The sequence below is a fragment of the Tenacibaculum halocynthiae genome (assembly GCF_964512825.1).
GTDB classification, from domain to species: Bacteria; Bacteroidota; Bacteroidia; order Flavobacteriales; family Flavobacteriaceae; genus Polaribacter; species Polaribacter halocynthiae.
Window position 1 is genome coordinate 1 of the sequence record NZ_CAZELG010000045.1, and the last position, 57,671, is coordinate 57,671.

General features: G+C 27.2%; 62 protein-coding genes and 1 tRNA gene (1 of these 63 running past the window's edge). 46 read left to right on the forward strand and 17 right to left on the reverse strand.

All coding sequences use genetic code 11. The annotated features are described in order from the left end of the window. Positions 1-1,382: 1,382 nt before the first annotated feature. A tRNA-Ser gene (locus ACKTTQ_RS18205) sits at positions 1,383-1,467 on the reverse strand. A 323-nt stretch (positions 1,468-1,790) separates the two neighbouring features. On the opposite strand from ACKTTQ_RS18205, the gene aroC reads away from it, so the two are divergent. From aroC to ACKTTQ_RS18235, 6 genes are all read left to right on the forward strand, one after another. Further along, positions 1,791-2,855 carry a chorismate synthase gene (gene aroC, locus ACKTTQ_RS18210; RefSeq protein WP_113785409.1) on the forward strand — a complete coding sequence of 355 codons (1,065 nt, stop codon included), beginning with the start codon at positions 1,791-1,793 and terminating at the stop codon, positions 2,853-2,855. Positions 2,856-3,019: 164 nt separating this feature from the next. After that, positions 3,020-4,084, forward strand: coding sequence for a PA0069 family radical SAM protein (locus ACKTTQ_RS18215; protein WP_299136324.1), 1,065 nt, complete (start codon positions 3,020-3,022; stop codon positions 4,082-4,084). A 205-nt stretch (positions 4,085-4,289) separates the two neighbouring features. Further along, complete coding sequence (locus tag ACKTTQ_RS18220; RefSeq protein WP_408050018.1) at positions 4,290-7,043, forward strand: glycoside hydrolase family 19 protein; 2,754 nt, start codon at positions 4,290-4,292, stop codon at positions 7,041-7,043. Positions 7,044-7,130: 87 nt separating this feature from the next. Next, on the forward strand, positions 7,131-9,743 hold the full coding sequence (locus tag ACKTTQ_RS18225; protein WP_093868730.1) for a glycosyl hydrolase family 18 protein: 2,613 nt from the start codon (positions 7,131-7,133) through the stop codon (positions 9,741-9,743). Between the two features lie 88 nt (positions 9,744-9,831). Further along, on the forward strand, positions 9,832-10,368 hold the full coding sequence (locus ACKTTQ_RS18230; RefSeq protein ID WP_408050019.1) for a Crp/Fnr family transcriptional regulator: 537 nt from the start codon (positions 9,832-9,834) through the stop codon (positions 10,366-10,368). 51 nt (positions 10,369-10,419) lie between these two features. Continuing rightward, a complete protein-coding gene (locus tag ACKTTQ_RS18235) occupies positions 10,420-10,959 on the forward strand; it encodes a DinB family protein (protein ID WP_408050020.1) in 540 nt (179 codons plus the stop codon). 61 nt (positions 10,960-11,020) lie between these two features. Here ACKTTQ_RS18235 and ACKTTQ_RS18240 read toward each other — a convergent pair whose 3' ends face one another. The 4 genes from ACKTTQ_RS18240 to ACKTTQ_RS18255 form a co-directional block, all read right to left on the reverse strand. Next, positions 11,021-12,667, reverse strand: a complete 1,647-nt coding sequence (locus ACKTTQ_RS18240) for a pyruvate dehydrogenase complex dihydrolipoamide acetyltransferase (RefSeq protein ID WP_093868727.1) — start codon at positions 12,665-12,667, stop codon at positions 11,021-11,023. Between the two features lie 26 nt (positions 12,668-12,693). Next, a complete protein-coding gene (pdhA, locus tag ACKTTQ_RS18245) occupies positions 12,694-13,683 on the reverse strand; it encodes a pyruvate dehydrogenase (acetyl-transferring) E1 component subunit alpha (RefSeq protein WP_093868726.1) in 990 nt (329 codons plus the stop codon). 142 nt (positions 13,684-13,825) lie between these two features. Beyond that, positions 13,826-14,503 (reverse strand): hypothetical protein, encoded by a 678-nt coding sequence (locus ACKTTQ_RS18250; protein WP_408050021.1) that lies wholly within the window; start codon positions 14,501-14,503, stop codon positions 13,826-13,828. A 69-nt stretch (positions 14,504-14,572) separates the two neighbouring features. Beyond that, positions 14,573-15,238, reverse strand: a complete 666-nt coding sequence (locus tag ACKTTQ_RS18255) for a M15 family metallopeptidase (protein WP_408050022.1) — start codon at positions 15,236-15,238, stop codon at positions 14,573-14,575. A gap of 217 nt (positions 15,239-15,455) precedes the next feature. Here ACKTTQ_RS18255 and ACKTTQ_RS18260 point away from each other — a divergent pair, with 217 nt between their 5' ends. After that, the gene (locus ACKTTQ_RS18260) at positions 15,456-16,070 is read left to right on the forward strand and encodes a YceI family protein (RefSeq protein WP_408050023.1); all 615 of its coding nucleotides are present in this window, start codon (positions 15,456-15,458) and stop codon (positions 16,068-16,070) included. A gap of 130 nt (positions 16,071-16,200) precedes the next feature. Here ACKTTQ_RS18260 and ACKTTQ_RS18265 read toward each other — a convergent pair whose 3' ends face one another. The 4 genes from ACKTTQ_RS18265 to ACKTTQ_RS18280 all read right to left on the reverse strand — a co-directional run bounded on the left by ACKTTQ_RS18265 (position 16,201) and on the right by ACKTTQ_RS18280 (position 19,496). Then, positions 16,201-16,665, reverse strand: a complete 465-nt coding sequence (locus ACKTTQ_RS18265) for a nuclear transport factor 2 family protein (RefSeq protein WP_255405066.1) — start codon at positions 16,663-16,665, stop codon at positions 16,201-16,203. A gap of 70 nt (positions 16,666-16,735) precedes the next feature. After that, positions 16,736-18,712 carry a PspC domain-containing protein gene (locus ACKTTQ_RS18270; protein ID WP_408050024.1) on the reverse strand — a complete coding sequence of 659 codons (1,977 nt, stop codon included), beginning with the start codon at positions 18,710-18,712 and terminating at the stop codon, positions 16,736-16,738. Next, entirely contained in the window at positions 18,705-19,049 is a 345-nt protein-coding gene (locus tag ACKTTQ_RS18275) for a PadR family transcriptional regulator (RefSeq protein WP_093868721.1), read from the reverse strand. Before ACKTTQ_RS18275 ends, ACKTTQ_RS18270 begins: the two co-directional genes overlap by 8 nt. 18 nt (positions 19,050-19,067) lie before the next feature. Further along, positions 19,068-19,496, reverse strand: coding sequence for a DUF4870 domain-containing protein (locus tag ACKTTQ_RS18280; RefSeq protein WP_093868720.1), 429 nt, complete (start codon positions 19,494-19,496; stop codon positions 19,068-19,070). A gap of 155 nt (positions 19,497-19,651) precedes the next feature. Here ACKTTQ_RS18280 and ACKTTQ_RS18285 point away from each other — a divergent pair, with 155 nt between their 5' ends. Both ACKTTQ_RS18285 and ACKTTQ_RS18290 read left to right on the forward strand, forming a co-directional pair. Continuing rightward, positions 19,652-20,107: a DUF4442 domain-containing protein gene (locus ACKTTQ_RS18285; RefSeq protein ID WP_093868719.1), complete on the forward strand. Its 456-nt coding sequence runs from the start codon at positions 19,652-19,654 to the stop codon at positions 20,105-20,107. Between the two features lie 43 nt (positions 20,108-20,150). Continuing rightward, positions 20,151-20,951: a TIGR00266 family protein gene (locus tag ACKTTQ_RS18290; RefSeq protein WP_093868718.1), complete on the forward strand. Its 801-nt coding sequence runs from the start codon at positions 20,151-20,153 to the stop codon at positions 20,949-20,951. A 90-nt stretch (positions 20,952-21,041) separates the two neighbouring features. Here the strand turns inward: ACKTTQ_RS18290 and ACKTTQ_RS18295 are convergent, their stop codons facing one another. Further along, positions 21,042-22,436, reverse strand: a complete 1,395-nt coding sequence (locus ACKTTQ_RS18295) for a TlpA family protein disulfide reductase (protein ID WP_143032741.1) — start codon at positions 22,434-22,436, stop codon at positions 21,042-21,044. A gap of 980 nt (positions 22,437-23,416) precedes the next feature. Between ACKTTQ_RS18295 and ACKTTQ_RS18300 the strand changes: the two genes are divergently transcribed. The 3 genes from ACKTTQ_RS18300 (at position 23,417) to ACKTTQ_RS18310 (ending at position 25,946) form a co-directional block, all read left to right on the forward strand. After that, a complete protein-coding gene (locus ACKTTQ_RS18300; protein ID WP_408050025.1) occupies positions 23,417-24,109 on the forward strand; it encodes an alpha/beta hydrolase in 693 nt (230 codons plus the stop codon). A 35-nt stretch (positions 24,110-24,144) separates the two neighbouring features. Continuing rightward, entirely contained in the window at positions 24,145-25,170 is a 1,026-nt protein-coding gene (locus ACKTTQ_RS18305) for a hypothetical protein (RefSeq protein WP_093871946.1), read from the forward strand. Positions 25,171-25,742: 572 nt separating this feature from the next. Continuing rightward, the gene (locus ACKTTQ_RS18310) at positions 25,743-25,946 is read left to right on the forward strand and encodes a hypothetical protein (protein ID WP_408050026.1); all 204 of its coding nucleotides are present in this window, start codon (positions 25,743-25,745) and stop codon (positions 25,944-25,946) included. A 225-nt stretch (positions 25,947-26,171) separates the two neighbouring features. On the opposite strand, the gene ACKTTQ_RS18315 is transcribed toward ACKTTQ_RS18310, so the two are convergent. Then, entirely contained in the window at positions 26,172-26,363 is a 192-nt protein-coding gene (locus ACKTTQ_RS18315) for a hypothetical protein (RefSeq protein WP_113785427.1), read from the reverse strand. 112 nt (positions 26,364-26,475) lie between these two features. On the opposite strand from ACKTTQ_RS18315, the gene ACKTTQ_RS18320 reads away from it, so the two are divergent. After that, positions 26,476-26,694 carry a hypothetical protein gene (locus ACKTTQ_RS18320; protein ID WP_113785428.1) on the forward strand — a complete coding sequence of 73 codons (219 nt, stop codon included), beginning with the start codon at positions 26,476-26,478 and terminating at the stop codon, positions 26,692-26,694. 154 nt (positions 26,695-26,848) lie between these two features. Beyond that, the gene (locus tag ACKTTQ_RS18325) at positions 26,849-27,304 is read left to right on the forward strand and encodes an HIT family protein (RefSeq protein ID WP_408050027.1); all 456 of its coding nucleotides are present in this window, start codon (positions 26,849-26,851) and stop codon (positions 27,302-27,304) included. A 222-nt stretch (positions 27,305-27,526) separates the two neighbouring features. Here ACKTTQ_RS18325 and ACKTTQ_RS18330 read toward each other — a convergent pair whose 3' ends face one another. Then, entirely contained in the window at positions 27,527-27,679 is a 153-nt protein-coding gene (locus tag ACKTTQ_RS18330) for a hypothetical protein (protein WP_299136365.1), read from the reverse strand. A gap of 314 nt (positions 27,680-27,993) precedes the next feature. Then, a complete protein-coding gene (locus tag ACKTTQ_RS18335; RefSeq protein ID WP_408050028.1) occupies positions 27,994-28,263 on the reverse strand; it encodes a hypothetical protein in 270 nt (89 codons plus the stop codon). A gap of 125 nt (positions 28,264-28,388) precedes the next feature. Here ACKTTQ_RS18335 and ACKTTQ_RS18340 point away from each other — a divergent pair, with 125 nt between their 5' ends. The 4 genes from ACKTTQ_RS18340 to ACKTTQ_RS18355 all read left to right on the forward strand — a co-directional run bounded on the left by ACKTTQ_RS18340 (position 28,389) and on the right by ACKTTQ_RS18355 (position 31,113). After that, positions 28,389-28,694, forward strand: a complete 306-nt coding sequence (locus tag ACKTTQ_RS18340) for a hypothetical protein (protein ID WP_408050029.1) — start codon at positions 28,389-28,391, stop codon at positions 28,692-28,694. Positions 28,695-29,364: 670 nt separating this feature from the next. Then, positions 29,365-29,577 (forward strand): Thoeris anti-defense Tad2 family protein, encoded by a 213-nt coding sequence (locus ACKTTQ_RS18345; RefSeq protein ID WP_408050030.1) that lies wholly within the window; start codon positions 29,365-29,367, stop codon positions 29,575-29,577. A 202-nt stretch (positions 29,578-29,779) separates the two neighbouring features. Then, positions 29,780-30,403, forward strand: a complete 624-nt coding sequence (locus ACKTTQ_RS18350) for a hypothetical protein (protein ID WP_113785431.1) — start codon at positions 29,780-29,782, stop codon at positions 30,401-30,403. Positions 30,404-30,636: 233 nt separating this feature from the next. Beyond that, entirely contained in the window at positions 30,637-31,113 is a 477-nt protein-coding gene (locus tag ACKTTQ_RS18355) for a hypothetical protein (protein WP_408050031.1), read from the forward strand. Positions 31,114-31,263: 150 nt separating this feature from the next. Here the strand turns inward: ACKTTQ_RS18355 and ACKTTQ_RS18360 are convergent, their stop codons facing one another. Then, positions 31,264-31,434, reverse strand: a complete 171-nt coding sequence (locus ACKTTQ_RS18360; RefSeq protein ID WP_158530806.1) for a hypothetical protein — start codon at positions 31,432-31,434, stop codon at positions 31,264-31,266. A gap of 1,321 nt (positions 31,435-32,755) precedes the next feature. Further along, positions 32,756-33,034: a hypothetical protein gene (locus ACKTTQ_RS18365; RefSeq protein ID WP_408050032.1), complete on the reverse strand. Its 279-nt coding sequence runs from the start codon at positions 33,032-33,034 to the stop codon at positions 32,756-32,758. Positions 33,035-33,297: 263 nt separating this feature from the next. Between ACKTTQ_RS18365 and ACKTTQ_RS18370 the strand changes: the two genes are divergently transcribed. Next, the gene (locus ACKTTQ_RS18370; protein ID WP_408050033.1) at positions 33,298-33,846 is read left to right on the forward strand and encodes a hypothetical protein; all 549 of its coding nucleotides are present in this window, start codon (positions 33,298-33,300) and stop codon (positions 33,844-33,846) included. A gap of 749 nt (positions 33,847-34,595) precedes the next feature. On the opposite strand, the gene ACKTTQ_RS18375 is transcribed toward ACKTTQ_RS18370, so the two are convergent. Then, positions 34,596-34,724 (reverse strand): hypothetical protein, encoded by a 129-nt coding sequence (locus tag ACKTTQ_RS18375; protein ID WP_255405269.1) that lies wholly within the window; start codon positions 34,722-34,724, stop codon positions 34,596-34,598. A 235-nt stretch (positions 34,725-34,959) separates the two neighbouring features. Between ACKTTQ_RS18375 and ACKTTQ_RS18380 the strand changes: the two genes are divergently transcribed. Further along, positions 34,960-36,099 (forward strand): metallophosphoesterase, encoded by a 1,140-nt coding sequence (locus ACKTTQ_RS18380; RefSeq protein WP_408050034.1) that lies wholly within the window; start codon positions 34,960-34,962, stop codon positions 36,097-36,099. Between the two features lie 999 nt (positions 36,100-37,098). Here ACKTTQ_RS18380 and ACKTTQ_RS18385 read toward each other — a convergent pair. Next, positions 37,099-37,296 (reverse strand): hypothetical protein, encoded by a 198-nt coding sequence (locus ACKTTQ_RS18385; RefSeq protein WP_408050035.1) that lies wholly within the window; start codon positions 37,294-37,296, stop codon positions 37,099-37,101. 1,089 nt (positions 37,297-38,385) lie between these two features. Between ACKTTQ_RS18385 and ACKTTQ_RS18390 the strand changes: the two genes are divergently transcribed. From ACKTTQ_RS18390 to ACKTTQ_RS18515, 26 genes are all read left to right on the forward strand, one after another. Then, positions 38,386-38,955, forward strand: coding sequence for a DUF4870 domain-containing protein (locus ACKTTQ_RS18390; protein WP_408050036.1), 570 nt, complete (start codon positions 38,386-38,388; stop codon positions 38,953-38,955). A gap of 25 nt (positions 38,956-38,980) precedes the next feature. After that, positions 38,981-39,715, forward strand: a complete 735-nt coding sequence (locus tag ACKTTQ_RS18395; protein WP_408050037.1) for a CPBP family intramembrane glutamic endopeptidase — start codon at positions 38,981-38,983, stop codon at positions 39,713-39,715. Beyond that, entirely contained in the window at positions 39,699-40,550 is an 852-nt protein-coding gene (locus ACKTTQ_RS18400; protein ID WP_408050038.1) for a CPBP family intramembrane glutamic endopeptidase, read from the forward strand. Before ACKTTQ_RS18395 ends, ACKTTQ_RS18400 begins: the two co-directional genes overlap by 17 nt. A 261-nt stretch (positions 40,551-40,811) precedes the next feature. Next, the gene (locus tag ACKTTQ_RS18405; RefSeq protein WP_408050039.1) at positions 40,812-43,001 is read left to right on the forward strand and encodes a tetratricopeptide repeat-containing sensor histidine kinase; all 2,190 of its coding nucleotides are present in this window, start codon (positions 40,812-40,814) and stop codon (positions 42,999-43,001) included. After that, the gene (locus tag ACKTTQ_RS18410) at positions 43,001-43,738 is read left to right on the forward strand and encodes a LytR/AlgR family response regulator transcription factor (protein ID WP_408050040.1); all 738 of its coding nucleotides are present in this window, start codon (positions 43,001-43,003) and stop codon (positions 43,736-43,738) included. Before ACKTTQ_RS18405 ends, ACKTTQ_RS18410 begins: the two co-directional genes overlap by 1 nt. A 127-nt stretch (positions 43,739-43,865) precedes the next feature. Then, entirely contained in the window at positions 43,866-44,432 is a 567-nt protein-coding gene (locus ACKTTQ_RS18415; RefSeq protein ID WP_408050041.1) for a hypothetical protein, read from the forward strand. 35 nt (positions 44,433-44,467) lie between these two features. Next, entirely contained in the window at positions 44,468-44,854 is a 387-nt protein-coding gene (locus ACKTTQ_RS18420) for a hypothetical protein (protein WP_093871919.1), read from the forward strand. 151 nt (positions 44,855-45,005) lie between these two features. Beyond that, positions 45,006-45,356: a hypothetical protein gene (locus tag ACKTTQ_RS18425; protein WP_408050042.1), complete on the forward strand. Its 351-nt coding sequence runs from the start codon at positions 45,006-45,008 to the stop codon at positions 45,354-45,356. Between the two features lies 1 nt (position 45,357). Beyond that, on the forward strand, positions 45,358-45,603 hold the full coding sequence (locus tag ACKTTQ_RS18430) for a hypothetical protein (RefSeq protein WP_113785445.1): 246 nt from the start codon (positions 45,358-45,360) through the stop codon (positions 45,601-45,603). 76 nt (positions 45,604-45,679) lie between these two features. Next, positions 45,680-47,215 carry a PA3715 family protein gene (locus ACKTTQ_RS18435; RefSeq protein WP_408050043.1) on the forward strand — a complete coding sequence of 512 codons (1,536 nt, stop codon included), beginning with the start codon at positions 45,680-45,682 and terminating at the stop codon, positions 47,213-47,215. After that, positions 47,212-47,583 (forward strand): hypothetical protein, encoded by a 372-nt coding sequence (locus ACKTTQ_RS18440; protein ID WP_408050044.1) that lies wholly within the window; start codon positions 47,212-47,214, stop codon positions 47,581-47,583. Before ACKTTQ_RS18435 ends, ACKTTQ_RS18440 begins: the two co-directional genes overlap by 4 nt. Positions 47,584-47,610: 27 nt before the next feature. Continuing rightward, positions 47,611-49,563 carry a PA3715 family protein gene (locus tag ACKTTQ_RS18445; RefSeq protein ID WP_408050045.1) on the forward strand — a complete coding sequence of 651 codons (1,953 nt, stop codon included), beginning with the start codon at positions 47,611-47,613 and terminating at the stop codon, positions 49,561-49,563. Positions 49,564-49,615: 52 nt separating this feature from the next. Continuing rightward, positions 49,616-50,347, forward strand: a complete 732-nt coding sequence (locus ACKTTQ_RS18450) for a hypothetical protein (RefSeq protein ID WP_408050046.1) — start codon at positions 49,616-49,618, stop codon at positions 50,345-50,347. A gap of 267 nt (positions 50,348-50,614) precedes the next feature. Then, positions 50,615-50,974, forward strand: a complete 360-nt coding sequence (locus ACKTTQ_RS18455) for a hypothetical protein (protein ID WP_113785450.1) — start codon at positions 50,615-50,617, stop codon at positions 50,972-50,974. 2 nt (positions 50,975-50,976) lie between these two features. Next, entirely contained in the window at positions 50,977-51,354 is a 378-nt protein-coding gene (locus ACKTTQ_RS18460) for a hypothetical protein (RefSeq protein ID WP_408050047.1), read from the forward strand. Continuing rightward, entirely contained in the window at positions 51,351-51,755 is a 405-nt protein-coding gene (locus ACKTTQ_RS18465) for a hypothetical protein (protein WP_093871910.1), read from the forward strand. Before ACKTTQ_RS18460 ends, ACKTTQ_RS18465 begins: the two co-directional genes overlap by 4 nt. A gap of 99 nt (positions 51,756-51,854) precedes the next feature. Further along, complete coding sequence (locus ACKTTQ_RS18470) at positions 51,855-52,490, forward strand: SanA/YdcF family protein (RefSeq protein ID WP_093871909.1); 636 nt, start codon at positions 51,855-51,857, stop codon at positions 52,488-52,490. Between the two features lie 20 nt (positions 52,491-52,510). Beyond that, positions 52,511-52,975 carry a Rieske (2Fe-2S) protein gene (locus ACKTTQ_RS18475; RefSeq protein ID WP_093871908.1) on the forward strand — a complete coding sequence of 155 codons (465 nt, stop codon included), beginning with the start codon at positions 52,511-52,513 and terminating at the stop codon, positions 52,973-52,975. A gap of 42 nt (positions 52,976-53,017) precedes the next feature. Next, the gene (locus tag ACKTTQ_RS18480) at positions 53,018-53,530 is read left to right on the forward strand and encodes a hypothetical protein (protein WP_408050048.1); all 513 of its coding nucleotides are present in this window, start codon (positions 53,018-53,020) and stop codon (positions 53,528-53,530) included. A gap of 19 nt (positions 53,531-53,549) precedes the next feature. Continuing rightward, on the forward strand, positions 53,550-54,524 hold the full coding sequence (locus tag ACKTTQ_RS18485) for an SH3 domain-containing protein (protein WP_408050049.1): 975 nt from the start codon (positions 53,550-53,552) through the stop codon (positions 54,522-54,524). Between the two features lie 29 nt (positions 54,525-54,553). Next, the gene (locus ACKTTQ_RS18490) at positions 54,554-55,168 is read left to right on the forward strand and encodes a DUF6714 family protein (RefSeq protein WP_408050050.1); all 615 of its coding nucleotides are present in this window, start codon (positions 54,554-54,556) and stop codon (positions 55,166-55,168) included. A 1-nt stretch (position 55,169) separates the two neighbouring features. Beyond that, the gene (locus ACKTTQ_RS18495; RefSeq protein ID WP_408050051.1) at positions 55,170-55,949 is read left to right on the forward strand and encodes a hypothetical protein; all 780 of its coding nucleotides are present in this window, start codon (positions 55,170-55,172) and stop codon (positions 55,947-55,949) included. A gap of 34 nt (positions 55,950-55,983) precedes the next feature. Beyond that, entirely contained in the window at positions 55,984-56,403 is a 420-nt protein-coding gene (locus ACKTTQ_RS18500) for a hypothetical protein (RefSeq protein ID WP_408050052.1), read from the forward strand. A gap of 25 nt (positions 56,404-56,428) precedes the next feature. Continuing rightward, on the forward strand, positions 56,429-56,914 hold the full coding sequence (locus tag ACKTTQ_RS18505) for an SRPBCC family protein (protein WP_408050053.1): 486 nt from the start codon (positions 56,429-56,431) through the stop codon (positions 56,912-56,914). 54 nt (positions 56,915-56,968) lie between these two features. After that, positions 56,969-57,307, forward strand: a complete 339-nt coding sequence (locus ACKTTQ_RS18510) for a hypothetical protein (protein WP_147239347.1) — start codon at positions 56,969-56,971, stop codon at positions 57,305-57,307. 137 nt (positions 57,308-57,444) lie between these two features. Next, on the forward strand, positions 57,445-57,671 hold the 5' portion of the coding sequence (locus tag ACKTTQ_RS18515) for a hypothetical protein (RefSeq protein ID WP_113785459.1). Its footprint extends 172 nt past the window's final position; only the first 227 of its 399 coding nucleotides appear in the window; the start codon lies at positions 57,445-57,447; the stop codon falls past the right edge of the window.

Below are 57,671 nucleotides of genomic sequence, written 5' to 3' on the forward strand. Positions count from 1 at the left end.
CATTAGCGCCGATGGTACTGCCACAGGTGGGAGAGTAGGTCGTTGCCTTTCTTTTAAACCGTTCTTTAGTAATATAAAGAACGGTTTTTTTTTGTGCTATACCTTACTTTTTTAACACAACCTAAATAATCAGTAGTTCAATACTTTTTTTCACTTTAGATCGTTAGAGGTTCGCCTATGCCTTCGCTTATATAGCTATTTTATTATCATTAAATTAAAGAATTATAAACTACAGGATTTAGACATTCATTTAATTTATGAAGTTTTATATTTCGCTATGCATATTTGTACATTTGTAAAAAAAAAATGAAAAAAATACTATTTAGAGCAACTTTATCTATAGTTATTGTATTAGCTTATCGCTTTAAACTGCCTAACAATTATTATGACTTAATTACAGGTTTATTAATATTAAGCCTTTTAATATTCGATTTAAATGTTAATAGCTATCCAAATGATTTCAAGAATGCATTATCTTACTACTTAAGTTGGTTAGTTATTTGTGTGTCTATCTTTCCTTTCCAAGGAATAAATTTTAGTATATTTTCCCCCATTTCATTGCTATTATTTATAAAGTTATTTACTTTAATAGTTTATTTTATAAAGTATAAAAGTTTCTGCGTAACAAAAACGTTACTATCAAATATATGGTTAGGAATACTAGCTTTGTATTTTATTGAGTTATGTACTAATTCTACACATGGTTTCGCAAGTCTATGTTATAATTTTTCAATATTTTCTTCAATAGAATTAATTATAATTGCCTTTATTAAAAAAAATAGGTTAGTATATACATCAAGTATCTTTAATTTTTTATGGTTGAAGAAATAATGTTAATTTTTTTCCATAAACATTCTTTTTAATAGTACCTATTTTATTGAAATAACTATATTTTAATTGCTTTCCTAATTGATATAGCTTTAGAATTGGTGTAATGACATAGCTATACTCTAAGGAGAGAGATAAAAGATTATTTAGTAATAAGTGATCTTTTATGTAAACATTATAAGAGTTGAGTAATTTCAATTTTTATGATGTATTTCTAAATACCCTTAAGCAATTCTATTAAGTTGTTTAAAGCTGTCTCTAGATGCTATAATTGTTGTGTTTATAGGAGTGATTAATTAGAGTACTATATAGTTTATTCATTTTTATATATTATCTATTGTAGAACGACCTCTTTTTAAACCAGTAAATTTTGAGTATTGGTATTAAATAGATAATCAATTTAATACACAATCACTAAATATGGTAAATTAAGAAAACAGTTATAATTGAAATTTTGACTAAGAAAGAAAAATGTAGACCATAAAAAAGCTTGCACGTGCAAGCTTTTTTCTTTAATCCCCTAAAAAAAATCCGAAGCTTTCGCTTCGGACTTGCGGAGAAAGAGGGATTCGAACCCCCGGTCCTGTTACAGACAACGGTTTTCAAGACCGCCGCATTCGACCACTCTGCCATTTCTCCTTAATGACTCACTCAGTATTCCCTGAATGCGGGTGCAAATATAGAACCTTTTTTTAATTCTCAAAAACTTTTTGACTACTTTTTTAGGTTATAAAAGCCTTTTTTTTACTTGTTTTTTTTAATTGACTTATTATTAGATAGTTCTGCGTGTTTTTTTTTGAAACTTTTTTTTAAAAAAATATAGAATGCTTTTTAACATTAATAAAGCGAGCTTATATTGTTTTATGAAAGGTATTATGTTGGATAAATGAAGACAATTATTGTTCTTTAATTAGTGCTATATTAATAAATAATTTTACTTTCGTTCTTTAAATTATTAAAGCATGTTTAATTCATTTGGAAATATTTTAAAGTTAACCACTTTTGGGGAGTCACATGGTACTGCTATAGGGGGAATAATCGATGGTTTTCCTGCTGGAGTAAAAGTAGATTTTCAAGCTATTCAAAATGAATTGGATAGACGGAAGCCAGGACAGTCTAAAATTGTAACTCAACGTAAAGAACCAGATACTGTTGAATTTTTATCTGGTGTTTTTGAAGGACTTACAACAGGTGCTTCTATTGGTTTTGTAATTAAAAATACAAACCAAAAAAGTAAAGATTACAATCATAATACAAATGTATATCGTCCTTCTCATGCTGATTATACGTATGATAAGAAGTATGGAGTTAGAGATTATAGAGGAGGAGGAAGAACTTCTGCAAGAGAAACAGCGAATTGGGTTGTAGCAGGTGCATTAGCTAAACAATTAATAGCACATATTGATATTAATGCGTTTACATCTTCTGTAGGAGATATCTTTATGGTTAAACCTTATCAAGAACTTGATTTTTCGAAAACTGAAAGTAATATAGTTCGTTGTCCAGATGAACCTTCTGCTGAAAAAATGATTGAGAAAATTCATGAAATAAGAAAGCAAGGAGATACAATTGGAGGTACAATAACATGTGTAGCTCAAAATATTCCTGTAGGCTTAGGTGAGCCAATTTTTCATAAGTTACATGCAGAGTTAGGGAAAGCAATGCTTTCTATTAATGCAGTAAAAGGATTTGAGTTTGGTAGTGGTTTTTGTGGAGCAAAGATGCAAGGTTCTGAACACAATGATGTTTTTAATGTAGATGGAACCACACAATCAAATCTATCAGGTGGAATCCAAGGAGGTATATCTAATGGAATGGACATTTATTTTAGAGTAGCTTTTAAACCTGTAGCTACTATCATGCAAAATCAAGCGACTATTAATTCCGATGGAGAAGCCACAGAAATACATGGTAAAGGAAGACATGATCCATGTGTTGTGCCAAGAGCTGTACCTATTGTAGAAGCTTTAACTGCGATGGTCTTAGCCGATTTTTGGCTGCTTAACAAGACAAGAAAGATTATTTAAGTATTTTCATATAAATATTAAAAAAGAGAGCTGTTTACAGCTCTCTTTTTTATTTTACCCTCTCTTTTTTTGTAATATTACATTTTTTATTCTTTGATATGTTTTGTTTTTATGTATTTTCACACAATTAAACAATGAGTTAAAAAAGTTATTTAAATATTTATATGAAGTATATAAAAGGTAGAGGAGCACAACATAATTCACATAATAAATTTTCTATTCATGAATATGAAGTATTGGATGATTTTCTTAATTATTGTGAAATAGAAAATGAAAAGCATGAAACTAATTCAACTTCCTACCTAGAGGTGCATTCTAAAACTATTCTAAATAAAGTAACAAGCCCAGATACAGGGTTTTCTTATTCAATGAACCCATATCAAGGTTGTGAGCATGGATGTATTTATTGTTATGCTAGGAATACTCATGAATATTGGGGGTATTCAGCTGGTTTAGATTTTGAAAGGAAAATTTTATATAAAGTAAATGCTGCAGAATTATTAGAAAAAAAGTTAAGAAGCAAAAATTGGAAAGCTCAAAATATAATGTTATCAGGAAATACAGATTGCTACCAACCAATAGAAAGAAAATTAGAGATAACAAGAGAAATGCTGAAAGTATTACTGAAATTAAAGCACCCAGTTAGTATTATTACTAAAAACTCATTAATTTTAAGAGATATGGATATTTTAAAACAAATGGCAGCAATGAATTTGGTTCATGTAAGTGTTTCAATAACATCCTTATCTGATGAAACGAGAAGAGTTGTAGAGCCAAGAACAGCTTCCATTAAGAAAAGATTAGCAACAGTTAAAAAATTGTCTGATAATAATATTCCAATAAATGTAATGATGGCTCCCATTATTCCTGCTATAAATAGCCATGAAATTATACCATTAGTAAAAAAAGTAAGTGAATTAGGGGCTAGGTCTGTTGGCTATACAATTGTTCGTTTAAATGGAGCTGTTGGAGAAATATTTACGAATTGGTTAATGAAAGCTTACCCAGATAGAGGGAGTAAAATAATTAATCAAATTAAAGATTGTCATAATGGATCTTTAAATGATTCTCATTATAGTAGTAGAATGAAAGGGGAAGGTAAAATAGCAGAGCAAATTAATATACAATTTAAATTAGCAAGAAAATTATATTTAAAAGGTATTGGATTAATTCCTTTAGATTTTAATAGGTTTGATAAAAAGTTAACTAATCAATTTAAGTTATTTTGATTAGTTCTTAAATGAAGTGGTTTATTTAGTTGTTTTTCGGTTATCTATAGATGATATCTTGTTTTTTGTCTAATAATGTTTGTGAAAAGAGAAACTAGTATTTGTTTTAATGTTGTAATAAGTTAAAAAAGTATGCATAAAAAACTAATATAATTTTTTAAAATATTACATAAACAAACAATTTTAACCCTTCAAAATTCTAAAAATGAAACAAAAAGTTAAAGCACTTCTGGTGCTATTTATCTTTGTTACATCTACCTTGGTGTACGCTAATTCTGAAAAAAACTCCAATTACTTATCTAAAAAAACACGGAAGTCTTGTGTAAATGAGTATACTACTGAAATAAGTAATCACCCTTTAATATCAAAAGAACTTTGGAATACTTTATTTCCCTACCGTTTTGGTTCTAAAGATATTGGTGGTGGTGAATGGGTTCTTGATCCTAAAGATGATTTTTATACCTATGAATCTTTTATTGAAGCTATAAACAGAATGTCTAAAATTAAAGTGATTTTTGATAGACGCTGTGGTACAAATTCTTATAAAATAACTCGTATCGATAAAGTTACTGGTGCTTCTGTGGTTATTAGAAAAGACGTAGATTTTGATGAACCAAGAAATGTAGATAAAGAAATTATTATTAAGGAAGTAGATTATGGATCTTTTTTAGAAGAGGGAAGTACTGAAGAAAGAACACGTGAGTTAATTGCCTTTTTTGCTAACATTTCCCATGAAACAACTGGTGGTTGGGCAACAGCTCCAGGAGGAAGGTTTTCTTGGGGACTTCATTTTAGAGAAGAACCAACAAATGCTTCTTATGCATCTCCTGATACTAATTATCCACCAACTCCAGGGAAATCTTATAAAGGTAGAGGACCAATTCAATTATCTTATAATTATAATTATGGACCAGCAAGTGAGTTTATTTTTGGAGACAAGCAAGTTTTATTGGATAATCCAGAAAAAGTAATAGAGGATGCTGCGTTAGCATTTCAAACAGCAATTTGGTTTTGGATGACACCTCAATACCCAAAGCCTTCAGCACATGATGTTATGACTAATAATTGGATACCAAATGATTTAGATAAAACTAAAAATAGAGTTCCAGGTTTAGGGATGACAGTTAATATTATTAATGGAGGTGTTGAATGTGGACAAGGAACTGAAAAACCACAGGTGGTTGATAGAATAGGTTATTATGAACGTTATGCACAAGTTTATAATATTGGAACAGATATGGATGGTGTTAATGATTTGTCAGACTGTGGATGTAAAGATATGAGTAAGTATGGAGGAGATGCTTCAGATTTAACCGCAGAACCTTGTGCGCAAAAACCAGCTGTAGTATTCATTACTCCAATTAATAATCAAATTATAAAACAAGAAACATTTGCTTCCATACCTATAAGTATAGATGTTGACGAAAAAAAATCAGTATTAGAAACTATAACCACAAAAGTAGGTACAGAATCATTTGTAGGTACCTCTTTTTCTTGGTTACCGAGCTCTTATGGAACACATGTGCTTACAACAGAAGCTGTTTTTAAAAATGGTGGAACAATTTCAACTTCAATAAATATAGTTATTTGGGATGGGGTTAATTTGGATTGTACTGATATCCCAGAATGGAGATCTACTAAAATTTATGATAAACCGAATAATTATGTCAAATATAACACTACCATTTATAGAAATAAATGGTATGCAGCAAATGGGTTAGAACCAGATAAAAATGGAGTTTGGGAAAAAATTAAAGAGTGTGGAGCAAATCAAGGAACTGCACCTATTGTTATTTGGAATACTCCGGTTGAAAATCAAGTAATAGAAATGAAAACTTTTGAAGAAATAAGTTTAAAGGCTACAGCAACCGATAGTGATGGGGTTATACAATCTTTTTCTTTTCTGCATAATGCTAAAACAATTACAGCTACAAAAGTAGGTAATGAGTATACAGCTACATTTACACCATTAGCATTTGGTGCGGTAACTTTAAAAGCTGTCGCAACTGATAATAGTGACAAAACAACTAGTAAAGAAATAGTATTTATTATTAAAGAAATTGGACAAAATACATCACCAGTTATATCAGAAATTACTCCAGTCAATGCTTCGGTTATTGAACAAGAAAATCTTTCAGTTATAAATTTAAAAGCTAAGGTAGAAGATAATAGTTCTGTAAGTTCAGTTAAATTTTTATTGAATGAAAAAGAAGTTACCGTAACATCAACTAAACCAACTATATATTCAGCTTCTTGGATACCTTCAGTTTATGGTAATGTAGCGTTTAAAATAATAGCTATAGATGATGAAGGGAAAAGTATTACTGCTAATTCTTCATTTATTGTAAAAAAGAAAACTACTGGAACAGTTTGTGAAACTACTCCTAGCTGGGTTTCTAAGATATACTCTCAAGCTGGAGTAGAAGTTGTTTATAATGGGGCTATTTATAAAAATAAATGGTATGCTTCTAGTGCAGAAGTACCTGGAGAGTCAGATGTATGGAGTTATATTCAATCCTGTAATGGAAGTGGTGATGATTATTGTGGTTCACCAGCATGGGTTTCTAGTAAAGTTTATAATACAGGTGATAAAGTGTATTATGAAGGTACCATTTTTGAAGCAAAATGGTGGACAAAAAATAATATTCCAACAACATCTAACGAATGGAAAGTTATTGAACCTTGCTCTTCACCAAAATCGGAAATATCATCCTTAAAGTTATATGCTAATATTGTTTCTGAAGAAATAAAAGTAACTGTAGAATTAGAAAAAACATCATACGTTAAAATTGATTTATTTGATTTTTCTGGTAGAAAAATAGAAACGATAATAGATGTAAAACTTCATAAAGGAACTAACTTTTTTAGAAAAAGTATAAAGAACCTAAAAAAAGGAATTTATATCTACAAGACATATGTAGATGGGGAGGTTAAAACCAAAAAGATACTTAAAAAGTAATATACATGGCTGATTCGCTCTCTCAGCGTATCAGTCTTTTCTTATATAAAAAAATAAACAACTAACTAACAACTAAAACATCAAGTCATGAAAAAAACATTTGTATTGATTAAACTTTTATTTTTGAGCGTATTGTTACAGGCTCAATATCAATTCCCTGCTTGTAGTCCAGACTGGGATGCAGCTAAAGATCATTATAAAAAAGGAGAACAAGTTTCTTTAGATGGAATTAATTATACTGCTAAATATTATACTTCAGCAAAACCAGGACATGCTTCATGGCAACGTGATGGTGGATGTGGAGATGGAGGTTTGGGGCCAAATTATTCTGGAAAACAACGTATCATAGGGTATTTACCTACATGGATTCCTGATTATGATATTAAGAATAATTTTAATCCAGAAGTTGTAACTAATATTAATGTGTCTTTTTTAATGTTTAAAAGAAACAACAATAACTATAATAGTAACGATTTTGGATCTATAGCTTTAGATGAGTTTCAGTTAAAGAAAGTTGATTCGGTATTAACAGACTGTAATGTATTAGCTAAAGCAAAAGCTAAAAATGTAAAAGTATCAGTAGCTTTAGGAGGAGCAACAGATTATGCATTTTTGTGGTTAATGTCTAAATACTATAATAATGACCAAAAACTAGAAGAAATAGCAACACTTTTGGTAAATTATATTAATGAGCGTCAATTAGATGGAATTGATTTAGATTTAGAGTGTTGGTGGGCAGACCCTACAATTTCTGGTACTTCTGACCAAGGAGGAAGAGTAAGAGGAAGTAAGTGGGGAGATGGAGATAAAGGTCCTCATAATGCTGCAATTGGTTTAACTAATTTGAGTAAGAAATTGAGAGAAAAAATGCCTAATAAACTAATAACTGCTGCAGTATTTGGAACTTCTTGGTATGGGAATAATTATGATGCAAAAATGGCAGATTACATGGATTGGATTGGTTTGATGACCTATGATTTTACAGGCTCATGGGATAAATCGCCAGTTGGACCTCATTCATCTTTGCATAAACTTCCTTTGAATACCTATCAAGGACAATCTGTGGATAATCCAATTTATGCTGCTGAAGATGCTTTAGAGTATTGGATGGGAATAGCAGATCCAACTTGGAATCATGCTGGCGGTTTTGATGTTAAAAAAGCTAAGTTAGTTATTGGTGTGCCAATGTATGGTTATGATTTTTCTGAGAAAAAGCCTAATGGTGGTAATGGCGCGAAATTTGTACCCTATAGAGATATTGTAAAAGATTTTCCCAATGCAGCAACAAGTTATGATGTTAAAGATCCTAAAAAGTTAAGTGGACATATTACTTTAAATGGAAAGAATATATATTTCGATACTCCTAAATTAGCAGGAGAAAAGATTAAATATACTAAAAATTTTGGGCATCAAGGTGTCATTATTTGGGAACTTACTCAGGATGTAGATTATAATTCATCCTCTAGCATATTAAAGGCAATTAACGAAGCAGCAGGAAATAATACTTCAATAAATAGTGTACCAATAGTAACTTGGAAATCACCAATGAGCAACCAGGTTTTTGAAGTAGAAAAATTGTCTGAAATAAATTTAAAAGCTTCAGCAACAGATTCTGATGGAACTGTAGTTTCTTTTGAGTTTGAGTATGATGGAAAAATGATAAGTGCAACAAAACAAGGAAATGAATATACAGCTAGTTTTATTCCTGTTAGTTTTGGAGAAGTATTGGTTAAGGCAACTGCAACTGATGATAAAAATGCTTCAACTACAAAAGTTTTAACTTTTACGGTTAAGAAAAAAACTATAGGAACAAATCTTCCACCGGTAATCTCAAAGATAACACCTATAGATTTGAGTGTTACTGAGCAAATAACGCTTTCTAATATAGTACTTGAAGCAACTGTAACTGACGATGTTTCTTTAAATTCTGTTGAATTTTTTATAGATAATGTTGCAGTAACATCAATAATGAATAATAATGGGGTTTATTCAGCTAATTGGCAACCTGCTGCTTTTGGAACTTATGAATTTAAAATTATAGCGAATGATGGAGAAGGAGCTAGTACTTCTAGTCTAACATCTTTTTCTATTAAGAAAAAAGTTAGTGGTAGTATTTGTGATGCTGTTTTAGAATGGAAATCAAAAATATACGCACAAGCAGGAGAAGAAGTAAAGTATAATGGAGCTATTTATAAAAATAAATGGTACGCTTCTAGTTCAGAAACACCAGGTGTAGCTGATGTATGGGATTATATTCAACCTTGTAATGGAGATACTACAAATAACTGTGGGGTTTCTACTTGGATTGCTAGTAAAGCTTATAATACAGGAGATAAAGTATATTTTGAAATGAACATATACAAAGCTAAATGGTGGACAAAAAATAATACTCCTGGAGTATCTAATGAATGGGAATTTGTTTCTAAATGTGAGTCAATGAGTAAGATTTCTGAATTAAAGTATCCAACTGTGGTTAAAAACGAGATTACCATAAATATGGAAATTAATCAAGAGTCTGATGTTAAAATTGAGTTGTACAATTTTTCGGGTCAGTTAATCAAAACTTTAATTAGTGAAAAAAACTTTAAAGGAATAAAAATATTAGATAAGGATGTTTCAGATTTAAAAAAGGGAATTTATATTTATAAAATACGTGTAGGAAACAAAGTTATAACTGAGAAAATGTTATTGACTAAATAATTTTTTAATACATATTAAATTCAAAAGACGGTAAAATTACCGTCTTTTTTTATAGCTTGTAAATCATTAAATTCGAGAAAAATATTTTATGGGAGTTTATGAGCAGTTATTAGGAATATTATCAAATAATTGGGAAAAAGAGATTTCTATAAAGCGGAATGAATTTTTAGTAAACGAAGGTGAAGTTGAAACTAATTTATATTTTGTAACTAAGGGGAGTTTACGTGTTTTTATTAATAACGAGATAGAAGAACATACCATACGATTTGGTTATTCTAATTCTATTATTACTGCATTAGATAGCTTTATAACTGGTAAACCTACAGCATTTTTTATTCAAGCAATTAAAAAGTGCGAGCTCAAGGTTATTTCAAAAAAAACATATTATCAATTAATTAATTCAAAAGAAGAGTATAAAGATGTTTGGAGTAAAATGTTAGAAAACTTTGTGTATCAACAGATTGAAAGAGAAATAGATTTGATAACTTTTTCTCCACTAAAAAGGTTTGAACGATTAATAAAAAGAAGTCCTCAAGTTTTTCAAGAAATTCCACAAAAGTATATAGCGTCTTATTTGCGAATGACGCCTGAAACTCTTTCAAGAATTTTAAAAAGTCTTGATTAAGATCAATATTTATGTCTAATAATAAATAGAAATTTGATTAAAAATAGAATAATGGTTTTTAACGTAGATGAATTACTAACAGAATTAAAAAAATATACAAATAATCATATAGAATTTGCACATTTTTTAGAAAGTAAACCTGAAATTGAATTACAAAAAAAAGTAAACGATACATCTTGGTCAATTTTAGAATGTTTAGAGCATTTAAATTTATATGCAGAATTCTATAATAGAGAAATAAAACAAAGAATACAATCTTCAAATTTACCCTCAGTTGATAGTTTTAAATCTGGTTTTTTAGGTAATAAATTTGCCTTAGATATGTTACCTTCTGAAAAGATGAAAACGATGAAGACTTTTAAAAGTAAGAATCCAATACATTCAAAACTTAAAAAAATAAATGTTCTTTCAAATTTTATTAAAAATCAAAAAGAGTTATTGGTATTATTAGAGTTAGTGAAAGATAAAAATTTAACTAAAATTAAAACATCAATTACCTTACCATTATTAAAATTTAGGTTAGGTGATACATTACGTTTTGTAATTTATCATAATGAACGACATGTTGTACAAGCTAAAAAGCTAATGTAAAATAAAAACCAGAACTAAATTTAGTTCTGGTTTTTTATATAGTATTAACTTAGTTACTCAACTAAGCAAGCATTGTAACTGGATTTTCAATAAAAGTTTTTAGTGTTTGTAAAAACTGAGCTCCTACAGCACCATCAACAGTTCTGTGGTCACACGCTAAAGTTAATTTCATTGTGTTACCTACAACAATTTGACTGTTTTTAACAACAGGTTTTTCAATAATTGCACCTACAGATAAAATAGCAGAATTAGGTTGGTTAATAATTGAAGTAAAACTTTCAATACCAAACATACCTAAATTAGATACAGTAAAAGTGCTTCCTTGCATTTCATTTGGCTTGATCTTTTTATTTCTAGCTTTACCAGCTAAATCACGAACAGAACCACCAATTTGTGTTAAGCTTAATGCATCAGTATGTTTAACAACCGGTACAACTAAACCTTCATCAACAGCAACAGCTACACCTACATGTATGTGACTATGAAATAATGTAGTATTGTCTGTCCAGCTAGTATTAACTTGTGGATGCTTTTTTAAAGCCATAGCACAAGCTTTTACAACCATATCATTAAATGATACTTTGGTGTCTGGAACTGAATTTATTGTTTTTCTTGAAGCGATAGCATTGTCCATGTCAACTTCTATGTTTAAATAGAAATGAGGAGCATTAAATTTAGAGTTACCTAAAGATTTTGCTATTGCTTTACGCATTTGAGAGTTCTTAATTTCTTCAGTTTTTTCTTCACCAGCAATAGTAAAATTACTTACCGTATTAGTGGTGCTTGCACTACTAGTTTCTTTTACAGTAGTTGCTTGAACTGAAGAGGTAGGAGTATAGTTTTCTACATCTTTTTTGATGACACGACCATTTTCTCCTGAACCTTTAATATCAGCAATGTTATAACCTTTGTCTTTAGCTATTTTTTTAGCTAAAGGAGAGGCTAAAAGACGCCCACCTGTAGAAGAATTATTAGAATTCTCTTTAGGAGTTGTTTCAATATTTGAAGAAACACTGGGAGTACTTTCCTTAACTTCTTCTTTTTTGTCTGAAGTAGAATTCGAAGAAGTTAAATTGCCAGCTTTGTTTGCTTCTAATAAGGCAGAAACATCAGTTCCTTCTGTACCAATAATAGCTAATAAGCTATCAACAGGAGCACTATCACCTTCTTGCACTCCAATATGTAATAAGGTACCTTCTTGAAAAGACTCAAATTCCATTGTAGCTTTATCAGTTTCAATTTCAGCTAAAATATCGCCTTCTTCTACTTTATCACCAACATTTTTTAACCAAGTAGCCACAGTACCATCTGTCATAGTATCACTTAAACGAGGCATGGTTACTACTTTTACATTTTCAGGAATTGAAACAGTAGTAGTATTTGATGTAGTTTCTTTTTTTGAATTTTCTTCTGTTTTAGTTTCAGAAGCAGGAGCTGAATTACCACTTAATAGAGCAGAGAAATCTTCACCTTCATCACCAATAATAGCAAGTAAGCTATCAACTGGAGTTGCTTCACCTTCTTGAACACCTATGTGTAATAAAGTTCCTTCATGGAAAGACTCAAATTCCATTGTAGCTTTATCTGTTTCGATTTCAGCTAAAATATCACCTTCTTCTACTTTGTCTCCAACACTTTTTAACCACTGTGCAACAACACCCTCTTCCATGGTGTCGCTTAAACGAGGCATATTTATTATTGTAGCCATATTTTAATGAGTTTTTGTTGGATTTATTATTTTATAAAAGGGTAATCTTCTTGTTCGTAAACCATATCATGTAATTGATTCAATTCAGGATATGGAGATTCCTCAGCAAATTTCTCACATTCACTAACAGATTCTTTTACTTCTTTTTTAATAGCGTCTATTTCTTCGTCAGAAGCATATTCGTTCTTTTTAATAATATCAAGAACTTGAGTAATAGGATCTATTTTTTTGTACTCTTCAACTTCATCTTTAGTACGATAATGTTGAGCATCAGACATAGAATGACCTCTATAACGGTATGTTTTCATTTCTAAAAAAGTAGGGCCGTCTCCTCTACGAGCTCTTTGAATAGCTTCGTCTACAGCTTCGGCAACTTTTATAGGATTCATTCCGTCTACTGGTCCACATGGCATTTCGTACCCTAACCCTAGTTTCCAAATATCAGTATGATTTGCGGTTCTTTCAACAGATGTTCCCATTGCATATCCATTGTTTTCAACAATAAATACAACTGGTAACTTCCAATTCATTGCCATGTTAAATGTTTCATGTAATGAACCCTGACGAGCTGCACCATCACCAAAATAGCATAGTGTTACAGCATCACTTCCTTTATATTTATCACCAAAAGCAAGTCCAGCACCTAAAGGAATTTGACCTCCAACGATACCGTGACCTCCATAAAAACGATATTTTTTAGAGAAAATATGCATAGATCCTCCCATTCCATGAGATGTACCCGTAGCTTTACCATATAGTTCAGCCATAACTCTTTTAGGATCTTCACCCATACCTATTGGTTGAACGTGATTACGATAAGCAGTAATCATTTTATCCTTGGTTAAATCCATTGCATGCAATGCTCCTGCTAAAACAGCCTCTTGACCGTTATATAAGTGTAAAAAACCTCTTACTTTTTGTTGAATATAAACTGCTGCCAATTTATCTTCAAACTTTCTCCAAAATAACATATCTCTATACCAGTTGATATAGGTCTCTTTGGTGATTTCTTTCATTATATATTAGTTGTTTATTTTGTTTGTTCGTTTTACTTATTGTAAAAAATTCTGCCTACAAAAGTAGTAGTTTTTAGTAATTTAAAAAAAGGTTCTTGCTAAAAGTTACTTTAACTATTGATAAGTTTAAAAACTTTAGTTTTTATTCTTTTTCTTTAGCTACAATAATTGTTGCTTTAGCTCCAGTAGCAAGGTTCCATTCATTTGATGAAATTAACATTCCAGAATCGTTGTAAATTTTAAAAGCGGCAGTGTTAGGACCTGATGTTCCTTGGTTTAAAGCTAGTATTTTTATAATATTAATACCTTCATCCAAAGGTATATTAAACGATTGGAAGCTTTGTTTTAGTGTAAGGTTTGAAATAACAGGGATATCATTAATATAGATAGTTACTTTATCTCCATCAGGATATTGATAATCTCTACAAATAATATTAACACTTTTTGCTTTTGTGCTAAAGCTACCTAAATCTTGATCTATTACTGGATATTGAAATTGGCCATTTATTTTTTTAAATGCCTTTAAATATTGTTCTTCAGCTATTTTAGCTTTTGTTAGTATTCCTTTATTATTATAAGATTCAGCAGCTTGTTTTCTTTTTTGATCTTTTTGTTGTTTTGTATGAGCTGTTTTAAAACCATTGTCGTTTTTAAAATCTAAAACTTTTGGTTTTTTTGTATTCTTAGCAGAGACTTTAAAATTTCCTAAAGAAGATTTTCCTTTATCCTTTGCATTGGTAGAATTGTCTAATTGAGCAAAACTTGAAGAAGAGATACTGAAAAATATGGCTAAAAAAATAAATCTAATAGTATATGACATAATAGCGTATATCTAAGCAAATATAATACCGATTTTAAAACGCTTATCTAAATAAAGCGTTAAAAGTTATTATTTTATAGGAAAATCAAAATAAGTATTAGGAAATGGTTCATTACGTAACGTAAAATGCCACCATTCATTTTTATAAGGTCTAAAGCCAAACTTTTTCATACTTTTTTGTAATAAAGACCTATTTATTTTCTGATTTTTAGTTAATTTTTGAAAGGTAATATGAGATGAAACACCAAAAAAATCATAAGGACTTCCCATATCTAACTCCTTCCCAGTTTTAATATTTACAATTGTTAAATCAACTGAACTACCTCTAGAATGACCTGACTTAGTTGCAATATATCCAAGTTTAAATAGATGGCGTTTATTTAAATTTGGGTAGTATTGCTGTTTCATCAATGTGTCATTGATTACTCTTGCCCATTTAACAAAATGGTTAACAGCAGTTTGTGGTCTGTATGCGTCAAATACTTTTAAACTGTATCCCTTTTTAGTTAATTCAGCTTGTACTTTTTTTAAAGCTTTTGCGGTAAGAGTAGAGGTAATTAACACATCATCATTATAACCGTTTACAGGAATACCAACAAAGTTATTATGGTTACAATAACGTAGTTCTCGTAATATGGTTGGGTCTATATCTTTTACATATGAAAAACCTTCAGGTAAATTTTGAGACTGTATTACTATAGATGTAAATAAAAAAAAAGAAAAAATCCATTTCATGGAGTAAAAGTAATGAAAAAAGAAGATAGATATAATCTATAGATTCGTAGATTCAGGTAAATTAAAATAAATTAGTAAAATACATAAAGTTACTTTTAGTGTTATTTAATAGGCTATTGAACATTTTTTTACACTTTTTTGACATTTAATTTGCAAGTTTAGATAGGAGGTGAAAGTATATTCGTAATAACATTAATAATTAAGTAGTATGAATAAAATGAAAAAAAGATTTTTGATTATAATAGCTCTAGCGGCTATTGTTGTTTTTAGTGGATATACTAACAGTACGTTTGAAACTGACAAAAGAGAAAAGAGTAGAATATTTGAAGGTGATTTTATGAATTTATTTGTAACACATGGCCATTGCAGTACTCCCTTTAGTGGTAAAATAAATAGTTTACAGGTTATTACATCTAAAGGAAAAGATCAGGGTAATCCTCTTGAGAATATGAAACTTTCTTTTGCTTTAGATCCTGATTCGTTTAAAGTTTGTAGGGGAGGTGCTGATTTAAATAAAAGAATAAAAAAACCAGGAATATTTGTAAATGATGAAAAAGATAAAATTACTTTTAAATCTACCAATGTTTATACAATGGGAATAGATTGGTATCAGGTTAATGGAATCATGTCTATAAAAGGAGTTGAAAAAGAAGTAAAATTATTTGTTTCTGGTATTCGAGATACTAATGAAACATATCCTAGTTTTTTAATTTTAGAAGGAAGAGTAAATTTATTTGATTGGGGAATTGATTATGATAAAATTATTACTGGAGTATCAAGTAATATTTCCACTAAATGGATGCACTTTAATATGAGAATAAAAGTATCATAATATTTTAGTTTTTTTAATAAAAAAGCCAAAGCTCCTCAGCTTTGGCTTGTAAACTAATAAAACCAAGTATTAGTGTCATTTAGCGTTAGCTAGCAAAAATGAACTAATGTTTTTAGTGTCAACTATATTTTTAATGTAGACTAATAACTTTTGTCATTATCCATTTATTGTTTTCTTTTTTCCAAACTGCTACAAATTTACTTGGAGGAGATTTAGCATTTGGTTCTTTTTTGTTAAAAAACTTATGATATCCAATTTCAATTGCACCATAATCTTTAATAGGATATACTTCTATACTGCCTTCAATTAAAGTACGTGTTACTTTATTACAAATGTTTTTTTTGATAGACTCTAATATTTCTTTTTTAGAAGTTGATAATCCTCCTTTATCATGAAAAAATTCAATTTTTTCACTTAATATATCACTTTGTTTTTTTATGTCGCACTTGTTATAGGCAGTGAAATAAGCAGCGTCCATCTTTACAATTTGATTGTGTAAGTCAATATTTGAGGGCTTGTACTTAGGGATTTCGTGAGTTTGAGCTCCCATAAACCATGAAATAAACAAGGTGTATAATAAAGTTAAAAGCTTCATGAAAAAATTACCTTTAAAAAAGAAATCGAAAAATGAGTCCATAGTTATTGCTTTAATAGGTTGTTTTAGGTTACCAAGTTTTAAAGGCTAATGTACCTTCTTCATTGTATATTCTACGAAACCCTTTAGGTATATCTCTTAAGGTATTGTTAGATATTGTAATGTTTCCTGTATATCCATCATTACAATCAATATTTAAAATTAGCTTTTCAATCATTCCGTTCTTATCATATTTCGGATTAATTATATCAATATCTATATCCTTTTTGTTTTTAAACCAACGAACTAGTTTCTTTAGTTCATTTTTAGTAGTGTTTTTACTTATTATAAATTCAGATTTCAGATCATTAATGGTGCTGTCAAATAAAAAGCTAACATCGTCATTATTTTCATAGTCCCAATCTTCATTGTCTTCAGAGTCATTATCACTGTTATTTTCTTTTTGACAATCTGTACAATCTAAACCTTTTAAAGTCATTTTAAAATGATGGTTAGACATGTTTCTATCATAAATATTATCAATGTTATCTATATGATATAAGAAATTACGAGATGAAGCTTCAAAATAGATAGTAGTACCTTCAGGTATAAATAAAGTAGCTTTTATTTCTTCGTCTTTCCATATGTTTTTGTAATCACTTAAAAAGAATGCATCAAAAACAATTACATTATTGGCTGATTTAAAGTTATAAACTATTTCTTCAGCATTTTTATTAGCTTTATTACGTTTTCTTCCTTCAGAAGTTTTTTTAATTTCAATGTATGCACTACCAGTTTCACTTTTTTTAACATCGATGTTTACGTCGTTAGAGTATTTCATTTCTTTATCATCAATAGATACACTCACACCATTGTTTTTATTGCGTAAATTGTGTTGGTAATAAATGTTATCGTCATTTATTACTCTAATTTTTAAAGGGTCATTTTGATTATAAGTTATGCTATGTTTATTAACATTTACTCCATTATAAGCTCTTGATGTACCATACTCTATTGCTGAAAAACCAACACCTAGAAGAGCTGTTAACCAAATACCTAGTAAAGTTAATACAGCGGTTGTACTTAACTTTTTTATGTTAGGTGATAAAATTCTTAATCCTAAAATAAATAATACTATAAACGGTACTCCTATTAAAATAAATAATAAAATAGCTAATAACCATTTAGGTAATGATGAGTCATAAAAAAATGGAGGATAATGAATAAAGTCGTTATCAAAATTTAATATTTCTAAGCTTCCTACTGAAAATACTCCTAACAATAATGATATAATGGTAACACCAGCAATAAATATTAATAGAACTCCCATGAACTTTCCAAAAACTTTAAAAACAGCTAGTAAAATTTTACCCATTGTGTCAATAAAATCTTGAAAACCTGATTTTGTTTGAGCACGTAATTTATCATAGTCAGCACTTGAAATTTTATCAGAAAGTTCACTGGCACCATCTTTTAGCTTTGTTGATATGTTTCCAAACTCGTCACGAATTTTTTTTTCAATGTTATCAATATTTACAGCTTCGCCTTCCATTTGTAATTTCTCAGCTGTAGTTTTTGCTTCAGGTAATAAAATCCACAATATTATATACACTAAAGGTGAAAATCCACTAGCTAATAATATAATGAACGCTAAACGTACCCATATAGCATCAATACCAACAAAATGACCAAGACCAGCACAAACACCACCTAAAAATTTGTCATTACTATCTCTAAATAATTTTTTAGAAGTATTTTTTCTTCTTTTAGTATAGGTTGTATTATCATTATATGCTTCTTCAGCTTCCGCATAATCTTCAGGTTGTCCCATGATACCAATAATATCTTCTATATCACCTTCATTTACAACTTGACGCGCATCTGTAATTCTTTCAGATAAAAGTTCGCTAATACGTGATTCTATATCTGCTATAATCTCATCTTTTCCTTGAGGGTCATCGCTTAAAGAGCGAGATATCGCTTCTAAATAACGGTTTAATTTTTGATAAGCAATTTCATCTATATGGAAGAAGAACCCGCCTAAATTTATGTTTATTGTCTTATTCATTTTTAGTTGATTTTGTACTTGTTACTTGGTTTACTGCGTTTACTAAATTGTTCCAGGTTTTATCTAATTCTTTTAAGAATAATTGTCCGTTTTCTGTAAGTACGTAATACTTTCTTGGTGGTCCAGATGTTGATTCTTCCCATCTGTAAGTTAATAATCCAGCATTTTTCAGCCTAGTTAATAATGGGTAAATAGTACCCTCAACCACAATCATTTCTGCACTTTTTAAGGTTGAAAGAATTTCTGATGTATATGCATCTCCATTTTGTAAAATAGATAGTATGCAATATTCTAACACACCTTTACGCATTTGAGCTTTTGTGTTTTCTATCTTCATTGAGCGTTGTTTAAGTGGTTATTTAATAAATTTTATTGTAAAAGGATATTTATACATTTCTCCTTTATTTGCTTTCATTGCTGCTATAATAATTAAGGCAATTTTAATTAAACTAACAATACTTACTAAAGAGGCTATTCCTAAAAAACCAAAAAAACCTCCATAAGAATGATGCCCTCCAAAGTCAATGTCTACTCCGTTGAAAATGTCTAGAAAACTTCCAAAGAAGAAAGAAAAGAAAGAGGCACTTAGTATAAAAATGTATAATCCAAAACTAATATTAAAGTTTACAGCTTCTTTACCATGTTCGTCTAAAAAAGTACTTCTGTCTTTTAAAGTTTGCCAAACAATTAATGGGGTTATAATACTTCCTAAAGGAAATAAATAACCAGCAAAAGCTGAAATATGTATTAAAAAAGCATTGGTGTTTTCGTTGTTATGTTGCATAATAATATAAATTATATAATACTTGACTATGCAAATATATATCTTTTAAAAGGTATTATGCAATACATAGTACTAAAATTTAACAAACTTTAACATTTGTTAACAGTATTAATAATTAAATAAAAAGTCGTACATTGCCCATAAACACTATATAAATGAAGTATACACCCCGAAAAATTAATACCTTTTTATTTTTTAAACTTCCTTCAGCTTTTTTAACAGGAGTACGAGTAAAATCAATTTCAGATACCAATTCAGTGGTGTCTGTTACTTATAAATGGATGAATCAGAACCCATTCAAATCTATGTTTTGGGCAGTTCAAGGAATGGCATCTGAATTATCAACAGGTATTTTGGTGATGAAAGAAATAAGTGAATCAAATAGAAAAATATCTATGTTGGTAACAAATATGAGTGGAACTTTTACTAAAAAAGCTATTGGTAAAATAAGATTTGAATGTAATGATGGAATGCTTATAAGAGAGGCTATAAAAAAATCGATAGAAACTGGAGAGGGGCAAACTGTAATTGTTACTTCTGAGGGAATTAATGAAGAGGGAGTTTCGGTCTCGCAATTTAAATATGAGTGGAGTTTAAAAGTAAAATCGTAACAAATTATAAATATCATAGTCTAATAGCTAAAAACTAATTATTATGAATGCACACGAAATTGATTACCGCATTTTTGGAGAAGAAATGCAATATGTAGAAATTGAATTAGATCCAGAAGAGGGTGTTGTTGCTGAAAGTGGAAGTTTTATGATGATGGATACAGATGTGAAAATGAATACTATTTTCGGTGATGGATCTAATCAAGAAAAAGGGTTGCTAGGTAAAATTTTTTCAGCAGGAAAAAGAATCCTTACAGGAGAAAGTTTGTTTATGACAGTTTTTACGAATGTTGGATATGGGAAGAAACAAGTATCGTTCGCTTCTCCTTATCCTGGTAAAATTATCCCCGTTGATTTATCTGAATTTGGAGGGAAATTTATTTGTCAGAAAGATGCATTTTTATGTGCTGCCAAAGGAGTTTCTATAGGAATAGAGTTTTCTAAAAAGTTAGGAAGAGGCTTGTTTGGAGGAGAAGGCTTTATTATGCAAAAGATGGAAGGAGATGGAATGGGGTTTATTCATGCAGGAGGAACTATGGCTAAAAAGGTATTACAACCTGGAGAAGTGTTAAAAGTAGATACTGGTTGTATTGTAGGGTTTACTCAAGATGTAGATTATGATATTGAGTTTGTTGGAGGAATAAAGAATACTATTTTTGGTGGAGAAGGGTTGTTTTTTGCAAGTTTAAGAGGACCTGGTACAGTATATATTCAATCATTACCTTTTAGTAGATTAGCAGGTAGAGTTTTATCTATGGCCCCTCAAACTGGTAGGGGTGATAGAGGAGAAGGTAGTATCTTGGGAGGTATTGGAGATATTTTAGATGGAGATAATAGGTTTTAAAGTTAAAAAAAATAATTATTGTATAAAAAAAATCCGCTATTAAGCGGATTTTTTCATGTTGTTGTAATATAAAATTAAGGAGGTAAAGTTTTATATACCTAGTTCTTCAAACATATTTAAAAGCTTTTCACCAGCAGATGGTCTTGGAGCATTTCTACTTACAATATTTCCATCAGGGTCAATCATTATAAATCTAGGTAATCCTTTAATAGCGTATTTTTTAATAAATTCAGAACCAAAAGATTTATCAGCGAATAATTGTACACCACCCATTTCTTTTTGGTCAATGGTTTGTTTCCATTTTTCTTTCGCATTAATGTTATCAACACTAATACTTACAAATTCAATATTCTTATCATGATATTGCATTTCAAGTCTCTTTAGTAAAGGAGTCTCACGTTTACAGAAACCACACCAAGTGGCCCAAACATCAATGTAAACATACTTTCCTTTACCTAATAAATCATCTAAAGAAGTTTTAGTTCCATCATAATTTTCATAATTATCAAATTTAGGAGAAGGTTTACCTTTTGCAGTAATTTTTAGTGAATTGTATATTTCACCAATTCTGTCCTTATGACTTTGATTAGAAGAGTATTTTAAAAACTTATTATAATATACTTCAGGATCTTCAGTATATGTAATTCCAGCTTGAGCAGATCCTTTATATTTTTCATTAAATAGAAGATCATTTTTAGTGATTGAATCACTAACTTCATTATGAACAGTTTCTATATAAGTTAAAAAGAAGTCTCCAGTATCTGTTAATTTTGAATTTGTCTTTTTTGATATCTCTCCAACTAAAATTTCTCTGTAATATGCCGAGTTAATATAATCTTCACCATTATTGTAGCTAATTTTATCAGAAACAGATGGGAAGTTTTCAGAAACAACAAACTCATCATCACCAATTAAAATAGGGTGATATACTGGATATTGATATAAATCTCTTAAATATTCATACTCAATATTTTTAATTTCTTTTTTTAAGAAAGATTCAGGTAACTGGCTACCCATTGCTAAATCAGTTAAAGAATTTTTATAAGTGTCAACTTTTTCTAAAAAAGCTTCCTCATCAAGAGCAAGTAACTTTCTAAGGTTACCTATTTCACTTGTAAATACTTTACCTTTTTTAATGAAGTAATTGTTTATAGCTGCATTAGTTCCTTCAAAATTAATAGCATCTAATTTCTTATAATCAAAAAGAAGTTTAGTGTCTTCAGTTTTTGTTAAATATAGATTTATAGGTTTTTTATTTACAATCAGTTTATAATAACCTTCTCTATCTATTTTTATAGTATCTATAAAAGTTTTATTTTTTTTGTCGAATTTTATCTTTTTTTCAAATCCAAATCCTTGTAATTTAACATCTCTTTTTTTAAAGTTGTCAATTGACCCGGAAATAACTAAATAATCTTTTACAGGTTCTTTCTTACATGAAAGTATAATACCTCCTATGAGGGCTAAAAGTACTAGTTTTTTCATTCTTCTGTATTTAGGTGTAATATAATATTTCAAGTACCGAAAGTACTTTATTTAGTTTTTTTTTCAAAGAAATTAACAGTTTATTTCGTTTTTGTTTGAGATTTTATGGTTTTTTTGTGTTTTTAGTTTAATATTTTAACTTTTTTAAGCGGTTTTAGCTTTGTTAAAAGTGTTAAATCTAATTTTTTTTGCAAACTCATAGTGAGTTTTTTATGGCTTTTTTTCTAGTTTTTCTACTTATTTTATAGGGTAGCTAACTCTAATTATTTAGTATTTAAATATTATAAAAAAACCGAAGCATAGCTCCGGTTTTTATTTCCTTTTTCAATAACAATCATCCCCTCAAATCTGTCGTAATTAATAGTAGATAGTCCTTCATAGTTTATGAATAAATTGTTAAAGCAATGTTAAATCAATAACTATGCCGCAATTGTAATAGTATTAATAAAAGATGATTTTTTTTATGCTTTTTGTGTTTTTTTGACGTTTTTTTTAATCTTTACTCTTAAATTTATGTCTTTAAGTATCAAAAAACATAGTAGATGTGTGTGGTTAAAATTTAAGTTTTAGCTAAGTACTAAAAACCCTCTACTTTAAAGTAGAGGGTAAAAAGTTAACTTAACGTACAAGGGGAAAAAAATTAAGTAACCTTCCTAAGTTACAAAAAATAATATAATAATCAAAAAAAAACAGTTTATGATTAACTATAATTGGTTTTTATAGAGGTTGTTATGTTTTTTTTACTTTACTTATTTTAAGTAACTTTTTTTTAATTGAAATTCCATTAGATTTGCAGTGATGACTAATAGTTACTCATATGATTTCTATTAAAACTCTTATTTGTTTTGTATAAAAAATATATGACTAAAAAAAGGAAAATAAAATTAATAAACTTTTTAAAATTAATATCAGTATTATATTTTTTTACATGTGTTGGGTTATACTTTTTTCAAGAAAAATTGATCTTTTTTCCTGAAAAGTTGAATAACAATTACGAGTTTAAATTTGACCAAAATTTTGAAGAACTTTATTTTAATACTAAAGATGGTAATTTTTTAAATGGACTTTTATTTAAGTCTGTTAAAGCTAAAGGACTTGTTTTTTATTTACACGGTAACGCAGGAGCATTAGATTCTTGGGGGAATATAGCTAAAGTATATACAGATTTAAATTATGATATTTTTATTCTTGATTATAGAGGGTATGGAAAAAGTGAAGGGAAAATAATCAAACAGCAACAATTATTTGAGGATAATCAATTAGTATATAATACACTAAAAAAGGAATACAGTGAAGAAAATATAATAATTCTAGGTTATTCAATAGGAACAGGACTTGCTTCTAAATTAGCATCGAATAATAATGCTCAACATTTGATTTTACAAGCTCCCTACTACAATTTAATAGATATAGTGAAGCAAAACTTTTCATACATACCTTCATTTATTTTAAAATATAAATTTATGACTAATGAGTATTTAAAAAAATGCAAAATGCCAATAACAATTTTTCATGGTGATAGTGATACTGTTATCAGTTATGAATCTTCCTTAAAGTTAAAAGAAGAATTTAAGGATAGAATACATCTTATTACTTTAAAAAATCAAGGGCATAATGGAATAACTTACAATAAAGTTTATAATAAAGAATTAATAACAATACTAACTAAATAAACAAATAAAATACAATTAGGTTAAAACTTAAATAAATGAAAATACATTCAATATTAATAAGCTATTTTTTTATAATTATTTCATCAACTTACGCTCAAGATAAAGCTAGTAAATTTCATGATGAAAAAGGTAATTTTAAAATTTTATTCCCTAAAAGCCCTGAAATAACAAAAAAAACAGGAGATACTGATTATGGAAAAATAACGATTACATCATTTAATACTGAATATAAGAATGGGGATAATTTATCTTATAACGTTAGTTACATAGATTATCCTAAAAGTTTTACTGATACTTTAAGTGTAAAAAATATTTATGGTTTGTTTAACGGAGCACAAACAACAAATATTAATTCTGAAAGTATACAATTGTTAGGCACTTTTAATCTAGATATATTAGGCCATGTTGGGAGAGAATTTAGATGGAAAGACATTGATAATAAAATTATGTTTAGAGCAAGGTTTTATTTAGTTGATAATAGAATGTATATTTTAAGTGTAAGAACACAAGAAAAAAATAACTTTAATGTTGGGATAAATCAATTTCTTGAATCATTTGAACTTATTGGAGTTAAGCCTAAGGTTATTAATCAGAAAGAAGTAATAAAGAGTCAAAAAATTTATAAAATCAAATTTCCTATGAAAGCTGAAAAGCGTGAAATGGAAACTTCAACTGAATATGGTAAATCAAATATTTATATAGAATTATATCAGCCAAAACTTAAAAATGATGACAACTTAATATATATGATTTCTGTTATGGAATATCCAAAGGATATTACTAAAACAAGTGGATTTAAATTAGATGAATACTATTCAAACGTTATTAAAAAAGCTTTATTAGGGAGACAGTCTAAATTAATAAGTGAGAAGAAAGTATTTATAGCTGGTAATGAGGGAATAGAAGTAAAGGAAAGTTTTAAAGGAGGTTTAATAGTAATTAAACAAAAAACATTTATTAAACAAAATTTACAGATATCACTTCAAGTAATGACAATTCCAAGCAAGGATGAAAATGATTCAATGAATAATTTCTTTAAATCATTTAAATTTCTTCTTTAATGTATTTAAATAAAAATTCCTACCCTTGTGAGAGTAGGAATTTTCCCCTTGAAATATTAAGCTACTTGAAATTTTCATTTCAAACTTATTGCAATTTAGATTAAAAGAATAAATTGGACAATACGGGGAATCCTTGAATACAGACTAATGGTTTTTACTTAGTTGAGTACTTGAAAACCATTAGATTAGTGTTTTTTTTTCTTTCCGTAGGAAGATGCTAGAAAAAATGATGCTTTTTGAAAGTTAGCTTTTCAAGTATAGTTATTTTGTATTTTACTGATGACTACAAAACAAAATAATAGAAACTGTTACAAATATCAATATATTGATTTAAGGTTTTTATGATATAAAAAAGAGAAGAAGCAACCCTTCTAAAGTACTTCTTCTCTCTAAACTATTCAAACTAACTAAAAAACTAAAAATCAAATTTTAAAACCATACAGTAAATATAATTTAAGCTTGAAGTAAATAATTAAAATATTTGATGAGAGGAAGATATGTATCGATGAAAGGTAATTATGTAAAGGCAAAGAAAATAAGTAGCAATATAAAATATACCAAAAACAGTAGTTATGGGATTGTTATACAAAGAACCAAAAGAAGTAAAATATGCAGTATGCATAGAAACGTTCCCTAATGGAGTAATAAACTTACATTTTACTTCAGATAGTGGGAAATTTGGTATTGATGAAATTTTAGCCGAGTATAATTTAACTCCTAAAAGATTATTAGAAATTTTAAATGATCGAGACGATTATAAAGAAGGCGAATTATAAAACTGTAGTTTAAGTATTAATAAAATACTCTTAAAAAAACATATTACATATTTTAAATATTATAATGCCAACGAAGACACCTAGGAAAAATTTATAGTCATATCTTTTCTTGTTATTAGTCATAGTTGAAAATTTTTAGTCAAATATAATTAATATATCATATATATATGTGGTAAGAAGAATACAAGTAAAGAAAAAACGAACCGAAGTTCGCTTTTAAATGAATTATTCACAACCACAGTCTGCCATGCATTCATCATAATCTGCATTTGAAGTGTGTGCGTTATTACAAAAGTGAGCATGAGAAATACAATCGAATTCTAATTTTATTCCTCCTAAAATATTTTTTCCTCCTAAAATATTTTTTTGAGCTAATTTATTTAAGGTAGATCCCAGATTTGAAATGTTTTTTAACATGATTTTTAAAATTTAAAGTTTATCAAAAAAAAATAAAAAACACACGGTAAAGTATGATATTTCATAAACGCAAAGAATAAATGTATAAACGAATTAAACTAAAAAAGTAGTTATGGAAGATCAATACCCACTTTTAAAATCGGAAGCAGTTGCGGAAATGCAAAGAGGAATTAAAGTTACTAACGTTTGTTTTTCAGATTATGAATATATTACAAGGAAGCATGGAAAAATAGTTTTAGAAGATCGTGATAAATGCCATCAACTAGAATTTTTGAGATATAAACAAATTGATGTTTGGAATAATGGTTACGCAATATTAACAAATCTGTAGGTTTCCAGATTCTTAAAACTGAAAAGTTCTTTGACATAATTGTGGTAAGTAAATTTTTAATTGATTTTAAATCAATTAAATTTGTAGAAATACATTTATGGATATTTGTTTACTTGTAAGTAAATTCCATAGTTAGATAACATTTTAATAAAATATGAGTAATTGCATTTTTTGTGATATAATTAATGGAAAAGCACCTGCTTTTAAAATTTGGGAAAATGAAGAGCATTTGGCATTTCTCTCAATTTTCCCAAATACAGAAGGTTTTACAGTTGTAGCAACGAAAAAACACTTAAGTAGTTATTGTTTTGATTTAAAGGATGAAGAATTATCAAAATTAATAATCGCTGCAAAACAAGTGGGAAAACTATTAGATGAGAAATTAGATGATGTGAGTAGAACAGGACTGATAATGGAAGGATTTGGAGTTGATCATACCCATGTTAAACTGTTCCCAATGCATGGTACTTCAGACTTGAAAACTTGGAAGCCTTTTTTATCAAAACAGGTAAAATACTTTGAGAAGTATGAAGGTTATATTTCATCGCATGATTGTGATAGAGCAAGTGATGAAAAATTAACGGAAGTTGTTAATAAAATAATTAATTAAAAATGTTATCTGTTAAATACTTGTTATTTCTAAGTTAGAATAGAATCCCAATTTGTAGATTACTAATTTAGCAAACTATATAATACTTAGATCTATATTTTTATAAAATATTACTTACCACAAGAGCTTCAAATTGAGGTTCTTTTTTATGTGCAAGATTTAAGTAAATTAAAATAAGTGTAAATAAATGGTGAAAAAAAAGCGGGACTAACCCGCTATAATTTAGAAAGGACAAAGACATACTCTCTGTGAAAACACATCTATACAGCCATTGTTAGATTGTTCTCTCGTACAGTATTTACCTCTTGAACCATTAATAGATTTAAGTTCCGTTTTGTTTAAGGCAGTACCTAATTTTGAAATGTTCTTTAGCATGATTTAAAATTTTTAGTTTATCAAAAATAACATTATGGTAGTCAGTTTCTTAAAAATAAACCTTACAGAAAGTAAGGATAAACCATAAAGTAAATATTAAAGTAAGTGTAGTTTCTATATTTTCAGAAATACGATAAAAAACCAATAAATAAGTAGAATGAGTAGAAGGGGTATTCTAATTTGATTGTGTTTTTTATTTTTTTTCTCTGGATAAAAATAAAAGAATAGGATATAAATTAATTAGAACTCCCCCCAACATAATATAATCACGTAATTTCATAGGAGGCAAATATATAATATTAATAAATCAGTAGTTAAAAAGTGAATAAAAGAAATACTATAACAAGAATTAAGGAGATAAAGAAAAGTATAATTTCTGTTTTTCTTTCTTTATCTGCTTTCTTTAAAATAGCTTTTTTAATTTTTTCTATTTGTTTCTTACCAGGACTAGGGAAAACTAATTCATCAGTAATTGATTTATTATTCACAATCCTTCTATTATCTTTAAATTTTGGTTTATCTCTTAGTCTTCTATTATTTTTTAGACTAGAGTTAGCACTGGCAATAAATCCTTCTCCTGGCATAGCGTATAATTTAATGAATAACAATTCATATAATTAGTATAAGAAAAATATGAAGTGTTACAAAAACCTGTAATTAAAATAATATGATTTTTAATGATAAGGATACCACAGATATAATCAAAAAAATGAAAGTTGTACATAAACCGAAAGCGAAATATTTCTCAGACCACTTAAAGTTTTTATATGGAATAAAACTTAAAAATAATGAAAGAAAAAAGCTAAATAAAGGTAGAACAATAGTTAATCCTAGTATTCTAGTAGTATTGGAGCTATTGACTTTATGCGTTACAATAATCGCGTTATCCTTAAACATTACTGGTTTTACAATTGAATCTAAATACGTTGATAACTTAAAACTGACTACCATTAGTAATCCTATTAGTAATAACAATGCTCCCAACTTTTTCTTTGACATAAATTTAATGGGGTAAATATAAGTAAACAATAAAACAGTAGAATTATGAATAACAAAAATGAAAATAATAAAATGGTTTGTGATTGTGGAAATAATAGTTTCTATGTTTACATAAAAACAATCATAGATGATGCAAGATTGTATTGTACAAGTTGTAGCTAAGAATTATAAACAAACAGTAGTTATTTCTTTTTAAGTTTTATAAATCAATTAATTGAGAATATAATTAAAAGTATAAGTGGAGTAAGGATAAATAAATCAAAAACAGCAATTTGATTATTGTCATAAATTCTAATAGAAATAGAAATAATCAATAACAGGCAAGCAATTGAAAGGCTTAAATAGTAGTTAGAGTTGTGAGATTCTTTTTCATTCATAAACCAAAAATAATAAAAACAAAATAAAGTAAAAGTGTAGGTTTTCAAACCTATAAAAAATTAAAAATGATGACTAACAGACTCGAAATAAAAAGAATAATTCTAGGCCATAGTTTATACTCTTCCTTGCCTTGTTTGTAGAATATCTTAGGATAAAAAGAAGGTCATAACATTATTAAAGACATAATAACTAAACAGAAATCTTTCATAGAAATTTTTCTTTAAAAATAGTTAAAACTAAAAAAAATAAAATAGTAGCGTATTAAGTTACGCAAACAAAACGCAAAAATTAACGCAAAAACGCAAAACATGGTATTTGGAGAAGCATTTGAAAAAGTTAAAGAAGGTAAATCAATGAGGTTATCACAATATAGTGAAGATGTGAGAATTAAAGCTCAATATCCTAATGAACATAGTAAAATGATAGCACCGTATTTATACGTTGAAAGTCGTTTTGGAAATGTTCCTTGGAAAGAAAATAATATTGAATTGTTTTCTGATAAGTGGGTAGTAATCGATTAATCAAATTTAAAATAAAAGAGAATAAATCAAGTAAACCTAAGTCCGTTATCACGAGCCTTAGATATTTTCGTGTGAAGTTGTTTTTTTTAATAAAGATTAGTTTCATGATTAACAAGTTCATACATAGATTTGTAGTGAATGAAAAAAAACACTATATTTATCTGATTAGGGGGGACTTATAGTTTGTAAATAATTTAAATTTATGCTTAAAGTCCAAAAAAAAATTAACCAATTAATTAATAAAAGACAATATTATAATAGTTATTTTAATCGATGTATCAATAAATATAAAAAAATAGAGAATTACTATAGTTTATATGAAGAGTTTAAAGGGGAAATTAAATCTGTTAAAACCTCTGAAATAATTAATCATTCTTCCAAAATATTTTTTGGTGTGGATTTATATGACGCTAAAAAAAATATTGATGTACCATATAGGTTAAAGGTAAACAAGAAGCTATGTGATATTATATTTTATAAGACAAAATTGGATTCACATAAAATTATAGTTGAACTACATTTTTTTAAAAAAAAATTAGTTTTTTTTAAGTATTTATTCCCAACCACAGTTAATAGACCTAAAATAGAAGAAAGGGTTAAAAAAAAGTATTTAAAAAATAGTAATACGTTTTGTAATAAAAGTAATTTAATTGTAGATGAAAAGAATAATTATTTAAGAATAGAAAATGAGGTATCATTAACATTGAATTATTATTCTTTAGAGTTTGATTTTTTTAAATCTCTTAAAAAATATCAAATGATTAATAATTATGAAAACTTTCAAAAAAAGCAATATAGAACAAAGAAATTTAACGAAATAATTTAAGTGGATAGCTTAAAAACGTTATTTATCACCGAGCACCTATATAAGGTGTTTTTTTATATCCAAAATTTTAATAAAAAGATTATAAAATAAGTGTAGGTTCTCCGATACCTAAAAAACGAAAGAAGTTCATTGACATAATTGTGGTAAGAAAATTTTAAATAATATTTTTGAATAAAAAATATGTAATAGCTTATATTCATAAACAGATATTCTTATTTGAAAATATATTTTTAATGATTAATAAAATTACAATACGTTCTGAAATAAATGTCTTTTCAGTTTTAATCTTAATTATTGGAGGAATTGGAGCTATTATTATTATTGCAGGAAACTTTATATATGTAGGGATTTATGAAAAGAGTTTTTTGAGTTTATGTTTTTCATTGATCTTTTTAATAGCTGGAATATATAGTCTTTATTGTATTTTTAAGGTTGACATGTTAGAGATTACCAAATCGCACTTTAAAATTAAATCAATATTTGGAAGTACAAAGAAAGAAATATCCTTAACTTCTTTAAAAGCAATGAAAGAGATAGAAAAAGAAGGAGGAGGTGATGTAAATTTGAAATGGAAAGAATTAAATTTGTACGGGAAAGATTTTGAATATAAATTAACATCAATTACTTATGGTAACTATTTAGAATTAAAGAATGGTATTTCAAAAGAGTTGAAAAAAAATAAATTAGCTAGAATTAAAAAAAATAAATAAATCCATTACAACTCGATAAATAAACTTACCACAAAGCACTTTTTTTAAGGTGCTTTTTTATGTTCAAGATTTAAGTAAATAAGTAATAAAATAATTGTAGTTATTATAACAAAAGAAAGAAACCATTACAGTTCCTTTCTTTATCTAAATTTAATATGTGAACATACATTTCCAATAGCAGTCTCTTGGACTAAGACCTAAACCAATTAAAGCACCATTACAATAACAAGGAGTGAAGGGATTTGTGTCTTTACCTCCATTAATAGATTTTTGATCAGTTTTGTTTAGTTCAGAGCCTAAATTTTTAATATTTTTTAACATAATATAAAAGTTTAAATTTTTCAAATGAAATGAAAAATAAAGAGGAAAGTAATGAAACTTCATAAATGCAAATGATAAATGTATAAACGAATAAATAAACAGTAGATAAAACAAAAACTACCTTGAGCTATAGGGATAAAATATCCATATATGTAATAGTATTGGCAGTATTTAAAGTTAGGAGCAATTTTGTATAAGGGAACTGCAAAAAAAGAAATACTAATAAAATGAAAGATATTTAATAAAAGTAGAAACTCTTCTTGTCTCTATAAATTCAGTTTTAAGTTGTTCATAACTGTTTTTTATAAATTAAAAACAAAACAAAGAGTAAAACAGTATTAAAAAAGAAAAGAAGTAGCCCCCCGTGGAATACCTCTTTTCTTCTAACTAACCAACTATTTACTAAAAATGAAAAATCAAATTTTAAACTATACAGTAAATATAGTTTAAGATTGAAGTAAATAATTTGAGTATTTGATGAAAGGAAATTTTGTATAGATGAATGGTAGGTTATCTATAAGTAAAATAAAAAAAAGTAACGAGAAATAAATAATAATAGGATTACCAATTTAAAAAATGAAGCAGCACAATATTAGAAATTGTATAAACGTAATTTATAAAGAAAAAACTCTCATTAAATACAACTAAGTATTATTAATTAAGGTACAAGGGATTGAAAAAAAACAGTCAACCGCCCCTTAATTCAGTCAACTGTTCTAACCTTTAAGTACTTAAATTGGTTAATGTAAATTTTGGTTTAAATCAAGTTTTTAAACCTGCCAGCAAACATAATTAAGATTTTTAGAAAGCAATTTGAGTATTCGATTAACTGGACATTTGTATCGTTGAACAGTATGTTTTTATTAAGTTAAGGTAGAATTAAATAATTTGAATATTTGATGAAACGAGTGTAAGTGTAGTTTTTTGATATATAGTGTATTGGCTGTATTTAGGTAAGTAGTTGAGTAAAAAATAAAAGTAGTTAGCCAATCTTTTTTAAGTTTTCTAAAAATGAACAAGAGTTCATTTTGAAAGTAAGATTTAAATTAAATTATAGTATAATAAAAAGTAAGTAAATATTTAGTAATGGAGTTTATTGAAAAGGAAACTACTAATAGGAAACAAGCTGTATGTGTTATAAAAAAGAACCCACTCAAAGTTGAGTGGGAAAATTGCTATGAAAAAGAAAGTCTAAAAGGACGTCTCCTAAGACTTTGTAAATTAATGGATAAAAAATGGTATTATAAATAAGGGATAATACTGATATTGATTTAAGGGATAACCATTAATTAACTAAGTGAAAAGAGTAGATAGAAGACTGTTATGCTACTTCCCAATTTTCAAAATCATCATATATATCTTTTGTATTGTATCCGGTAGCAGAAAATATTTTTTGTTGTCTAAGTGCTATTGCCGTTAATGTTTTTATAGCTTTTAATCCATCAGAGTCAATTTCTTTGATTTTATCAATGTTTATAGTCGTACATCTATTTTGTAAAATATAATGTTCAAAATGAATAATGAAAGATCTAACAGTTGAACAATTGATTTTACCTTTTAAATAAAAAATTCCTTTTTTTTCTGTTATTTGTAAAGCCATGATTGATTATTTTTAATTAACTACTGTAAATATCTTGTATAAATGTAAAGAGTACTTGATTAATTCGGTCAATAACATTTGTATGGTGTTAAGTGGTTGTTTTTTAGTGTTTCATGTTGTTTTTTTGAAACATAAAAAATATGTTGTATAGTTAGAAAATAAATATGATAAAAGAAATAGTACTTCTTTGTTCTTTAAAAACATGTTAGTCAATAGATGTAATTGTGATAAGTTTTTGTTTGATATATTTGATAAAAAAATAAATGAAAAAAATAATAATTAACTCAAAATTTACTAGTCATCAAAAATTAATGCTTTTTCTTTTCTTCATTTTTACATTCGGAATAGGGGTACTTTATTTATTAGGTTTAATTCCTAGCGAAGAAATGAATACAAAAAGGAGTGATTATATAGCTATAGCCTTTTTACCAATTTCTGTATATATTTTTGCACTTTTTTTTAGTAAACAAGGAGTTGTAATAAAGGAACGTAAACTAAAGTATTCTCAATTTATATTTGGATTTCCATTTTTGATGAAAAATATTGAATTAACTAATATTACAGATATAAGTGTTTTATCAAGTTCTGGAGCTCAGAAATTTGCTTTCGTATCTGCAGGAAATCCAGATTTGGCTGTAAGTTCAGAAATTTATAAAATAGTTTTATTGAATGAAAATCATTCAAGTAAGTTTTTATTAATGATAACTAGGAAAAAAGATTTAGCTGAAAAAATGGCAAATGGTTTATCAAAGGAACTTCATTTAGAGTATAATATATATAGTCCTCCAATAGTTAGAAGACGTAGACGGTAAAAGTTATATATTAAAGAAATAGAAAAACTTTTTCTGAAGTACCTATAAAATTTAAAAAACCTTAATGTTTATTCGGTTAAGAATAATATTAAGGTCTTTTTGTGGGGAAGGGCTAAATAAATTTTTAAAACTATCTAATAAATATAGTTTAAGATTGAAGCAAGTATTATTAATTTTTGATTAAAAGCAATTCTGTATAGATGAACGGAGTATTGTTTTATTAATGTTCTATAAAAAAGTGAAAAATTAATGATAGTATTTATGAAAAGTATAAAAGAGAAGTTAAAAAAACTGCGTATTAACTTTTTGTGTGTGGGGGACGGGTTTTAATAAATTTAATATAGTTAATACGCAGAAATAGAATAGTCATTAGTTACTTTACTAATTTCATAAAAATAAAGAACAAAACAAATAGGTGGAATCCATCAATATTATATAAGTAGAAACCAGTAAATAACTACGTGAAAACCAGTAAAAAGAAGTGTTAAAAAGCACACTGAAAATCAGTGGGTTAAGTAGTGATCTAGATATGCTCATAAATGTATGAGCATATAAAAAAGCAGGTGATCTATTAAAAATATAATAGACCACCCTATACCTTAAGCCCGTCCCCACGGGTCTTAAACATTATTTTTTAAAGATAGAAAATAATTTTAAAATAAGAAGAAAATAATGAGTATTGTGAAATTATTACAAATAAAAATATTAAAAAAGCGAACTACTGTTCGCTTTTTTTTTAGATAATTTAATTAAAATGGACATGGTGAACATCTACCATCTTCCTCACATGCCCAAGGGCATGTAGTACCTCCACCAGAAATTAATGTTTGTTGTTGTTTTGATAATACTGATCCTAATGTTGAAATATTGCTTAACATGATATAAGATTTTAAAGTTTCTCTAACTTATAAATTAGATTATTTAAAAAAGAAGATTAAACCGTAAAATAAGTAAGGTTTTACCTTACTTATTTGTGGGCTATGAAATAAGTGACTTTAGAATAAGATTGAAGCCAATAATAAAGTATTTAACGATATAGATATTTGTATTGATAAGAGGAAAATTAAAAGAAAGTATATTTGCTGTAATCATTTGTTAATAATATTGAGATCTATGCTTAAAACCTATGTGTACATTGTAATCCTTCTTGTTAGTTTATCAAAAGTTTATGGTCAAAAAGCGATAACTTCTGAAGGCAGTTATAAAAATGAAAAACTTAAATTAAATGATGGCCCTTATATTTTTATTAAAAAAAAACAGTTAATAGAAAAAAAAATAATAGAGAATCAGGTTTTTACAAAAGTGTTAAAGAAGAATTCTTATGACACAATATTCTTACCAAATAAATCAGAATTTAAAAATATTAGAAAAATTGCTGCATTAAGTGATATTCATGGAAAGTATGAACTAGCTATTAAGTTATTAAAAGCAAATAAAATAATAGATAAAAAATTAAATTGGAAGTTTGGTAAAGGTCATTTGGTAATTGTAGGCGATATTTTTGATAGGGGAAATAAGGTAAATGAAATGCTTCTTTTAATTTATAAACTAGAGCAACAAGCAGATAAAAGAGGAGGTAAAGTACATTTTTTATTAGGAAATCATGAATATATGGTTCTTCATAAAGATTTGAGATATATTAATAAAAAATATCAAAAAACATCTGATTTGCTTGGTTTAAAGTATAATGAATTGTACAATAATAGAACAGTTATTGGAAGATGGCTAAGGTCAAAGTCTACTATAGTTAAAATTAATAACAATGTATTTGTTCATGGAGGTATTTCAAAAGATTTTATATCTCAAAATGATTTTAATCTTGAAGAGATAAATAGTTTAATGAGGAAATCAATTGATAGGAGTAAAAAAGAGATGAAAAGTACTGATTTTTATAAAGTATACTATGGTAAGAAAAGTTTAATATGGTATCGTGGGTATTTTAATGATAATTTAAAAGACAAACAGATTACTAATATATTAGAATCAATAAATTCAGATCATATTATAGTAGGTCATTGTTCTAATAAAGAAGTGGTAAGTTTATATGATAATAAAATTTTTGGTGTAGATTCAAGTATAAAAAAAGGAAAATATGGAGAAATTTTATTTATAAAAAACAATAAATATTATAGAGGAACTTTAGAAGGAGAAAAAAAATGTTTTGAAAAAAGGTTAGATCTAAAACCAGTCAAAAATAATATGTATGTATTTCTATTCCAAATTAGTAGACTTTTATATCTGATGTTTATTTAGTAAATATAAAATTATAAAAATACCTTGTAAGAGATGTTTTTTTATGATAAAAAAAGGAGTTATAATTTACTAGTAACAAAGAGATAAAAAATAAAAACAAACGACCTTGTAATATTTTTAAAGTGATTGAGAAATTTTTTAACGATAAATTTAAAAGCATAAAAAAAGCTCCCGAAGGAGCATTATTAAAAAAGGGAGGGAAAGTTTATATAACAAGTTAAAAAATATTAACCCTACTCTTAAATTTAAAAAATAATGAAAGAAGTGGAGTGATACAACATTTATGTATTACTTATGTTGTAAGCATATAGATATAATGCAAAAAAAAAGAAGTAGCCCCCCGTGGAATACCTCTTTTTTTTACTAACCAAACTATTTACTAAAAATGAAAAATCAAATTTTAAACTATACAGTAAATATAATTTAAGATTGAAGTTAACAACTTAAGTATTTGATGAAAAGAAGATTTGTGTAGATGAAAGGTATATTATGTATATATGAATTTAAAAGAAGAAGTGAAAAATAAAAAAATAGTTGGTCTATTCCTATAAAAGAAAAATAGACCAACCTAACCTCAAGCCCGTCCCCACGGGTCCTAATATTATTACTTAAATATAAAAGATAAATTTTAAGTTATTGAAAATGTAGTATGGAAGTAGTAGTAGTATTTGAGATAAATTAAATATTTTCAGTTGATTGAGTTATATAATTATACTAAAAAAAAGAAGTAGCCCCCCGCGGAATACCTCTTTCTCTTACTAACCAAACTATTTACTAAAAATGAAAAATCAAATTTTAAAACTATACTGTAAATATACTTTAAGGTATAAATACTTTGTATAGGTATTTGATGAGAAGGTATTAAGTATCGATGAATGGTTTATTATTGGCAAATAACAGGAAAGGAAGAAATAAAATGATAAAATAAAAGAAATATAAGTTACTTGGTTAAACTAGGAGAAAAATCGCCTAAATTAACTTTAGGCGATTATATAAGATCTACGTGTATTGACAAGATCCAGAAGTACAATCATCATTATCACAAATGCACCACTGTCCTGTAGGACATAAATTACTTTTTGAACAAGCACCCCCTGGGCCAAAATTCATATCATTTGTCAATTTCCTACTACCTTGAATTAATTTTAATTCAGGGTTAGTTAATGTTGTTCCTAGTTTAGATAACCTTCTTAACATATTAATATATTTTAAAATGTTTATCAAAATTATGTCAAACCTTAATGTTAAATTCTCTCTTTTAAAAATTGAACTAAATAAATTCATATTCGGGGAAGATTAATTAAAAAGCGTAATTCATTATTAGATATTTTTATTTTTTCAGCAAAAAAAAGAAGTAGCCCCCCGCGGAATACCTCTTTTTTTAACTAACCAAACTATTTACTAAAAATGAAAAATCAAATTTTAAACTATACAGTAAATATACTTTAGTATTTAAGTAGTTTATTGAAGTATTGGACAAAGTGAAATTATGTAACGGTGAATGGTAGTTTTTTACGTGTAAAGCAAGAATAAGCATAGTTTTTAAATAGAATAAAAATTAATTAAATTAGTATAAAGAAATAAGGTACTATAGTTATTTGTTTTATTAATTGATTAAGAGACTTTAACTTCTTTCATAGTGTATTATTTAGTGAAATTTATTTATGAATTAATGGTAAGTATGAAGTCCAAACAATAGTTATTCATGATAAAGGAAGTGAACCAAGTATTTTTCAATTAATCATAATAAGTATAAGTAGATTTTTAGTTTGGTTACTTTCGTAGGTCGTAGTGAAAAGGCAAATTCATAATGAAGTTTCTAAAACGTGAGTAATAAAAATATTAAAATAAAAAAAGAAGCAGTCCCCCACGGAATACTTCTTTTTTTAACTAATTAAACTATTTACTAAAAATGAATAATCAAATTTTAAACTATACAGTAAATATACTTTAAGGTATAAGTGTTTTATTTAAGTATTGGATGAGGTGGTGTTATGTGAAGATGAATGGTAGATTGACTATAAGTGAAATGAAAATAAGCGATAAAAAAAGAAAGCATACATCAATTTAGCATTGACTATTTTATAAATCTTAATTTTATTGATTGGAAAATGTGGTGTTTTTTACAATAGATATTTTATCAAATTCTTTTTAAGAGTTTAAAGAAAAAATGTTATTTGATTTTGAAACCCCTATATTTACTGAAGATGACATATAGGTGACATTTAAATGACGTGCTAATTACCATAGAAACACGCTAGATTTGCCCAAAGCAAAACATAGAAAATGAAAACAAAATCAATTAGCGAAAATTTAATATATCAACGAAAGTTAAAAGGGTTTACACAAGGAGAACTTTCGGACAAAACAACAGTTGGTATAAGAACAATACAACGTATAGAGAAAGGTGATGTTCAACCACATTTACAAACTATAAAATTATTAGCTAGTGGATTAAGTGTTGAGGTTGATGATTTATTAGTTCTTGATAATCCAAAAGAAGAAACAATAAAGCGTAAATGGATGCTGTTGTTACACGCATCACCTTTTTTAGGCTTAATTTTTCCATTTGGAAATATTTTGTTTCCATTGTTTACTTGGATAAGTAAGGCAGAAGATAATAAAATATATGATGAACATGGTAGAGCTGTTATTAATTTTCACTGCACAATAAATTTGCTAATAATAATATCGCTGCTACTATTTTTCCCTTTTCCTGGGGTAAACTTTTTTGGTACTGGTGCAGTATTTCTCTTTGGTATAATATTTAGTTTAAAAAATACAATGTCTGCATTAGATTCTGCGACTTGCTATTACCCTCTTTCAATTCCGTTTTTAAAGCCAAAACTGACATAGAGTTTTAATTTTTTAATTGTATAATATGTTAGGATTATTAGTAATAATAGTAGTCTCTTGGGGACTTCTACATCTTATTCTGAATAAGAACATTGAATCGATAGGTATTGTGCCTAGTGGTAAGCGAACCATTCAGTTTGTAATTGGTATGGTATTTATTATGATCATTACTTTATTGAATATCTATATAGAAACTATTGTTTTGGATATAGATTGGAAATTACAATATAGTATTAACTACCACTCAATTCTTAATTCATTTGTTTACCATTTGAGGTCAGCATTAACAGAAGATTTGGTATTTAGAGGAGCAATACTTTACATCTTAATTAATAAGTTAAGTGTTAATTGGGGACTTTTAATTTCTGCTTTGTGCTTCGGTATTTACCATGTATTCTCTTATGGTTTAACAGAAGCAAGAATTATCACAATACTATACGTTATTCTGATAACTGAATTTACGGGCTATGTTTGGGCATACACATTTCATAAAACAAGATCTATTATGTTAGGTTTAGGGTTTCATTTAGGTATAAACCTAATGAATACATTTTTCTTTGAGTCACAACCTTATGGAGAATTGATCTTTAAAGCAATAAGTAAAACACAATTAACTGATTGGAGTTGGTTAGGTTTTAACCTTTTCAAAGGTTTATTCCCTACAGTTATAACTTTGTTTACTGTGAAATTATCATTGAGTTATGATTTAAATTTATTCAAAACAAAACAATCAATAATAAGCAATGAAACTATTGTTTAAAAAGTATCCAACAGGAGCTAAATTTGTTGTAGCGATTATATTTTTTATTGCTGCATTATTTGTAAGTACATTAATTAATAAAGGTTTAATAAAACAGTGTATACCGTATGGGGCACCTTTGTTATTAGTTTTAGCGACTTGGGTTTTATATAAAATAGAAGGGAAGTCTCTAAAAGAGATTGGACTTAATTTTAATATTAAAAATATAGGATTCTTATTTCTAGGGATTTTAATAGGGATATTGGTTTTCTTAGGAGCAAAATATTTAAGAGGATTATATGTTGGTGAAGTATTTGAGGTTTCAACATCAATTAATTTTGAAGTAATATTGTTTGCATTCTATTTTATATTACCACAAGTAGCAACTGAAGAACTTTTATTTAGAGGCTATTTGTTTAAGAAAACAATAGAAGTATCTAATGTAGTTGTTACTAATATTATTTTTTCAATCTTATTTATGCTCATACATGTTGTTGATGAAGATGTATTACAAAATAAAGGAATGATAGTTATGCTTATTATTACAATTCCAGTTGGACATTTATTGTTTGCGACTGCCTTATTAAGATCAAAATCGATGTTTTTTCCAATCGGACTTCATTTAGGGAATAATTGGGCAACTAGACATTTAATTTCTAATACTAACTCGAGTAAAAGTATTTTATTTATTCCAGATATAATAACTTTTGAAACTTGGACTCCATTTATTATTACACTTGCATTGTTTAATGGTATATACGTATTTCTAATATTGGTTATTTGGAAATGGGATAAAATATTAAAGCATTTGAAGATATTGATTTACAAAAAGAAAGCTAGTTTATTTAAAAACTAGCTGACTTATTCTTATTAAGAATTCCCTACAAATCTTAATAACATATAGTAAACTTATATAAAAAGTATATGAAAAGAAATAAGTAATTACCCTTGTCTATTTATTAGGGATAACCATTAGTTTATTGGGAGTAACCATTAAGAAAGGAGTAATGGAAAGTTGTATTTTGAAAGAATAATTTAATTAATTAGTATAGATGTTGTCATAATATAAAAAATTGTAGATTTAGCACTTCTTATTATTTTAAAATAAAAGAACTTTATGAGCCCTATAAATAAATATATTCTTTGTCTGTTAAGCGTTTTGTTTTTTGTAGGAAGCATGCAAGCTCAAAATAAAAAGATAGATAGTTTAAAAAAAGAGTTAAAAACATATATAAAGCATGACACTGTTCGTGTAAAAATACTTAACCATTTAGCCTATTACCATTATAGAAATAATCCACCTCAAGCAATAACTTATGCTGAACAAGCTGGAGAATTAGCAGATGAAATACAATCTGTAAAAGGAAAAGCAAGAAGCTTTTATATGAAAGGGATTATTTATATGGAACAGGCTGATTTTAAAGTAGCTATTGAAAATTATGAAAAAGCAACAAAACTTTATAATTCAATAAACGATATAAAAAGTATAGCAGGCTGTAAAAATGCTTTGGGCGTTTTATACAATTATAAAGGGAACTCCACACTTGCTTTAAAGTATTATAAAGAAGCATTAGCAATAGATGAAAAGCTAAGTGTAAAAAGAAATATACCTAATTATCTTTATAATATAGGGGATATTTATTCGGATAATGGAGAGTATGAAAAAGCCTTAGTTAACTTTAAGAAGGCTTTAACTATTTTTACTAAAAATAATAATGAATATGGAATACTTAGTTGTTGGAATGCGATGGCTATAGTGTATATTGAACAGGGGAATTATCCTTTGTCTTTAAGGTATCATAATAAATCATTAGATGTAGCTGAAAAAGCTAAAGATTCTATAGGTATTTTTCAATCGTTTAGTAATATTGGAAACTTATATAGAAAACAAGAACTTTATGACAAAGCATTGAGTTTTTATAATAAGGCCTTAACTATTCATCAAGCTAATTATAATACTAGAAATATAATAGCAATTAAAAACAATATTGGAAGTATATATATTAATAAGAAAGAATTTACTAAAGCAATTGTATACTTTAAGGAGTCCGTTAATATTAGTAGAAAAATTAAAAATAATCAAGATCTAGCAATTAGTCTTATAAATCTTGGTTATGCTTATATCGAAATTAAAGAAAATTCTAAGGCTTTAATATATTTTCAAGAAGCAAATGAAATAACTAAAATTAGCCAAAAGAAATACGATTTGATAGGTTCTTATTTAGGAATTGTAAATGCGTATTTTAACCTAAACAAATATAATTTAGCCTTGGTTAAGGCAGAAAAAGCTGTAGAGCTAGCAAATAAGTATAAACTTTTAAAGCATCAACGAGATGCATATAAATTTCTCGCTAATATAAACTATAAATTAGGGAACCATGAAAAAGCATTTATAAGCTCTCAAAAATTTAAAATAGCAAATGATAGTCTTTTCAATAAAAAAAATATAGAGAAAATAACTCAGTTAGAGTATGAATATAAGTATAAAAATGAATTAGCATCAGCTGAAAAAAGAGAGTTAAGGTTAACAAAAACAATAAATACAAAGTCTCGAAGTTTAGAAAGAACACAGCGTAATTTATTATTGGGAGTTATCGCTTTTTTAATAACGACGTTAGTTTTAGGAAGTATAATTTTCTTTTTAAAGTTAAGAAATGAGAAATCTAAAACTCAAAATATTGTTATAGAACAGAAATTACTTCGTTCACAAATGACACCGCACTTCATTTTTAATTCACTTTCAGTATTACAGGGAATGATATTAAATAAAGAAGAAAAAACATCGGTATTTTATTTGTCAAAATTTTCAAAATTACTTCGTATTACGTTGGAAAATTCAAGAGATAAAATAGTTTTACTTTCTCAAGAACTCATTGCAATAGAAAACTATTTAGCACTTCAAAACTTAGAGAATGATTCATATGAATATACAATTTCAGTAGCAGATGTTATAGATACTTCATTATTTAAAATTCCACCTATGCTTATTCAGCCATTTGTTGAAAATGCTATAGAACATGCATTTGTAAATCAAAAAGAAGATAGAAATTTAAAGGTTCATCTAGATTATACAAATAAAGAATTAATTTGTACTATTATAGATAATGGTATTGGTATTCTTGCCGAAAATGAAAAGAAAGAGAAAAATAAAAAATCATTGTCTACCACTATAACCTCTGAAAGATTAAAAATTTTAGCAAAAGATTTTAAAATGAAAGGCTCCGTAGTTATTGAAGATAGACAAAAATACAATGCCCATGGCACTATAGTTACTTTATCAATTCCTTATATAAAAGAAGACGTTTAATGAAAGCATTACTAGTAGAAGATAAAGCATATATTAGAAAAGCTTTACGTAATTTATTACAATTAATTGAAACGGATATTGAAGTTATAGGAGAATGTGAATCAGTAAAAGAAGCTGTTGTTGTAGCAAATGCATGCAAACCATCCCTTATTTTTTTAGATATCAACCTTATTGATGGTACGGGGTTTGATTTTTTAGAGCAAACAGAAAATTTATGTTTTAAAGTGATTTTTATTACTGCTTATGAAGAATATGCATTACAAGCTTTAAAAATTGGAGCAGTAGATTATTTATTAAAACCTGTTGATATTGAAGAACTACAAATAGCAATACAAAAAGTTACTAGTTTACCTTTAGCAATACAAAAACAACAAATAAAAACTGTAAAAGACGTTTGGAATAATGAAGACTCTAAATTAGTATTATCTCTTCATGATAGTTTTCAAGTAATAGATTTAAACGAGTTGTTATATTGTGAATCTGATAAAGGATATACCACATTTTATTGTAATAATGGTAAAAAACACGTAGTTTCAAAAACTTTGAAAGAATTTGAAGAACGCCTTTCTAAAGCCAGTTTTACTCGCCCTCATCAATCATTCATGGTTAATTTACAGTTTATAGATAAGTATGACAAATCAGGTGTTATTCATTTAAAGAATGGAAAAAAAATACCTGTTTCTTCTCGAAAAAAAGATAACTTCTTAAATACTTTTTTAGACTGGAATAATAAATAATTTTTTTGTTACAGATATTCTATAAAGTATTGCACTTATTTATTTAAAAGCATCGGAAATAGATTTACTATTTCTCAGGTCATTCTTGCTCTGTACTTTTAGTTGTGGAAAATATAAACACGCTAAAATGAAAAGATTCAAATATATCTTTATTACCGGAATACTAATCTTATCAATGTCATGTGGTGATAAGGTTAGTAAACAGCCTGCAAATAGTAAGGGATTTACGATTATAGAAGATGAACTCAAAAAAAAGTTTGGAGTGAATGCTTATTATACTGATTTAACGATAAGTTATGATAAATCTATGGGGAATCTTATTGGGGTAACGGTTACTAAAGCTCCAGAGTCATTGAAAATGGGGCAATGGAACTTAATGCAAGGTAACTGGAAGCAGAACTCAGAGATATATTTAGAAGTTCCAAATGGAAATGAAGCTGCAGACTTTATGTTTCAGTTAAATGAAAAAATTAATTTATCAACATTGGGGGAGTTAGTTGAAAAAGCTACAAAAGAATTAAAAAAACAAAAAAATATAGAAAACGTAGAATTAGATATAGCTTTTATTAAGTTCCCTAAAAATGGAGAAATTTTTAAAACCGAATATTATGTGATTTTAGAACCCAAAAATGGAGGAACAACTTTCAAATTTAGATATACGATAGATAAAGAGTTAATAGAAATGAATTACTAATTATAAAATTTGATAAGAATATAAAAACAATAAAAATGGAAAAAATAGTTACAATTAAAACTGAATACAATTCTTTAGAAACATTACATAATTTTTTAAAAAATGCATCATCATTTGAATGCTCTAAAGAGTATGACAAATGGGAGGTAAGAACAGATGCTAATGGACAAATGGAGCAATGTCTTGTTCTTAAAAAAAGTGGAATGCATGCTGTAAAACTATATTTTCCAAGAGAAAATACAGTGAAAATAAGTTATATCATTCCAAATTCATTTATGAATGCTTATTTTGGTAAAAGTGTAAAAGCACGAAGAGATATTCTTGAAATTGTTACAGGGAAAATAAAAGAAGCATTGTTAGCACCTGCGCAGAAAAAAGCTTTTAAAGAATTGGAAAAGGTAGTTCATAAAGCTACAATGTAATAATGCTATGTAAAACTAAAAAACAAACGTTGATAATGTAAAGGAATATAGAAAAACACAATTTATTAGCGTAGATCTAAAACAGTTATTTTTTTTAAGTAAAGCAAATTATTAGATGTATTGTGTAAGAAAAAAGATAATCTAAAAATAAATGAAAATCTTAAAGCAAATTATAATTTATTGTATTTGGACGCTTGTAGCATTATTAATAGGTATTGGTTACATGCGTTGTGTACAGGTTGTTTTGGGAGTCAATGAGATACCTGTTAAAGGTGGGGGGAACTTATTACACGCTTTTTTTTATTGGGGAGCTATTTATGTGGGATTAATTATTGGAGTTGTTATAGCCCTTTTATTTATTTTTTTGGATGTTTTTTATCTTAAAAAGAAATTGAAAAAAAATATGGAAGCTACAATCATTCGTTTTCTGTTTCTTACACTAATAACAATGTTTGTAGGAGGAGTACATTATGTGTTAGAAAAAGTTATTGATGTAATTTAAAATGGAAAAGAAGGAAGAATTACAATTGGTTTTACTAGAATTTGTAAAAAGAGGAAATTGTTTTACTCAAAAAACAAGAGAGGTTCTTTTAGAATATAAAAAACTTGGGGGAACTCAAAATGATGTAGTAAAAGTGTTATATAAAATGAAAGAAGAAAATATTACTAATCAAACAATTCAACATGCTGTAGATGATATTTTAGACATAGCTACTGGTTATTGTGGTATAGAGATGAGAGTTTGGTAAAAATGAGCAAAGAAAATTAATTATTGAGACAATTAAAGGAGAGTTATTTATAGAAAGGATAATGTTTAAAAACCAAATGAATAAGGTAGTATTCATATTTGTATGTATTGTATTTCACCATTTTTGTTATGCTCAAGTTGATTATAGTGAAGATTGGGGGAGATATAATAGAAAACATATTAGTAATGAAAGTTCAATTATTGATGTTACTAAACAAATAATTTATAAAAAAAACTTAGCATCTTTATTAAAAGGTACTTACCCAGGTTTTAGTCCTGAAAAAGAAATTATTCCTTTATATGGTCTTTTAGGCGATAGTTTTAATAAAATTGAGTTTGTTTTTACTGAAGTAAAAAAAAGTAAAAACGATCATTCTTTATACAGGGTAAAAGGTAAAACAAAATGTAATGGAAGTATTAATGATTTTAAAGGTGAAATTACTTTTAAAAAAGTAATAGCTAATACTTCTAATGTACCTGTTGAAGTTGCTTTAATAGGAACTTATAAATTAATTGAAAATTCTAGAGGAAAAGATTCAGGCGCATATATGGGGCAATTAAAAATGATACTTTTTACTAATAACATCTATGCTGATGATGTTTCATTTGATATGGATGCTACCTATGAAGATGGAGCAGTAAGAGGATTTGTAGGAGTAAAGAAAAATTATAAAGAAAATAGCTCACAAAGTTGTATTTGGGGATTTAGAAGATTTCCTTATAAATATGCAAAACACTTTGATATTGGAGATGGAGAGGAAGTAATAAATTTAAAATATGCCAAGCCTTGGTTTAATTTTTCCAAGAAAAAATGGGATAGTATAGTAAATGAGAAGGATAGAAATTTTTATTTACATACTAGTTATAAAGATAAAGGGATTCATACTTCTAATGAAAAATATATAAAACCAGAAAATGTTTCTTGGTATAAGTTAAACTCTATTGAATTAGAGAATAGAATAATTAAGACCTTAAATTTAAGCACTAATAAAATTGAAGTCAAATTACAGAAAGAACTTTCTAATAATGAAACTCTAATTATATTGGGTGAAGTTGAAGGAGCTATTTTTGATACTGATGATTATAGGTTAACAAGTCATATTGTAATCGTAAATTCAGTAACAGGAAACATTAAAAATTACTTTTCAGAAAACTCTAAAGGAAACGGTTGGATTTCTAATGCTGAATTTATAGATGATATTCGTATTGATACTAAAAGATATGAATTATCTGTAGGCATATTAACTTTTGGAATTATAACTAGTTTCAGAACAAGTTCTCAATCTAATCCTTACCGTAGTAACTATCTTTCACTGTATACAAAAGAAGGAAACAAGTTAAAGAAAGTACTAGACAATATAGTATTAGATGAATATTCAGGAGAAGCTACTGTAAATAAAAATGCTTGTTATTCTAATATAAAAACTAAAAAAAATGAATTGGTTGTCAGAAAATCTGTTACTAATGGGTATCACGATATTCTTATAGAAAAAAGACAATGCAATTTAATTTCAGAAATTAATTCAGAAGGAGACTGTAATCAGGTAGAAAAAGAATGCGAAAAAAAAACTTTTATTCTTAGATATAATACTTTAGAATATAAACAGAGGTGAATAGAGTAAAATTTATTTATAAAGTATTATTTATAGTAATATTAAGTATTGTTGTTTTAGGTATATGTTTTTATAATTCAATGACTTTTTTAAAGTCATATAAAAGTCCTGATGGAAATTTTGAGTTGATTATAAAAAGGAGTGATTTAGATTTTTTTACCTCAACTATATCAGGAGATGGTTCTAGTTTTTATGTAGAAATTGTTTTAAAAGATGCTCAGGGAAGGGTAATTGGTTCGACCAGAAATAATAATAATTGTGCTATTTTTAAAGATAGTATTGAGGTGCATTGGGACATAAAAAATAATGAAGTACGCTATGGAAGAGGAAAAACAATTAACCTTAAAACAGGCAAAGTATTATGTTAATAAATTAGAAAATAGAAAGACATACAAATGAAAAACATATATATATTAATTATACTAGTATTTTTTTCATGTGCTCAAAACACAAATGAAAAGAAAGAAAGAGTTCTTAAGGTACAAGATATTAGTGAACAAATAGTAGGGACTTCTACGGATAAAGTAGAAGATGCAAAGGAAAGTAGTATTGAATATACTGTAGAAGATATTTCAGGAGTATATGAATTGGTACATGGTAAAACTCATATTATTGGTGACAATAATTTTGAGATTTACAAAGCAGCTATTGTAATTATTAGATTATCTGAAACTGATTTTGGCTTTTATTCTGCTAATAAAACAAAAGGAATTTCACCAATAGGTGATTTTGGAGTTTTAAGAAGTTTTAAAAACGACTTTTATAAATTAGCAATATGTAATGAGGAAGGTGTTGAAGGCTATGATAAAAACAATTTTAGTAATGGGCTTTATTTGCATAATAAAGTTTTCATCCATAAAAAAGGAGGTTTATTAGGAGTAATTAAGTATGGAAGTAATTTTAGAAACTACATGCTTTATAAGAAAAAGAAAGATGCATCTGATTTTTATATATCATTAAATAAAACAATTAAAAATACGAAACAAGAATATTATAAATACCTCGAAAATTATAAAAAAGCAAAAAACTTCGATGCTGCTAAACTGAAAATAGAACACCAATTTAATGGTGATGTTTGGTTAACAAAACACTTTCATAAAGAAAATTATAAAAGTTTTAAAAACACACATTCGTATCAAAATCCATATCAAGAAGGCCAGTTTATAAAAGAAGATGCCACTTTTATAAGTCAATTTGAAAATCCAAATTTTAACAAGGTTATTAATGAGATTAGAGTTAGGTCATTGCCTTTAGTTGATAACACAAATTTTGATAGTTTTATTGAAGAAGGTGATTATAATGAGGTAAATATAAAAGCGTTAAAATTAGAGGAAGTTTACCCTAAGTTAAATAAAGAAGGTTATAATTACAGAGCTATAGCTTCTTATAAAGTGAAGATTTCAAAAGCGTTTCATTCAGTTATAGTAACTATAAAAAAGGGAGATAATGAAATGGAATCTCGATTAATTAATTACGATCTTAAAGGTAATATTCTTGATTCTAAAGTAATTTCTTATGATGAAATTGCTGAAGCACAATCAAAAATTGAATCTAAAATTGAAAAAAATAAGCTAACAATTCATAATATTTTATGGATAGATGAAAAGAAAATTGAAACAACATTTTTTGAAATAAAATCAAATGGAAAAATAATTCCTATTTCTAAAGAAGAAGAGTTAATTGATAGTGTAATTGAACAACTAAATTTAGACCTTTCAAAGGTTAATACTGATTTGTTGGTAACCAAGACTATGCCTAACAATTCACAAGAAATTATTATGGTTATTCCAGCATATGTAAATACTAATAATGACGAACATCATTTTGAATTAAATAGTCATATTGTAATTGTAAATAGTAATACAGGAAAAATAACTCATAAGTATTTTGAAAGTTCTCAAACTAATGGTTGGGTTTCAGATGCGATACAACTAAGAGAAATAACGATTGATACTGCTCCTTATCTAGTTTCGAAAAACAATAGAGCTTTTGGAGTTAAAGTGCATTATTATGGAAGTTCTAAAGCCAATCCATATAGTAATAAAACTATTTCACTGTTTATAAAGTCAAAAAACAAGTTAAAAAAACTACTGCATAATTATGATGTAATGAACTATGGAGGAGAATGGAATACCGAATGTGTTGGAGAATTTACAGATGTTAAGAATACACTCATTATGTCAAAAGAAAAGACGAATGAATATTTTGATATCATTATAAAAAGTAAAGTTACTGAGACTAAAAATAGTGTAAATGAAAATGGAGAATGCGATTCTAATGAAAAAACAACTACAAAATCAGTAGTATTAAAATTCAATGGAGAAAAATATATAAAGAATAAAAATTAATTAAACGCTAGTGTATTACTATATATCTAACTTATAACTATAAAGTATAAAGATGAAAATTAAAACTTTTTCTTTAGCTATGTGGTGTATGATTTTAATACTAATAGCATGTGCTTCAAACAATCCTTTAGAAAAGAAACTTGAATTATTTCAAACCCCACCAGGATATCAATACCCTATAGATAGTACAGGTTATTCAGAAATAAAAAGTTCAATATTTTTTACTAAAAACAGCAATACTGAAGTGTTTACGATGAATAGTAATAATCTATATTTGGTAGATTTTAATAATGATGGAGAAAAAGATATAATCTACCTAGACAAACGACATTATCAAAGAACCGTATTGTTAGAGAAAAGAGGCAATAACTTTGTTGAAATTTTTAGTGAACCAGGAAGATTAGTAGATGTAAAACAAGGAAAAAAAACTACTTTTTTTGTTTTAAATAACGCTATAGGTTGCCTTAATGAAGCGAGCTTATCTGAGCTTATGATTAAGGATGATACTGTTATTGTAGAAAACATATTAACCCTTCATGTAGATACTAAACTTAATAACATAAATAAAACATTAAAAACACAACGAGTTTCAGGAGTTTTAAGAACACAAGCTGTTGTAGATGACACAAAGAAAAATGATCCTTGTACAGGAGATGTGAAAATTGGAAATCAACTTAGAACTATAGAAGATAAAGTGGTTACAATTATTAAAAACCAAGATGAATGGTTGCTAGTAGTTTTTAAAGAAGTAGATAGAAGTATGATAGGTTGGGTGAAAATTTAATTCGTAATAACATACAGTTTTAAAGTGTAATTGTAAAAGAATTGACATAAGAGAACCAACTGAAGAAAGAAAAGAGCTTTAGGTAAATAAGAGCCTAGAATGTTGATTTTAAATAGTACTTTAAAAAGGTTGTTGATAGTTAGATATAATAATATTTTAAATATAGATAAAATGAAGTTGGATAACTTTACTGGTACTGATAATAAACGGGTTTTTATAATGATTTTGTTGATTTTTATATGCTACTTTTCGTCTTATGCCCAAAAAATGAATACTTATTTACATAAAGAATTGCTTGCAAATGTAGGCTCAATTTGTGAAGAAACACCAGATGATAATCCTTGTGCAGGTAGTGAAATATATTTAAGCCTTCTATTTGATGAGAAAAAAGTAGAAATAGCTGAAAAAGAAATTTTTACTTGTGGTAAAGAATCTATATCATTAATAGGTACCTTTAATTGGAAATTAGTAAAAAACCAGAAAATTATAATAGATTTTGCTACAGAAAAAACAAAAGGTACTTATGCAGAGAAATTGTTTTTAGAATTAAAGCAACAACAACTTATAGGAAGTGTTACTCATTTAAATGGACGAGTAATTAAGTATGTATTTAAAGAGAAAAATTAGATTTGAAAAATAAAGAGTTAAAAAATAATTTACATTTTGTAGGAGAAACAGAAGGTGTTATTTTTAATCATAATTCTTTCTGTGAAATGATTAAACATATCATGGTGAAATATGGGGAAATAACATATGAAAGGGCTAACGAAAAATTAAAAAACAGTTTTTTAATAGAAGAACCAGAATCTAAAGTTGATGTAGAGTTTTTAGGTCATGAATTAGAATTTCATTGGGCAATGCTAGCACTTCATGGTGATATGTACTGGATAAAAGGAATTCCTAGTGATTATAATAATTTTAAAAAAGAATATCTAGCTTGGGAAACAGCAATTAAACTAAAGTACAAGTTAAAAGAATTGTATATCTATTACGAAATAAAAAAATGAAATACTTTTATTGTATACTAATACTCATAATTAGTTCTTGCTCAGTAAACAAGAAAGAGGTTTCTCTAAAGAAAAGCAATCATGTAATAGAAAAAGCAGGAAGTTTAAAAGAGGAGGTATCTATTCAAAAATTGATGTTGTTAACAAAAGAAGAAGCTGTTGCTAAATATGAAAAAGCTTCTTTTATAGAACGATTTACTTTAGATGCTGCTTATGGGGAATTTAGAAATAATATAACTAACCAATATCTTCAGGAAGAAAGAGTAAGCAAAACTATTATAATAGATGAGGTTACTTGGGAAAAAGATAAAGAAACATGGATTACAGTTTGGTATGAAGTTCAAGAAAGCAAGTCAATCCCCAAAGCAGTGTATGTATGGGAAAAAGGAACTGAATTTTAAAGAGATATTAGATAAACTTTTTCTTGAAAACCAAACTCTACTCGAAATGTTTTGTTTTTAATATAAAGTGTTATGTTTAACTAATAAAAATAAGATTGAATGAAAAAGAAAAAAATAATAGGAGTACTACTGGTTTTTATAATTCCGTTTATGTTAGTGTTTGTAGCAAATTATTCTATAGAAAAAAATGCAGTAAACAAAACTTTTACTGATTCTAACGAAATAAAAAAGAATAAAGTAGGGCTTGTATTGGGGACTGCAAAAATCCTAAATAATGGTAGGATTAACCTATATTTTAAATATCGAATACAAGCAACGGTAGCGCTTTATAAAAAAGGTAAAATAGATTTTGTCTTGGTTAGTGGAGATAATGGAAATAAAAATTATGATGAACCAACCGATTTTAAAAATGAGCTTATAAAAAAAGGAATTCCAGCAAATAGAATATTTCTTGATTATGCTGGATTTCGAACTTTAGATTCTGTGGTAAGAGCAAAAGAAATTTTTGGGCAAACAAGTGTTACTATTATTTCTCAGAAGTTTCATAATGAACGCGCAATTTTTCTAGCAGAAAAAAATGGAATTAATGCTATAGGGTTTAATGCAAGGGATCTAACTGGAAAATATGGGTTAAAAGTTAGAATTAGAGAATACTTTGCAAGAACAAAAGCTTTTTTAGATATCATGTTTGGAGTAGAACCTAAATTTTTAGGGGAAAAAGTTGAAATAAAATGAAGCAATACTAAAAATAATTAATGATAACAGTAGGTTCTATTTCAAGAGAAAAAGCAACAGAATTTTTTCCTTTTTTACAATTAAAATATCGAGGAAGGAGAAAAGATATCAAGGAGTATACGCATACATATCCTGAGTTTGTTTTTTGGATTTATCCAAATGGTAAACTATTTAATGCCAAAGATGCTCATAAAAAAAATGTACCTAAAGGATTTGACTATATTTTAAAAGATGAGCCTAATTATGGAGGTTTTTTAAGAGGTAGATTGGCAAGACAGTTTAGAGAACAAATTATTGTAATTTATTGTGAATCCAATGCATTAAACAACAATATTGAAAAAATAAATCAATTTTTAAGTGGAATAAAAGATATCCCAGTACCAGTATCAGTGAACACCTTAGTGGTTTCTGATAATGGTGATATATACGGAACAATATCAGATATAAATAAAAGGCAACTAGCTTTACAAGAAACGAGATTGTAATGTTATTATGTATAGCTATGATTCTTAAGGTTAATTTGTAATATGAAGTTAAATCACCCTATAAAAGTAGATTTATTAGAATTCTTTAAAACCGGAAAGTTTGATTATTTAAAACTTGGTCAAACTCAAGAATGGATTTTAAATAATTTTCCTGATCCTGATAGTGGATATGACCCTGATACAAATGAAAGTTTTAATATCTGGACGTATGGAGGTATTGAATTGCATTTTGAGGAAGGGATGTTGTTTTTAATATATTCTGATTATTGGTATGAAGGTAAGCTGTCAGATACAAAAGAGTTAACACTTAATAAATGGATTTTTGAAGATATAGATAAACTCAACCTTTTATATGTGCTAACAAAACTAAATGAGGAAAACATAGATTATAAAAAGAAAACAGATAACCTCGGAGTTTTGTTACGCTTAAAAAGCGGTGTGGAATTGACCTTTGGAAACATAAATGATGTTGAAGGATTAAATACCAATGAGTATCATTTAACATCTTTTGCATTGGTAGCTGAAAATCCGTTTCGTTGGAAAGATTATATTTAAGAACATTAAAACTGTATACATGAAAATATTGGTTAAAATATACATGCTGTTTATGTTTAGTAACGTGTTAGCGCAAGAATATTATTTTATAAATGCTGAGAATGGTTTAAATGTTCGGTCTAAAAGTAATTCGTCATCATTAAAAGTTGCTAAAATTCCATTTGGTGTTGTGGTAGAAAAGCTATTTGATACCAATAAAAAAATAACTATTAATGATAATGGTAAACCAATTGAAGGAAGTTGGATTAAAATAAAGTATAACAATTATATATATTTAGTTTCAAAAGAGGGAAAACCATTTGAAAAAGAAGGATATGTATTTGATGGTTATTTGAAAAAGGTAAAAAATAAAAATGTAATTAATACGTCAAAGATTAATCTTACAAAGTTTAATGCATTAAAAGAAAAAATAGAAGAGATAATACATAGCCCCCAAAAAAACGGAAATTTAGATTCAATTAAAAAAATATTAAAAAATCGTGTAACATGGGTAACTAAATTTGAAAATGAAAATTATAAAAGAGAAGATGCTATAAAAAGTATTAAAACTAAAAACGGACAAAAGCTTATACTAAATCAGCATAGTAATGATTATGGTTTTTCAGAAGGATGGTCTGGATATTATCCAACATATGATATTTTAGTTTTAGAAGGAGGGCATTCAAGTGATAAGTGTTTTTCAATTAAAACAGGAGAAACAGAATTAACGATTGGTAACCCTAAATATATAATTTCTTCACCCAAAAATACGTATCGTCTAAATGGTTATTTTGGAGGGCAAGAATGCATATCTTACTTTTTTCAAAAAAAAGTAAATGGAGCATTTATTTATCTTACTGAATTTAACTGGAATAATGATACTTGTACATTTAAGGAATTTCATTGGGTTACTGAAACAGAATTTATTTATAAAATAATTAATTACAGTAAGGAGACTGTTAATGGAGTTGAAGAATATTATGAAGGAAAAATAAAAGGGATTTCTAACAATTAATTGCTTTTTACTTTGGCTAACTTGTTTAAATGATTAAAAAAGAAGAATTAATTAGAGGTATCAACGAGGCTTTTAAAAATATAAAACTTGAAGAAGGTATAGGACTATGGGAAGCGCAAGGGCACGATGATAGATTGACTGCTAAAGAATGTAAAAAGCTAAGAGCTAAAGATGAAACAAATGATTGGACAAAAATATCTTTGATAGATTTATATGTTTGTAATAGTTCCATTACTTTTTTTGATGCTAAAGGAATGCTATTTCATATGCCTAAATATTTACTTGTATCATTAGATGTATATAAAGAGGAAGAAAAAAAGTTGATCGAAAAGGGAATGATCGAAGAGTTTTATAAACCCGATATAACAGATCATTTAATAGCTATAACAAAGCATTTATCTGATGAAAATGATAATCAAAATAAAAAGTTTTATGAGGAGTATTTTTCGCTATTCAATCATAAACAATTAATGTGTTTAGTGAAATTTATTGAGTACAGAATGAATGAGGTAAGAGATTATTATAAAAGTGATAAAGCTAAAGAATTTGGTTTATTATCTAATGCAGTTTTATATGATAAATATTTTATCCAATTGTATGAAGCGTCAATATGTTTGAAGCAAAAATTAAAAATAAATAATTAATATGAAAAAAATAGGATTCCTCATAGCGCTTATATCGTGTACATTAAGTTTTGGACAAAATAAAAGTCAAAAAAAAACTAAAACAATTCATGTTTTTGTTGCTTTATGCGATAATATAAATCAAGGAATAGTTCCTGTTCCAAAATTAATAGGTAACGGGCAAGATCCTAAAAACAACCTTTATTGGGGAGCTTTGTACGGGGTTAAAAATTTCTTGAAAAATAAATCAAATGATTGGGTGTATAAAAAAATGATTACATCGAAAAATACAAACATACTTGAAAGCATATTGTTTAAACATAAAACTAAAAACATTTACTTATTAGCTGAAGCTTATGATGGAGAAAAAATTAAAGTTTGTACTGAAGATTTTTTATTAGCGTCTAATAATAATTTTAAAAGAAGAATCAATTATAATGAGATAAATTTAGAATTTGGTGGAAACTCAGAATTAGTTGCTTATATAGGTCATGATGGATTAATGGAGTTTAAAGTTAACTTAAAATATAAGCAGACTCCATCAAAAAAAATAGATGCTATAATTTTAGCTTGTGCTAGTAAAAATTATTTTCAAAATGAAATAATTAAATCAAAAGCCAATCCTATTTTATGGACTACAAATTTAATGGCACCTGAAGCATACACGCTAGAGGCAGCTTTAAACTCTTGGGTAAAAAAACAGAAAGGTATTCAAATTAAAGAAGCTGCTTCTAAAGCCTATAATAAATATCAAAAATGTGGATTAAGAGGTGCTAGAAGGTTGTTTGTTACAGGGTTTTAACTAAGAAAAAGAATTAAGTATTATTTAAAAGTATATGACTTATAAATATTCTATTTGCTATCCAGAAAAAGAAAATATTGAATACAGAAATACTCCTTTATCTGGAAGTGAAGTTATTGAAATAGCTGAGAACTATCCATGGATTGATAAACTAAATCATTTAAGGTCTTTAAAAGAAAAAGATGTCTATTTCAATCCTGCTCTTGATTTTACTTGTATTGAAAAAGGAACTAGCTTTTGTATGACTGCTAATTTTGACAAAAATCAAGCACTAGAATTCTCTTTATGGTATAATAGACCAAAAAAAGTTAAGGTTTTATTCGGATTATTAGGAGAGAAAGAAAAAATGGTTGTTGATGATATTTGGTCGATTAGTTTTAATAAGTCATTGAAATATTTGGAACACTTTATTAAGAGAGATGATTTGTTAATAGAAGAATTATATAAAAATTAAATTTTATTACATTGAACGATAAAAATTGAAGTTAAAAAACACCATATCTGAAAAAATTACTCTAAATAAAAATATTGAATGGTTGTTTGAATTTACCCAAGATTTTACCAACCGAAAAAAATGGGATAAACAAACTCTTGAAATAGGTTTTCTTGATGACCATATTGAGCTTAAAAAAGGAGCAAAAGTTTATACCAAATCAATAGAAGGAATAAGAATGGATACTGAATATTTAACGTTTGATACTCCAAATGAAATATCAATTCAGATGCTAAATAAATCACCCGTTTTCAAGAATTTCATTGGTGTTTGGAATTATATTTCAATTGAAAATGATAAAACCATTTTAAAAATTACTTATAAGTTCAATTTAAGATTTCCGTATAACATAATTTCAAAAATAGTTTTTCAAAAGACTCATAAAAATATTTTGAAAAAACTTGAGTTTCTTGAAAATTACCTTTTAAAATTGAATAATGAAGAGTGTAGTAAAATGGGATGTAAAAAATAAGAGATACACTTTTTTTATTCAAATTATTCTTTAAATTTGGGCAAAAAAGCTATTATGAAAAAAGTTATATTTACTTTTCTGTTTATTTCAATTATTCAATTCTCACACTCTCAAGAAGTAGTAGTCTTAGATAATATTGCTATCTCTGTCAAAAAATGCTTATTAAAATATCAAGATACGATAAACGAAGAAAATCAAAATACGTTTATTAAAGAATGTCTTGAAAATGCTACAGAAGAGCATATGAGTTTACTTCTTAAGCATTATAAAATAGCTAGCTTTAAACAAATCAGCCTTAAAACTTATGTGGTTGACTTGATACCATATATTTCAAAAAAATGTGGTTTAAAAGAAGAAAAATTAAAGAAAGTGTTTGCCAAATGGATGAAGTAGGAGCTTTTTAGTTGTGTATTGAAAATGAGTTCGGTTGGTGGTGTTTGCATCGAGCTGGAATAGATTAAATTAAAAAGACTTAATAAAGTAATTGGGCAAAATAAAATTGCGAATGTTTACTAAAATAAAATTTGAAAATGAAATTAGAAGAAAGAATGGTTTTTTGTGGGATATGTACAAATAGAAAAGTTGATTTTAACACTGGGCTTGTATGTGGTTTAACTAGTCAAAAACCTAAATTTGAAAATAAATGTAATTTTTTTTCTAAAGATGAAAAAGAAGCTGAAAGAAAGTTGAAAATGAAACTTGACGCTGCAGGAACTGCTAAAAGCCAATATGGTTCCTTAAACCCTCAAAAGAATAT

Bases quoted from the DNA above. Each gene is read 5' to 3' on its own strand.
- aroC (WP_113785409.1), top strand. From the start codon at position 1,791: ATGTTTAATTCATTTGGAAATATTTTAAAGTTAACCACTTTTGGGGAG.
- ACKTTQ_RS18215 (WP_299136324.1), top strand. From the start codon at position 3,020: ATGAAGTATATAAAAGGTAGAGGAGCACAACATAATTCACATAATAAA.
- ACKTTQ_RS18220 (WP_408050018.1), top strand. From the start codon at position 4,290: ATGAAACAAAAAGTTAAAGCACTTCTGGTGCTATTTATCTTTGTTACA.
- ACKTTQ_RS18225 (WP_093868730.1), top strand. From the start codon at position 7,131: ATGAAAAAAACATTTGTATTGATTAAACTTTTATTTTTGAGCGTATTG.
- ACKTTQ_RS18230 (WP_408050019.1), top strand. From the start codon at position 9,832: ATGGGAGTTTATGAGCAGTTATTAGGAATATTATCAAATAATTGGGAA.
- ACKTTQ_RS18235 (WP_408050020.1), top strand. From the start codon at position 10,420: ATGGTTTTTAACGTAGATGAATTACTAACAGAATTAAAAAAATATACA.
- ACKTTQ_RS18240 (WP_093868727.1), bottom strand. From the start codon at position 12,667: ATGGCTACAATAATAAATATGCCTCGTTTAAGCGACACCATGGAAGAG.
- pdhA (WP_093868726.1), bottom strand. From the start codon at position 13,683: ATGAAAGAAATCACCAAAGAGACCTATATCAACTGGTATAGAGATATG.
- ACKTTQ_RS18250 (WP_408050021.1), bottom strand. From the start codon at position 14,503: ATGTCATATACTATTAGATTTATTTTTTTAGCCATATTTTTCAGTATC.
- ACKTTQ_RS18255 (WP_408050022.1), bottom strand. From the start codon at position 15,238: ATGAAATGGATTTTTTCTTTTTTTTTATTTACATCTATAGTAATACAG.
- ACKTTQ_RS18260 (WP_408050023.1), top strand. From the start codon at position 15,456: ATGAAAAAAAGATTTTTGATTATAATAGCTCTAGCGGCTATTGTTGTT.
- ACKTTQ_RS18265 (WP_255405066.1), bottom strand. From the start codon at position 16,665: ATGAAGCTTTTAACTTTATTATACACCTTGTTTATTTCATGGTTTATG.
- ACKTTQ_RS18270 (WP_408050024.1), bottom strand. From the start codon at position 18,712: ATGAATAAGACAATAAACATAAATTTAGGCGGGTTCTTCTTCCATATA.
- ACKTTQ_RS18275 (WP_093868721.1), bottom strand. From the start codon at position 19,049: ATGAAGATAGAAAACACAAAAGCTCAAATGCGTAAAGGTGTGTTAGAA.
- ACKTTQ_RS18280 (WP_093868720.1), bottom strand. From the start codon at position 19,496: ATGCAACATAACAACGAAAACACCAATGCTTTTTTAATACATATTTCA.
- ACKTTQ_RS18285 (WP_093868719.1), top strand. From the start codon at position 19,652: ATGAAGTATACACCCCGAAAAATTAATACCTTTTTATTTTTTAAACTT.
- ACKTTQ_RS18290 (WP_093868718.1), top strand. From the start codon at position 20,151: ATGAATGCACACGAAATTGATTACCGCATTTTTGGAGAAGAAATGCAA.
- ACKTTQ_RS18295 (WP_143032741.1), bottom strand. From the start codon at position 22,436: ATGAAAAAACTAGTACTTTTAGCCCTCATAGGAGGTATTATACTTTCA.
- ACKTTQ_RS18305 (WP_093871946.1), top strand. From the start codon at position 24,145: ATGAAAATACATTCAATATTAATAAGCTATTTTTTTATAATTATTTCA.
- ACKTTQ_RS18310 (WP_408050026.1), top strand. From the start codon at position 25,743: ATGGGATTGTTATACAAAGAACCAAAAGAAGTAAAATATGCAGTATGC.
- ACKTTQ_RS18315 (WP_113785427.1), bottom strand. From the start codon at position 26,363: ATGTTAAAAAACATTTCAAATCTGGGATCTACCTTAAATAAATTAGCT.
- ACKTTQ_RS18320 (WP_113785428.1), top strand. From the start codon at position 26,476: ATGGAAGATCAATACCCACTTTTAAAATCGGAAGCAGTTGCGGAAATG.
- ACKTTQ_RS18325 (WP_408050027.1), top strand. From the start codon at position 26,849: ATGAGTAATTGCATTTTTTGTGATATAATTAATGGAAAAGCACCTGCT.
- ACKTTQ_RS18330 (WP_299136365.1), bottom strand. From the start codon at position 27,679: ATGCTAAAGAACATTTCAAAATTAGGTACTGCCTTAAACAAAACGGAA.
- ACKTTQ_RS18335 (WP_408050028.1), bottom strand. From the start codon at position 28,263: ATGCCAGGAGAAGGATTTATTGCCAGTGCTAACTCTAGTCTAAAAAAT.
- ACKTTQ_RS18340 (WP_408050029.1), top strand. From the start codon at position 28,389: ATGAAAGTTGTACATAAACCGAAAGCGAAATATTTCTCAGACCACTTA.
- ACKTTQ_RS18345 (WP_408050030.1), top strand. From the start codon at position 29,365: ATGGTATTTGGAGAAGCATTTGAAAAAGTTAAAGAAGGTAAATCAATG.
- ACKTTQ_RS18350 (WP_113785431.1), top strand. From the start codon at position 29,780: ATGCTTAAAGTCCAAAAAAAAATTAACCAATTAATTAATAAAAGACAA.
- ACKTTQ_RS18355 (WP_408050031.1), top strand. From the start codon at position 30,637: ATGATTAATAAAATTACAATACGTTCTGAAATAAATGTCTTTTCAGTT.
- ACKTTQ_RS18360 (WP_158530806.1), bottom strand. From the start codon at position 31,434: ATGTTAAAAAATATTAAAAATTTAGGCTCTGAACTAAACAAAACTGAT.
- ACKTTQ_RS18365 (WP_408050032.1), bottom strand. From the start codon at position 33,034: ATGGCTTTACAAATAACAGAAAAAAAAGGAATTTTTTATTTAAAAGGT.
- ACKTTQ_RS18370 (WP_408050033.1), top strand. From the start codon at position 33,298: ATGAAAAAAATAATAATTAACTCAAAATTTACTAGTCATCAAAAATTA.
- ACKTTQ_RS18375 (WP_255405269.1), bottom strand. From the start codon at position 34,724: ATGTTAAGCAATATTTCAACATTAGGATCAGTATTATCAAAACAACAA.
- ACKTTQ_RS18380 (WP_408050034.1), top strand. From the start codon at position 34,960: ATGCTTAAAACCTATGTGTACATTGTAATCCTTCTTGTTAGTTTATCA.
- ACKTTQ_RS18385 (WP_408050035.1), bottom strand. From the start codon at position 37,296: ATGTTAAGAAGGTTATCTAAACTAGGAACAACATTAACTAACCCTGAA.
- ACKTTQ_RS18390 (WP_408050036.1), top strand. From the start codon at position 38,386: ATGAAAACAAAATCAATTAGCGAAAATTTAATATATCAACGAAAGTTA.
- ACKTTQ_RS18395 (WP_408050037.1), top strand. From the start codon at position 38,981: ATGTTAGGATTATTAGTAATAATAGTAGTCTCTTGGGGACTTCTACAT.
- ACKTTQ_RS18400 (WP_408050038.1), top strand. From the start codon at position 39,699: ATGAAACTATTGTTTAAAAAGTATCCAACAGGAGCTAAATTTGTTGTA.
- ACKTTQ_RS18405 (WP_408050039.1), top strand. From the start codon at position 40,812: ATGAGCCCTATAAATAAATATATTCTTTGTCTGTTAAGCGTTTTGTTT.
- ACKTTQ_RS18410 (WP_408050040.1), top strand. From the start codon at position 43,001: ATGAAAGCATTACTAGTAGAAGATAAAGCATATATTAGAAAAGCTTTA.
- ACKTTQ_RS18415 (WP_408050041.1), top strand. From the start codon at position 43,866: ATGAAAAGATTCAAATATATCTTTATTACCGGAATACTAATCTTATCA.
- ACKTTQ_RS18420 (WP_093871919.1), top strand. From the start codon at position 44,468: ATGGAAAAAATAGTTACAATTAAAACTGAATACAATTCTTTAGAAACA.
- ACKTTQ_RS18425 (WP_408050042.1), top strand. From the start codon at position 45,006: ATGAAAATCTTAAAGCAAATTATAATTTATTGTATTTGGACGCTTGTA.
- ACKTTQ_RS18430 (WP_113785445.1), top strand. From the start codon at position 45,358: ATGGAAAAGAAGGAAGAATTACAATTGGTTTTACTAGAATTTGTAAAA.
- ACKTTQ_RS18435 (WP_408050043.1), top strand. From the start codon at position 45,680: ATGAATAAGGTAGTATTCATATTTGTATGTATTGTATTTCACCATTTT.
- ACKTTQ_RS18445 (WP_408050045.1), top strand. From the start codon at position 47,611: ATGAAAAACATATATATATTAATTATACTAGTATTTTTTTCATGTGCT.
- ACKTTQ_RS18450 (WP_408050046.1), top strand. From the start codon at position 49,616: ATGAAAATTAAAACTTTTTCTTTAGCTATGTGGTGTATGATTTTAATA.
- ACKTTQ_RS18455 (WP_113785450.1), top strand. From the start codon at position 50,615: ATGAATACTTATTTACATAAAGAATTGCTTGCAAATGTAGGCTCAATT.
- ACKTTQ_RS18465 (WP_093871910.1), top strand. From the start codon at position 51,351: ATGAAATACTTTTATTGTATACTAATACTCATAATTAGTTCTTGCTCA.
- ACKTTQ_RS18470 (WP_093871909.1), top strand. From the start codon at position 51,855: ATGAAAAAGAAAAAAATAATAGGAGTACTACTGGTTTTTATAATTCCG.
- ACKTTQ_RS18475 (WP_093871908.1), top strand. From the start codon at position 52,511: ATGATAACAGTAGGTTCTATTTCAAGAGAAAAAGCAACAGAATTTTTT.
- ACKTTQ_RS18480 (WP_408050048.1), top strand. From the start codon at position 53,018: ATGAAGTTAAATCACCCTATAAAAGTAGATTTATTAGAATTCTTTAAA.
- ACKTTQ_RS18485 (WP_408050049.1), top strand. From the start codon at position 53,550: ATGAAAATATTGGTTAAAATATACATGCTGTTTATGTTTAGTAACGTG.
- ACKTTQ_RS18490 (WP_408050050.1), top strand. From the start codon at position 54,554: ATGATTAAAAAAGAAGAATTAATTAGAGGTATCAACGAGGCTTTTAAA.
- ACKTTQ_RS18495 (WP_408050051.1), top strand. From the start codon at position 55,170: ATGAAAAAAATAGGATTCCTCATAGCGCTTATATCGTGTACATTAAGT.
- ACKTTQ_RS18500 (WP_408050052.1), top strand. From the start codon at position 55,984: ATGACTTATAAATATTCTATTTGCTATCCAGAAAAAGAAAATATTGAA.
- ACKTTQ_RS18510 (WP_147239347.1), top strand. From the start codon at position 56,969: ATGAAAAAAGTTATATTTACTTTTCTGTTTATTTCAATTATTCAATTC.